Here is a 54,255-nt window from a genome sequence, read left to right on the forward strand (position 1 = left end):
ATTCCAACGCGGTCTATCGCGATCTGCACCTGCAACCCATCGCCGGACAGTGGCGCGCCGGCGCCTCCGGCAAGACCCTGGTGGTGAGCAATCCATTCGACGGTGCACAGCTGCTGGAACTGGCCCAGGCCAACCGCAGCGACCTGGACGCGGCCTACGCCAAGGCCGCCGAGGTGCAGCCGCAATGGGCGGCCCTGGGCCCGTCCCAGCGCGCGGCGGTGCTGCACCAGGCGGTGGCGATCTTCGACCGGCGCCAGGAGGAAATTGTCGACTGGATCATTCGCGAATCCGGCAGCACGCGGATCAAGGCCCTGGCCGAGTGGGGCGCGGCGCGGGCCATCACCCTGGAGGCGGCGTCCTTCCCGGCGCGGGTCCACGGGCGGATTGTCGAATCCGATGTGCCGGGCAAGGAAAGCCGGGTGTACCGCAGCGCCCTGGGGGTGGTCGGAGTGATCAGCCCGTGGAACTTCCCGCTGCACCTGACCCAGCGCTCCATCGCCCCGGCCCTGGCCCTGGGCAACGCGGTGGTGGTCAAGCCGGCCAGCGATACGCCGGTGTGCGGCGGCCTGCTGCTGGCCAGGATCTTCGAGGAAGCGGGCCTGCCCGCCGGTGTGTTCAGCGTGGTGGTGGGGGCCGGTAGCGAGATCGGCGATGCCTTTGTCGAGCACCCGGTGCCGGCGCTGATCACCTTCACCGGCTCGACCCCGGTGGGGCGCGGCATCGGTCGCATCGCCAGTGGCGGCGAGCACCTCAAGCACGTGGCGCTTGAATTGGGGGGCAACAGCCCGTTTGTGGTACTGGACGATGCCGACCTGGAACAGGCGGTGAACGCCGCGGTGTTCGGCAAGTTCCTGCACCAGGGGCAGATCTGCATGGCGATCAACCGCATCATCGTCGACGAGCGCCTCTATGACGCCTTCGCCCAGCGCTTCGTGGCCCGGGTCAAGCAGCTCAAGGTGGGTGATCCGCAATCGCTGGACACAGTGATCGGCCCGGTGATCAACGCCCGCCAGTTGCAGGGCCTGCAGGACAAGATCGCCCTGGCCCGCGAGCAGGGCGCCGAGCCACTGTACGAGGGCGGGCAGAACGGCAACCTGCTGGCGCCCCATGTGTACGGCGAAGTGCGTGCCGACATGGACCTGGCGCGCAATGAAATCTTCGGCCCGCTGGTGGGGCTGCTGCGCGCCCGGGACGAAGCCCATGCCCTGGAGCTGGCCAACGACAGCGAATTCGGCCTGGCCAGCGCGGTGTTCACCGGCAACCTGGAGCGCGGGGTGAACTTCGCCCGGCAGGTGCGCGCCGGCATGACCCACATCAACGATGTGCCGGTGAACGACGAGGCCAACGCGCCCTTCGGTGGCGAGAAGAACTCCGGCCTTGGGCGCTTCAACGGCGACTGGGCGATCGATGAATTCACCCGGGACCACTGGATCAGCCTGCAGCACCGGCCGCGTCAGTATCCCTTCTGACCCGGCACCTTTGAATAACGCCCGGCCCCCCTGGCCGGGCTTTTGAGCATCCGTGAGCGCGCGGGCCCTTGTCGGCCTGTCGGGCACGGCTGCGCCTATGAAAAGCGGAGAACAATAATAATGAACACCCGTCATCCGATGCAGTGCCGTTCCCTGGTGGGGGCTTGCTTGTCCGTGGGCCTGTGCGTGCCCGCCTGGGCCGCCGACGACAGCGGTTTTTTCGAGGGGAGCAAGACCGACCTGCTGCTGCGCAACTACTACTTCAACCGGGATTTTCGTGACCATGACGCGCCCAAGGGCCAGGTCGAGGAGTGGGCCCAGGGCTTTATCCTCAAGTTCAGCTCCGGCTACACCCCGGGCACCGTGGGCTTTGGCCTGGACGCCATCGGCCTGTTCGGCCTCAAGCTCGACAGCAGCCGCCAGGCCAGCGGTTCGGAGTTGCTGCCGGTGCACGACGACGGGCGCGCGGCGGACAATTTCGGTCGCGCCGGAGCGGCCCTCAAGGCGCGGATTTCCGCCACCGAGTTCAAGGTCGGCGAGCTGCTGCCGGACATTCCACTGCTGCGTTATGACGATGGCCGCCTGCTGCCGCAGACCTTCCGCGGGGCCATGCTGGTCTCCCGAGAGATCAGCGGCCTGGGGCTGCAGGCCGGGCAGTACCGTGCCGTCAGCCTGCGCAACTCCTCGGACATGCAGGATCTTTCGGCCTGGGCCGCGCCCGGGGTCAAGTCCGACGGCTTCAACTACGCCGGTGCCGAATACCGCTTCAACCAGCAGCGCACCTTGCTCGGGGTCTGGCATTCGCAGTTGGAAGACATCTACCGCCAGAGCTACTTCAACCTGCTGCACAAGCAACTGCTGGGGGACTGGACCCTGGGGGCGAACCTGGGCTACTTCATCGACCGCGACGATGGCAGCGCGCGTATCGGCCGGGTCGACAGCCACACCGCCTATGGCCTGTTCTCCGCCTCCCGGGCCGGGCACACGCTGTACCTGGGGTTGCAGAAAGTCAGCGGCGACAGCCCCTGGATGTCGGTCTACGGCAGCAGCGGCCGGACCCTGGGCAACGACATGTTCAACGGCAACTTCAGCAACGCCGGCGAGCGTTCGTGGCAGGTGCGTTATGACTATGACTTCGCCGCCTCGGGGGTTCCCGGGCTGCTGGCCATGGTGCGCTACGGTCGTGGCGACAGCGCCACCACCAAGGTGGGCAATGACGGCCATGAGTGGGAGCGCGATACCGAGATCGGCTACACCCTGCAGAGCGGCACCTTGAAGAACCTCAGCCTGCGGCTGAACAACGCCACCAACCGACGCAGCTTCAACAGCGACTTCGACCAGACCCGGCTGATTGTCAGCTACCCGCTGTCGCTCTGAAAACCCTGTAGCCGCTGCCGAAGGCTGCGAACGGCTTGGGCGGCATTCCGACGCAGCAGACGCAGCGATTCCACGAGCGCTGGAGGTCCGGTGGCAGATCGCCAGGCAAGGTCCTGCGGACCTTTGCGCAGCCTCGCCGAGGCTCGGCAGCGGCTACAAGGTAGCCGCCGCTTCGTGCTGCTTCGTATGGCTATGGCAATCTCGGGGTGCGTGTTGCGGGGGGGCTTGCGTTACTATGGCCGCCCACGTTTTCAGGAAGCTGCCCGGATGAGCAAACCCGGTCAAACGGTGCTGGTCGCGCTGCGCAAGATGATCGCCTCGGGCGAGTTGGCGGCAGGCGAGCGCTTGATGGAAGTGCCCACCGCCGAGCTGTTCGGGGTGTCACGCATGCCGGTGCGCATGGCCTTTCGCACCCTGGAGCAGGAAGGCCTGCTGGTGCGGTTCGGCGGTCGCGGGTTTCAGGTGCGTTCGGTAAGCGCCGAAGACATCGCCGGGGCGGTGGAGGTGCGCGGGGTGCTGGAAGGCCTGGCGGCGCGCCAGACCGCCGAGCGCGGGCTGTCGGCCGAGGGCCGGGCGATTCTCGAACGCTGCCTGGTCGAGGGCGATGCGCTGTTCGACAAGGGCTATGTCAACGAAGAGGATCTGGAGCTCTATCACGACCTCAACATGCGTTTTCACCAGGTGATCGTGGCGGGCAGCGGCAACCCGGCGATCGCCGATGCCCTGGCACGCAACGACCACCTGCCGTTCGCCTCGGTCACCGCCCTGGCAGTAGACCGCCAGGACATGGCCCGGGAATACCGGCGCTTCAACTATGCCCACATGCAGCATCACTCGATATTCGATGCCCTGGTCAATGGCCAGGGTGCGCGGGCCGAGGCCCTGATGCGCGAGCATGCCAACGCCACCTTGCGCTATGCCGAGATCTTCGGCTCGGCCGTGGCCGACGAGCGCATGAGGCTGATCCTGCGCCCGCAGTGAGGCTCTACAGATCCAGCACCAGCAGCGGGCTCCTGGCCCGGGAACAGCAGGGCGTGAACTGATCGTTGCGCGCCTGCTCGTCCTCGGTGAGGAACAGGTCGCGGTGCTCCGGCACCCCTTCCAGCACCCGGGTCAGGCAGGTGCCGCAGATCCCTTGCTCGCAGGAAATCGGCACTTCGATGCCCTGGTCCTGCAGCACCTGGACCACGCTGCGATCGGCCGGTACCTGGAACACCTGGCCGCTGCTGGCCAGCTTCACCGCAAAGCTGGCGTCGGCGCTGTGGTCGATGGGCGCAGCGCTGAAATATTCGCGGTGCAGGCATTGCTCCTTCCAGCCCTGGGCCCGGGCGTTGTCCAGCACGTGTTGCATGAAGCCACCGGGGCCGCAGACATACAAGTGCACGTCGTCCCGGGGCCCGGCCAGGGCCTGGGCGATATCCAGGGCGGTGTCCGGTTGTTCGTCGAAATGCAGGCTCACCCGCTCGGCAAAGGGCGAGGCCTGCAAGCGCTGGACGAAGGCCGCGCGCTGGGCCGAACGAGCGCAGTAGTGCAGCTGGAAATCCGCGCCGCTGTGGGCCAGCTGTTCGGCCATGCTGAGGAGCGGGGTAATGCCGATGCCGCCGGCGAACAGCAGGCTGCGCCGTGCTGCGTGCTCCAGGGCAAAGAGATTGCGTGGCTCGCTGATGCGCAGGCGCGTGCCCACCTCCAGTTGCTGGTGCAGGCTGCTGGAGCCGCCGCGGGAGGCAGGGTCCTTGAGCACGCCGATCAGGTAGCGGTGGCGCTCTGCGGGGTGGTTGCACAGGGAGTATTGGCGCACCAGGCCGTTGGCCAGATGCACGTCGATATGGGCGCCGGCGCTGAAGGCGGGTAGGGGGCTTGCGTCGGCCGCGGCCAGTTCGAAGCTGCAGATGTCCAGGGCTTCATCGTGGCGCGCGGCCACCAGTACGTCGATCATCATCGGTCCTCGCCAGTGGCCGCATCCGGGCCGCCAGCCTGTCGGGTTCGGGGGGTTAACGGCTTGTGGCGATCAAGGGTTCCCGGGGCTCGCGCTCCTGGGCGATCAGCCGCTCCAGGACCCGGCGCGACTGCACGCCGCCGGCGTCGATATTGAGCTTGAGCAGGTTGCGCTGGGGCTGGGCGAGAAGGTTCTGCTGCTGGCGCTCAAGCATCTCCAGGTCCTCGCTGAAGATCTTGCCCTGGCCTTCGCGGATGCTCTCGGTGAGCGCCTGGTCCTGGGGGTTGAAGTTGCGCGCCATGCCCCAGAAGTACCAGATCGAGGTGTCACTTTCTGGGGTGATGAAATCCACCACGATGCTCGACGCCTTGTACTGCGCAGGGGCGTCGTAGCCACCGTGGCCGGCATGGGCCACGCCGACTTCGATCAGCACATGGCTGGGCGGGCTGAAGCGGCAGATCTGCCAGCGGTCCACCGGCACGTCGTCGGCCAGCTGGTTGCCGCGCAGGGCCATGCGCCAGAAGGGCGGCGGCATGACGTTGTGCATGTGCCGGGCGGTGACCACCTGATCGCCGTCTACCTTGGTCTGCGGTGGCGCCTCGTCGATTTCCTTCTGGCCGATGCTTGAGGCATGCACGTAGGTTTCGTGGGTCAGGTCCATCAGGTTGTCGATCATCAGCCGGTAGTCGCACTGGATGTGGAACAACCCGCCGCCATAGGCCCATTGATCGTTGTCGGCCCATTCCAGGTGATGGATCAGCGCCGGGTCGGCCAGGGCCTGGTCGCCGGGCCAGACCCAGATGAAACCGTAGCGCTCCACCGCGGCGAAGGTCTTGTTGCAGGGGAAGCCGCGCACCCGCTGGCCGGGCATTTCCACGGTCTTGCCGTCGCAGCCCATCATCAGGCCGTGATAACCGCATACCAGGTTGCCGTTCTCGACATAGCCCAGGGACAGCGGCGCGCCGCGATGGGGGCAGAAATCCTCGACGGCGGCTACCCGACCTTCATGGGCGCGGTAGAACACCATGTGTTCGCCGCAGATCTGCCGGCCCAGGGGCTTGCCCTGCAATTCATCGGGGGTGCAGGCAACGTACCAGGCATTCTTGGGGTACATGACGTCTCTCCAGGCGTTTGTTGTTTTTATTTAATGGATCCATTAAATGGTTGGCGCTCTGGGGGTGTCAAACAAATATGCTGATTTAGTGTTCGATAATCGGCTGCTATAGGGGTTTTGGATCCAGTGAAGGGGGTTTATGGATCCATTGTTCGCGCGTCAAGGCGCAGCGCGCCGAAGGGCCGGTGGGCAGTTGCGGGGCGAGGCTGGGGGCGGGCCGCAGCGCCAGGGGGGATCTGGCGGCTGCGGTGTCGGGGACGAAGTGGGGTTGCAGAATCAGCGTCGTTGCAGGCTGTCCTGCAGGCGCTGGATGCCGTCTTCCAGCAAGGCCCGCGGGCAGCCGAAATTCAGGCGCACGAACTGCCCGCAGTCGTCTCCGAATTCCAGCCCGGCGCTGAGGCCGACCTTGGCTTGCTCGAGGAAGAAGGCGTGGGGGTCGTCGAGGCCCAGGGCGCTGCAGTCGAGCCAGGCCAGGTAGGTGCCCTGGGGCGCGTGCATGCGGATGCCGGGCAGGCGGGTCTGCACCGCGTGCAGCAGGTAGTCGCGGTTGGCCTGCAGGTAGCCCAGCAGGGCCTGGAGCCAGGGGCCGCCGTGGGTCAGGGCGGCCAGGGTGGCTTCCAGGCCCAGGGGGCTGACGCTGTCTACCATGCCGGCGCGGGCATTGTTGAAGGCCAGGCGGGTGGCAGGGTCCTGGATGATGGCGAAGCAGGTCTTCATCCCGGCGATGTTGTAGGCCTTGCTGGCCGACATCAGGGTGATGGTACGCCGGGCGATTTCCGGGCTCAGGGAGGCGGTGGGGATGTGCCGGCGGCCGTCGAAGCACAACTCGGCATGGATCTCGTCGGAAATGATCAACGCGCCCTGGTCCAGGCAGGCAGTGGCCACCGCCAGCAGTTCGTCCCGGGGGAAGACCTTGCCCAGGGGGTTGTGCGGGTTGCTCAGGAGCATCGCGCCGGCGCCTTGCAAGGCCTGGCGCAGGGCATCCATGGGGGTGTCGTAGGTGCCGTCGACGGTGAGCTGGAACGGCACTTCGACCTTGTCCAGGCCCCAGTTGCCCGGGGCCAGGCGCAGGGGGCGATAGTTGGGGGTTTGCAGCACCACCTTCTGCTGCGGCTGGACGAAGGCGTGCAGGGCCATGTTGAACCCGGGCTCGACCCCGGGGAGGAAAATCAGCTCGTCGGGCCTGACGCGCCAGGCGTATTTGTCCCACAGGTCGGCGACCACCGCCTCGCGCAATTCGTCCCGGGCCACGCTATAGCCCAGCAGCGGGTGCTCCAGGCGCTGGCGCAGGGCCTGAAGGATGCCATCGGCCACGGCGAAATCCATGTCCGCCACCCACATCGGCAGGACATCCTCGGGGTAGCGGCTCCATTTGGTGCTGCCGGTGCCATGACGGGGGTGCAGGGTATCGAAATCGAAGCTCATGAACGGATCTCGTCGGGTCGCGGGGGAGAAAGGAACTGATTCTAGCCTCACCTGGCGCTGAATCGGCCGGCCCGGTTGCGGCTTTTTTACCCCGGCTGTCCTCTAGGCAGCTTTTCCCTTGCCTGTGCCTCACAAAAACCTCGTTTCGCAACGCCCCGGGTTATGGAAACAATGAACCCCTGCATCCGCCTGCCCGACTGCCACGGGCGCTCCTGCGATGCACTGCCGATCGATTTGTTCTTCCTACAAAAACAACAGGGAGCAAGCGATGAACTGCCATTCGCGCATGACCACGGCCGGTTGCTCCGGACGGGTCGCCACTACACCAAACGATCAGGGCCGCAGAGCCCGCAACGGTGATGATCCGGCTACGCGGCCTGCGCCGCGCGAGCCCTTGCGCCGCTGACCAAGACTCGTAGTGCCTGGTGCTGTACCGCCCGTTGCATACGGTCGCTTCCAGGCTCTTGTTGTGCGGGTTCGTGCGGGCGAGCCGGCTTTCTTGAGGATGGGTTTCATGTCCAACACCTTGCGTTGCGGCGTTGCGTTGTCGTGGGTCTTGCTGTGCACCGGGGCTTACGCCCAGCCGCAGAACCTCACGGTCATTTCCTTTGGCGGAGCCACCAAACAGGCTCAGGAGCAGGCCTACTTCCAGCCCTTCAACCAGAGCGGGGCGGCCCGGGTAGTGGCCGGCGAATACAATGGCGAGCTGTCGAAGATCAAGGCCATGGTCGATGTCGGCAAGACCAGCTGGGATGTGGTCGAAGTGGAGAGCCCGGAGCTGCTGCGTGGCTGTGACGAGGGCCTGTTCGAACCCCTGGACCTGGCCCGTTTCGGGGACCCGGCGCAGTACGTGCCCGGCACGTTGACCGAATGCGGGGTCGCCACTTATGTGTGGTCGATGGTCATGGCCTTTGCCCCGCAGAAGCTGGCGAAGGCGCCGCAGTCCTGGGCGGATTTCTGGAACCTCAAGGACTTCCCCGGCAAGCGCGGCTTGCGCAAGAGCGCCAAGTACACCCTGGAAATTGCCTTGCTGGCCGACGGTGTGGCGCCTGCCCAGTTGTATCAGGTGCTCAACACCCCCGAGGGCGTGACCCGGGCCTTTGCCAAGCTCGACCAGATCAAGCCCTACATCCAGTGGTGGGAAGCCGGGGCTCAGCCGCCGCAGTGGCTGGTGGCCGGTGACGTGGTGATGAGCGCAGCCTACAACGGGCGCATTGCCATGGCCCAGAAGGAGGGCATGCAGCTGAGTATCCTCTGGCCCCAGAGCCTGTACGACCCGGAGTACTGGGCGGTGGTCAAGGGCTCGCCGAACAAGGCCCTGGCCGAAGCCTTCATTCTGTTCGCCAGCCAGCCCCAGGCGCAGAAAGTGTTCTCTGAAAACATCCCCTACGGGCCGGTGCATCGTCAGGCGCTGCCGTTGCTGCCTGAGGCGGTGCAGCGGCAACTGCCGACCTTCGAGGCCAATTTGAAGGGCGCCAGGGCGGTAGATGCGGGGTTCTGGGTCGATCATGGCGAGGAGTTGGAGCAGCGTTTCAACGCCTGGGCCGCTCGCTGATGGAAAGGCCGTAGGAGCGAGCTTGCTCGCGAAGATCGTCAACGAAAACGCCGCGTTCACTCAGTGACCGCGGCGTTTTTGAGTGCAGCGCGAGCACGCTCGCTCCTACAGGGGGCTTTGGCTGGTGGGTGGGGGCTGGGTCAGCCAGTCGATGAATAGCGCGAACAGCTCGGCCTGGGAGTTGATGGTTAGCTTGGTGTAGAGGTTCTTGCGGTGCATGCGCACGGTTTCCGGGGAAATCTCCAGCACCTTGGCCGTGGATTTTACCGAGTGCCCCCGCAGGATCAGGTGGGCAATTTCGCGCTCGCGAACCGTCAGCAGTGGCTGGCCAAAGCTCATGAACGCCGCTTCGATCTGCTGGTTGAAGTTGGCCGGTGCCGGGGCGGGCAGCGCGTCCTGACTGGCCTGGCGCAACAGCGGTTGCAGGCCGCTACCGCCGAAACGGCGGATCAGCTCGCGCACCAGCGGTTCCACCGCCCGCAGCAGCGCCAGGGGTTCGCTGGCGAAGCGCTCACCGCTCAGGCCCTGGAACATGCACAGGGAAATCTTGCTCTGGGGATCGAGGTCGACGATGTAGTAACTGTCTTCCGCGCCGCCGGTCTTGAGGTAGTAGGTCTTGTAGTACTCGCTGCTGAAGAAGTCGTCCGGGGCGATTTCCGACAGGTGATAGAAACCTTCGGCCAGGCCGTTTTCCACCGCCAGGCAGAACGGATCCAGCAGATAACCGCGGGAAAAGTAGCGGTTGATGATTTCGTCGCGGTAGGCGCCGACTATGCCCCGTTCATGCAGCAATTGCGGTGGCAGGCCCTTGCGTTCCAGGCTGATCATCATCGATTCGATGGGCGTCAGGGCGTTCAGCGCCGTCGCCAGGTGCTGCAGGAAAGTGCCATCGTCCACGCTGCCGAAGGCCTGGGCCAGGCAGGCGTGCCAGGCCTGCAGGGCAGGGAGGCTGAGGGGGGCGGTAGAAGTGTTTGCTGGTGCGCTCATGCCCGGCAGTCTAACGGTCGGAAGCAGGCCCGGTAAGACCCCGGGCCGATATTCGCGCTGCCAGCGGCTAGGGGTCATTGGCCCAGGTACTGGCCGTTCTGGCGCAGTTCGGCGGCAGCTTCGAGGATGCAGTCGCGCAAGGTGGCGACTATTTCGTCGATCTGCTGGCGAGTGATGATCAAGGGGGGCGACATCACATTGAGATGGCCGATGGGGCGCACCAACAAGCCTTTGGCCTGGGCCCGCAGATGGATGCGCTCGGCGATGTTCAGCCCGTCGGGCAGCAGCGCCTTGGTGCGCTTGTCGGCGACGAATTCGACGCAGGCCATCAGCCGCTTGCAGCGCACGCTGCCCACCAGGGGCAGTTCGGCCAGGGTCTGCAGGCGCTGCTCCATATAGACGCCGACCTCTTCGACGTGGGCCAGCAGGTTTTCCCGCTCGATGATCTCGATGTTCTTCAACGCCGCGACGCAACTCACCGGGTGCCCGCTGTAGGTGAAACCGTGGGTGAAGCAGCGACCCTTGCCCGGCTCGCCGATGACCTGCCAGATGCGCTCGGAGAAAATGCACGCGCCCAGGGGCAGGTAGCCCGAGGTCAGGCCCTTGGCAGTGGTGATGATGTCCGGCTGCATGCCGAACACTTCCTCGGAGGCGAAGAAAGCACCTAGGCGGCCGAAGGAGGTCACCACTTCGTCGGCGACATACAGCAGGTCGTAGCGCTGGCAGATTTCCCACATGCGCCGGTGATAACCCTCGGGCGGAATGATTACCCCACCGGAGCCCATGATGGGTTCGGCGAAGAACGCCGCCACCTTGTCCGGGCCCAGGGTGAGGATCTTGTCTTCGAATTCCGCTACCAGGAACTCGAGGAAGTCCGCTTCGCTCATGCCGGCCGGCGCCCGGTAGTAGTTGGGGCAGGAGATGTGGTGAAACAGGTCGCTCATGAAGTCGAATTCAGGCGCGCGGTCAGCGGCCTTGTTACCGATGGACATGGTCAGGAAGGTGGAGCCGTGGTACGCGTTGTGCCGCGAGATCACGTGCTTCTTCTCATGCTTGCCGCGACTGTTCTGATAGAACTGCACCAGGCGGTAGGCGGTGTCCACCGCGGTGGAGCCGCCGGTGGTCAGGAACACGTGGTTCAGGTCCCCTGGGGCCAGGCTTGCCAGCTTTTGGCAAAGCTCGATGGCGCTGACATTGGCCATGTCGCAGAACGGGTTGGAGTAGGCCAGTTGCCGCACCTGGTCGGCGATGGCCTCGGCCATTTCCTCGCGGCCCAGGCCGATGTTGGTGCACCACATGCCGCCTACGGCATCCAGGTAGCGGGTGCCGGCGGTGTCATAGATGTATGCGCCGTCGCCGGCAGCGATATTCAACGACCCCTGCTCGCGGTGTTCGTCGAACATATGGAAGCCGTGCATGTAGTGCGCCTTGTCGGCGGCCACCAGTTTCGAATCGTCGAACTGCTGGAAGAAGGCGTCGGGTTGGATAGCCATGGGCTTCACCTCGGGTAGCAATATGGGGTGGAAAGTCTGTGGGGGCGGGGGGCTCACTTGCCGATCTTCACCATGTTCCAGGTACGGGTGATCAGCCGGGTGCTGGCGGGCGTCTGGATCTTCTGGGTGAACAGCCGCTCGCGGGTCTGGGCATCGGGGTAGATCGCCGGGTTGTCCCGCACCTCGGCGCTCAACAGTGGCGTGGACTTGAGATTGGCGTTGGCGTAGCGGATGTAGTCGCTGACCTCGGCCATTACCTTAGGTTGCAGCAGGTACTGGATAAAGGCATGGGCGCTGGCCACGTTCGGCGCGTCGGCGGGGATATAGAAATCGTCGAACCAGATCAGCGAGCCTTCCCTGGGAATGAAATAGTCGAGCTTGACCGGTGCCCCGGCCTCGTTGGCCCTGGCCTGGGCCGTGGCGTAGTCGCCGGACCAGGTGGCGCTGACGCACAGGTCGCCATTGGCCAGGCCATTGAGGTAGCTGGTGGAGTCGAACTTGCGGATATAGGGGCGCACCGCCATCAAGGCATCCTGCGCCGCTTTCAAATCATCGGGGGCGGCGCTGTTGGGATTGCGCCCCAGGTAAGCCAGCACCAGCGGCAGAATGTCGGTGGGCGAATCCTGCAGTGTCACCCCGCAATCGGCGAAGCGCGACACCACCTTGGGGTCGAAGAGCATGGCCAGAGAACCGATGGGCGCGTCCGGCATGCGCTCGCGGACCTTGTCGACGTTATAGGTCACGCCATTGCTGCCCCAGGTGTAGGGCGCCGAGTACTGCACACCCGGGTCGTAGCTTTCCAGGCTCTTGAGCACCTGCGGGTCGAGATTCTGCCAACTGGGCAGCAAGGCCTTGTTCAGCGGCTGGAACACCCGCGCCTTGATCAAGGGCGGCACCAGGGCCGCGTTGAGCACCACCAGGTCGTAGCCGGAGCGCCCCGGCAGCAGCTTGCCCTGGACGGTTTCATAGGAATCGAAGGTGTCATAGATCACCTTGATCCCGGTGGCCTTCTCGAACCCGGCGAGGGTGTTCTCGCCGATATAGTCCGACCAGTTGTACAGGCGCAGGGTCTTGTCTCCGGGCTCCCCGGCCTGGGCCCAAGCCGTCGTCAGTGCCAGAACCACGCCAAACATCGCAGGGAAAGCTGTACGCATACTTCAATTCCGCCTTGAACGTGATGGAAGGAGCCCGGGTCGAGCCGTTGGCGTAACTGTCCGCGAGTGCCTCGGCCCACGCCATAACCCGATCGGGTAGGTGGGCAAACACAGAAGGGGGCAGCTATCTGGATGGGTTTGTGCAATCATCCCGCCTCGTTGGCGAACACTAGGCTGTTCGCCTGACGGATTGGTTCAGCCCGGAAACCTGTAGAAACAGCCCGGCAGAAAAAATCTCGAATAGGAGTTGCCAGGAATGGAAAACACGTCCATAATTGCGACCATTCCTCAGCGAGGAAACGGAAAAACTCTTTAGAAATCAAAGAGTTACGAGATGAAGTTGATCTCGTTAGCCGTTCCAGTTTATACGTGTCCAGTGTTGTGTTTCAGGCATTGGACACTTGGGGCCGAGTAGCAAAATGGTTATGCAGCGGATTGCAAATCCGCCTACGCCGGTTCGATTCCGACCTCGGCCTCCACCCTTGAAAACCCCGTAGATTAACGTCTACGGGGTTTTTTATTGCGTGTATGAAAGTGCTGGCGTACCAAAACTTTAAGGCTGGCGTACCAAAACTTTCCTATTTCGTCAGGTTTGCGATGGCGCCAACTCGAACGTAAATCTTCTTTGTGGTCTCCTGTTTTGAGTGTCCGAGAAGCCGGCTCGCGTCGTCCAGGTCGAGAATTTCAGATGCCGCCTTCGGTCGGATATCACGGAACTGAAACCCTGCGATTTTCTTAGCCAGGCCCTGGTCGCCTTGTTCGATAGCCTCAGCCACGGCTTTTGACCTGGGCGTCGTCCCATCTCTGGCATAGCATGCGCTCGGAGACCTTCTTCCCCGACTTGTTCACGATCAAATAGCCAGAGTTTATTTTTTTCGGTCTGGCAATAATTCTCTCGATGAGCAGGCCCAAGCTATTTTTCTGGCCATCGACCTCCATGAGGATTCGGATCTTCTTAGAAGTCTTGCCTTGGCCAACACGCAGATACACTCCCTCCACATCATCGATACGCATTAGTCAGACATCGGCTGGGCGCTGGCCGGTCAGGTAGGCCAGATCCATTGCCTCCTGCAGTTCAATTTCGCCTTTCTGGTAGACCGCCTTCCATACCGCGTCGTTTGCGTAATAGTCGCGCGGCGTTTCCTTGTTCTTACGAACGCCCTGGCCGGGGTTCTCTCTGTTGGTCAAACCCCATTCGCGCGCAATATTGAAGACGTGAGACAGTAAGGCGATTTCTCTGTTGGCTCTGGTTTTCGCGGATCGCTTATCGCGGTAGGCAGCAATCATCGATGGCGTAATCGCATCCACCGGTATCTCGTCAAAAACTGGCCTTAGCTGCCTCAATTCGGCCTTGTTGTCCTTCTGAGTGCGCTCCGACTTTTTCGGGATGATGTCGCGCATGTACCTACGGGTCTTCCTTGGGCGCATTTCATCTCACTCGCGACAAATCAAAGTTCCAGGTGGGGACTTCAGCGGGCGGGTTGCTTTGCCCGCCATCGCCGGCAGGCTTTCCGATTGTTGAGTGGGGTGTTTAGAGTTGTTGCAGGATTCGCTGGCCGATCCAGCGGACGACGGTGACTGCCTTGCTGTTACCGATCGCCTTGTAGCGTGGGCCGTCTGGGCATTCGCTGGCAGGCTTGCCGCGCCAGGGGATTAGGGTGTAGTCCTCGGGCATGCCTTGGAGGCGTTCGCACTCGCGTGGGGTGGAGCGCCGAATACTGGAATTCGCGAGGATATGTGGTGTGCCGCCTGGGTCTGGTGCGTGATCGCCTGCTTGTAGGGTATGAGTATTCGCACCGCCCAGGGCCTGGTATCGGAGAGGGCTCCAGTCATGTCTGTGAACGTCCTGATTCACGTATGCGACACTGTGCTATCTCACTAGGGAATGGAATGTTTACAAATGGTCCAATTGTTAGCGGTGTCCGGAAGCATTCGCGCAGCATCTTCTAACTCTGCACTGCTACGTGCGGCTGAGGTGTTGAGCCCTGAGGGGGTATCGATCAAGCACTATCTGGCGGTTGGTCAATTGCCGCACTTCGATCCGGACCTGGCTGATGATCCGCCGCAGAGCGTCAGAGAGTTACGGGCTTTGGTGGGTAAGGTAGATGGCATCCTTATTTCGTGCCCTGAGTATGCTCGTGGAATACCTGGTTCTTTCAAGAATGCCTTAGATTGGCTTGTGGCCAGCCATGAATTTCCTGGTAAGCCGGTTGCACTGTTTAACGCTTCACCTCGTGCGAGTCATGCCCAAGCGGCGCTTCGTTTGGTGCTGAACACCATGTCCGCAATAGTTGTCGAGCCTGCGTCGATAACTGTGAATCTGCTCGCAAAAGGAATGAATGAGGCGGACATCGCAGGGAGCCCAGAGATCAGTAAGCAGATCGTCTCGGCATTGCTTGCATTCAAGAGCCACATTGAGGTCATGTAGGAATCGCGAAGGTGAGCGAATGAACAGGCCTGTGCCTCCCCTCTCACTGCTTGAGCTAACCGATTTGTCCGACTTCGGTACCCTACGCATCAATCTGCCGGCAGCTACCAGCGGCTGGCTGCTCAGGGTGACCCGCATCACCCCGAACCAGAACAACAACAAAATTGCCGACATCATGCAGATCGCGGGTTTCACCGAGGTCATCGATGCAAAGCTGCGCTACCCGAACACCGCGCTGCTCTACATCGAGTTCTCGGCCGAGCAGTTCCGTAGCATCCCAGCCGTCACAGTGGAGACCAAGCTGAAGAGGGGCCTTGTGCCGGCCAACTATAACCCTGTGGCTAGGACCTACTCCGGTATCTGGGACGGTAGCTTCAAGTTGGCCTGGACTGACAACCCAACCTGGATCACCTACGACATCACTGTCAGTGACCGCTTCGGTCTAGGCCGCCGCATCAAGCCGTGGATGGTGGACAAGTGGGAGCTCTACCGGATCTCCCAGTATTGCGACCAACTGGTACCGGACGGAATCCGCCTACGCCGGTTCGATTCCGACCTCGGCCTCCACCCTTGAAAACCCCGTAGATTAACGTCTACGGGGTTTTTTATTGCCTGGGATTTGGGCGATCGCTTCCGCAATTCGTTTGTTTTTAGCATCGAACTGACAAAGTCCTTTCGCTCCATTGGGTACGAGTTGATGGTGGAGATTGGCTAATACACTTGCCGTTTTGCGATGAGCTGCTTTGAGCCCTAGTCAAAGCGGAATTCAAGCTAGGTTCTTAGGAACGACCGCTTTCGGTTAAAAGCAGCCGATCACAACGTACCGCTTTGCGTGGACTTATTACTGTTCTGCAGTCCTCCACTTAAGTGGAGGAAATAATCATGAGCGAATGAAGGGCGCTGTATGCGACAGCCATTTGCCGAGGCTATGGAAAAGTGCTTTCGACGGACGGGGTTGTTTGTCATTTTTCAAGCTCGCGTGCTCGACTTCAATGTCACCGAGTGCTTTGCGGCCTGCAACGCTTGCATCAGCTTGGCCAGTGACTCTGTCGGGACTTGCCCTTGTCGGGTGATGCTGTGAAATGCTGCGTTATACCTCAGCCGCTGCGGTGCAATTACACGCAACATGCCACGTGCTACCCAGATATCGGCGTAGTGGGTCGGTAGGTAGCCGATGCAGGTGCCGGAAGCGATCAGTGTGGCAATGGCTTCCATGGAGAAAGCGCTTACCGAGTTGCCGAAGCGCAATTTGTGCGGCCGGCGGCTTTCGAGCATGTAGCCACGGTCTACGTAATCTGCGGCACCGATCTCCTCGTCCGTAAAATGCTCGTCGGGACGTGCAAAGAAAGGATGACCCCGCCCGCAATACAGGTTTTGTTCTTCCTCGAATAGAGCTTGGTAATGCAGGCCTGAAAGCTGGTGGTTAAAACAACCGATGGCGAGGTGCAGACGCCCTTCGAGCACGGCTTGCTCAAGCTCGTCGGCACGCATTACCTGCAGGTCGATGCGGGTACTGGGCGAAACCAGGCGAAAGGAAGCGAGGGCCTGCGGCAGCGGTGCCTGGTCAAGCGAAAGCAGGTTATCGACGCTGCCAATCTGCAAGAACTCTGGATACTTTTCGTTAAGCATGACTACCCGCCGATGAAAGCGGTCGATATCAGCATACAGTTCCTGCGCCGCTGCATAAGTTTGGGCGCCTTGTTCGGAAAGTTGAAAGCCGCTCTTGCCACGACGGCAGAGGGAGTAGCCGAGGCGGATTTCCAGATCTCGCACCAATGTGCTCAAGCGAGGCAGGCTGGTATTTAAGCGTACCTGCGCGGCAGTGAAGCCTCCAGCCTCGACGATGGTGCAAAAGATGCGCAGTTTGCGCAGATCCACGTCTGAGAGATTAGTGAGCATCAAAACCTCCGATGTAGAGACACAAACGCTATAGGGACAGCCCTTATACCAGCAAATTTACCTTGCGAATCAATGCGACTGAACTGCACCGAAAGAGGCCGTTTTTTAGTTGCGATTTCGAGTAAGTCAGGTTCCGTACTGCAGGATTTACCAGCCATTTTTTTCTTCCGATACTCGCGGTGCTGCTGGTCGGCAGTGTTGCGGGGAGGGGAGCCACTGCCGCGGCCCACACAAGCAAAACTTCACCCAGAACAAAAATAACGATTACGGAGTGCGGTATGGCAACTCAACGAAGTAGCGGATCGAGCAGGCCCGCCATTGAAGCTCGCTCAATCGATTATGTGCCTCGTGCAGAGCGGCACGGTAAGGTCTGGCACCAAGGCCCGTTCTGGTTTACCGGCAACTTTGTGTTTCTCACCATGATGGTCGGCTTTGTTGGGCCAAGCATGGGGCTCAGCATAATGTGGAGCGTACTGGCGATTGCAATAGGTGCTGGCTTCGGCACGGTGTTCATGGCCTTGCACGCCAACCAGGGCCCCAAGATGGGCTTGCCGCAGATGATTCAGTCTCGTGCGCAATTCGGTAGCCGCGGTGCCATTGTGCCGTTTGCGGCGACCATCTTTGTTTACATCGGTTTTATAGTATTCGGCGTCATTTTGGTCACTCAGGCCATACAGCTGGTTCTGCCGGGCTCGACGTGGTTCTGGTACCCCATGTTGATTGCGATCAGCATCGTGATTGCACTGGTGGGATATGACCTGTTGCACTTTGTGCAACGTTGGCTCACGTATCTGCTAATTGCCGTGTTTGGCATCGTGACGTTGATGGCTGTTACTGCATTGCCCGCGGCAGCTCCAATACCGGTGAACTCGGGTTGGAACACCACTGCGTTTCTCGTGCAGTTGTCACTTGCTGCTGGGTACAACATCAGCTATTCGGTGTATGTCTCCGATTATTCGCGCTACCTGCCTCAAGACTCGTCCAGCCCCAGGCTGATCTTCTGGACGTATTTGGGCGCGACTGCGTCGGCGATATGGCTGATGTCGCTGGGAGCGGTGTTGTCCAGCTATATACCGGGCGCCGATGGCATCGTTTCGCTGGTGCAAACCGGTAATTATTTCTTCCCTGGCTTTGGCATATTCGTCGCGTTGGTGGGGGCCGTCGCGCAGTTGTCGGTCACCGGCATAAATAGCTATGGCGCCATGCTAACTGGAATCAGCGCGGTGGACGGCTTCCGTCCAGTACGCCCCGGTGTCCGCGTGAGAGTGATCGGCCTGAGCGTAGTGGGCCTGCTGTCACTGGTGATCGCTTTGGCGTTACCGGATGCCTATATGGCCAGCTTCAATGGCTTTGTACTGCTTATGCTGTACTTCCTCATCCCATGGACGGCGGTCAACCTCGTCGACTTTTATGCGATTCGCAAAGGCGAATACGCCATCGCCGAAATATTCAATCCGCACGGTGTATATGGCCGTTGGGCCTGGCGAGGTGTACTGGCCTATCTGGTTGGTTTTGTCGCAATGGTGCCGTTCTTCTCGCTTCCGTTTTTCGTTGGCCCAGTAGCTGCGGCACTGGGCGGTGCGGATATCGCATTCATCCCCGGCTTGTTGATTTCCGGCGGCCTGTATCTCGGGTTGGCGCGCAACCTCGAACGCTCATCGGAGATCGCAGCGCAACGCCAAAGTCAGCTCGTGCTTGAAGGTATTGCCGGCTGAACGCTCACCGATAAACGACCATCAGAAAAAGGTTTTTAGATGATCAGCAAATGCGAAAAAACAGTCGCTATTGTGCAAATGCCTGCGGCTCTTCTTGATCGAGCCGAATCGATGCGCCTGGCAGCCGAACATATCAAGAGTGCTGCGCTCAAGGAGGCGCAACTCGTGGTATTCCCGGAAACGTGGTTGAGCTGTTACCCCGCATGGATATTTGGAATGGCGGGCTGGGACGATGCGCAAGCCAAGTTCTGGTACGCCAAGCTACTGGCGGACAGCCCGGTTATTGGCCAGCCTGACGACATGGACGATGACCTTGCGGTGCTTCGCGAGGCTGCGCGTGTTAACTCAGTCACCGTGGTGATGGGTATGAACGAGCGCTCCCGGCGCCACGGCGGCTCGCTCTACAACTCTCTAGTCACTATTGGCCCGGAGGGGACCATTTTGAATGTGCACCGCAAACTGACGCCGACCCACACCGAACGCACGGTATGGGCCAACGGAGATGCCGCAGGTCTACGGGTGGTCGATACCGCGGTTGGTCGCGTGGGAGGGCTGGTGTGCTGGGAGCACTGGCACCCGCTGGCGCGCCAGGCCCTGCATGCACAAGACGAACAGATTCATGTGGCGGCATGGCCGGACATGACGGAAATGCACCATGTTGCTGCCCGTTCCTATGCCTTCGAAGGGCGCTGTTTTGTGCTTTGCGCTGGCCAGTACCTGAACGTTGCTGATGTGCCAGCCGAGTTACTGACGGCTTACCGCCTTGGGGTTGGCGGCAACGGACTGGAGGAGCGTTTACTGTTCAATGGTGGATCAGGTGTGGTCGCTCCAGATGGTTCCTGGGTGACGGCACCGCTCTTTGGGGAACCTGGAATTGTCCTGGCAACCATCGACCTTGCGCAGATCGATGCCCAGCACCATGACCTCGATGTGGCAGGTCATTACTTGCGCCCGGATGTCTTCGAGCTCTCGATTGATCGACGCGTACGTACCGGTTTAACGCTGCGCGACGACTGAATATCTCCTCAACCCTATATTCCGGGTGGCCGTGCATAGGCCGGCCCGGAATCATCAAGGCTAACTCATGGTTCATGTACTTTTGGCTACAGCGCTCTTATCCATCATGTTGGGTGCGCTCTCCGGCTTTGCCGTTCTGGCTTCCGTCGACTACCCAGCCAAGCTCCGTGCCCTAGGTGTGGTCAACCCGATGCGCGTGCGGCAGGCGCATCTGGACTGGATCATCATGGGGACGGTGATGGCGGTCACCGCGCTTGCCAATCCTCAGCTTCCCGACTGGGTCGTTGCGTTGGTGATGTTTGGTGGCGTGGTCAATCCGCTGACGTTTGTGCCCATGGCGTTCTCCACTACGGTGGAGACCACCAAGGCATTTCAATGGGTGTCTTTTGTGTCGTTTGTTTCGTTGAGTGTGGGACTGATCGCGGCGGCGGCTTATTTTATCTTTGGTTGAGTCATCAACACCGATAGCCGGCTAGACCTGTTCTACCGCCTCCTGCATTTGACCAAATCAGCGGGCCGCTCAAGCACGAAAAGCGCGGCACTCTCCTTTGGGGAATCCTCGCGCTTGATGGCCGAACACTAAGCAAAGGGCGCACTTACAGGTGGAAATCCCCCGCAGCCTCCGGCTGGTAAAGCACTTTCCTGATTTCAATCCGGCGGGTGCGATCAGAGATTCGCCAGTCGATGGTGTCCCCCTCCTGATAGCCAAGGATGGCGGCGCCTATATCGGAATACACCGAATGCTTCCCTGCGGTGCTGTCCGCGTCTTCAGGGTAGACCAAGGCCACTTCGATCTCTTCGTCGTCCAGTTGCAGCAAGGCCCTGGAGTTCATCGTGATGACGTTGCGCGCCACCTGCTGGGGCTTGACGACAATGGCTCGCTCAAGCTCATGTTCGAGTTCAACAATCGTCGGGCCTTGCTCGAACACGATCAGGCTCTCGAGCCTGGCCTTGTCGATTTCAGTGATGTAGATCTCAGTGGAGTCGACAACGGTACCTTTGCGCAAGAACTGGAGATAGCGCTCGGCCGTCATGGAAAAAGATTTCAATGTCGGCGTTTCGCTTTCAAGCACAAAGCCGCTGCGCTGAAAGGCTTTCAGCGAGCGCGTGTTGTCCGGGTGGATCTTGGCGATGAGCTTCTCGGCCCGCATGTCGAGGAAGGCCAGTTTCATGCCTTCGCGGATGGTGCGGGCGCCCAGGTTCCGGCCCCATTTGTCGCTGTCTCCGATGACCAGGACTATCTCGCAATTGGCGCCGGTCTTGACCAGACGGACAAAGCCCACCGGGGCGTCATGCCGGTCATAGGCCATGAAGAACCGGCCGTCCCGGTTGAATAGATGGGTCAGGATCGGCAATTGAGTCCGATCGATGACTTGTTCGATGGAGCGGGAGACGTGACGCGAATCGCTCAGAAAGCAGGTAACGCGCTCATCCTCCAACCAATCCATCAATGTCAGCGCGTGCGCCCGAGTAATTTCAGGGCACAGTGTAATGAAAGGCTTGTTCATCTTGACCACACTTATCTGTAAAGAATGGAAGCCTTTCATGGCTATGGTCATGACGGTTCTTCGGCAACCGCGCATTTTAAGATATACCGCGAGGAATGGCGAACATCCCGGCGGTTTCGAGAGTTTCGGCCCGCCAAGGCCCGTCTGGCGGCGTTTCAGCGCAGTGAATCTAAAGATGCCTGGCCGGGCCAATCTATTCGTGAAGCGTGTATTTCCCGTTGGCTGCAATAAAATCTTGAAAGCCTTTGATAAAGGCTTTTCTTGTGCCAGGTAGTATTTTTTTTAGAGCCAGAAAATAAAGATAGATAGGCGTCGCGTCCCCAGTGCCTTCCTCTATCCAGCACTCTTCTGTTGCAAAGCAAAAAAGTACACAGCGTATGAGGTTCGCAAAGTCTTCATCTGATTTACGGTGCTGTTGCTCTACCGTCCAGAGTTCTAGTACAAGCCTTCTCCGGAGATCCCCATCGCTTTCTATAGGTTCTCGCTGGATGCTTTTTTCGATATATGGAATCAGCACTTTCAACTTGGGGGTGGAAATGCTAGCAAGTACACCGCCGTCGATCAGACTGAGCAAATAGCGTGCGTACTGACGTGTTATTTCACTGAAAGGCACGCTCGCTTCAAGTAACGCCTGTTCAAGGTAATCGAACTCTTGAACCTCCAGGCTAGCAATCATCATACAGCTCCATCTTTTACTCTTATCGTGCAGCAGCAATCGGCCGAAAGCGGTCAGTGCAGATTCAGGTAGGGGTTCGAGGTCCTATTCTCCCTACCCTGGTTGCATTTGGCGAGCTGGGTGTTATGGGGGGGGCGAGGCCCTGGGCTGGTAAGCAGATAGCTAAGAACAACTACTCATCACAGATGGCAATGACCCGCAGATGGCCGCCCCTGCGCATCGTGCAGCTCGGGCGCCGTCGATGTTGGTTAGAATGGCGTGTTGAAGTCTACTGCTCGCAAGGAAACCCAATGAGCACTGAAAAGCCAGAGCCTTTGCTCATCCTTCAAAGGTTTCTAGATAATGTTTATGTGAAGGCTTCGAAAAGCCAGAATGTTTTACTCAAAAGAAATCATGGCCACTACACATACGCGAATGGAATACTCTTCGTCTACGTGACGATCTTCCCTAAAGAGGTTGAGCTTGTTTTTGAAAGCAAGCAGGTAGGTAACGGGGTTTTTAGTATTGTTTTGGATATGTGCATGTCCAGTGGAGAAGTACTGGCTGGCAACCTGCTGTCTCTGAATGGGAGATGCGAGGAGATCAGCACGGCATTGGCCTCGCAAGAAGATTGGGTGTTGGCCCTGTTGTTAAAGTGCTTGGGCACCTGAGTCTTTTTCCAGAGCGTGGACACCGCAGGCGTTCCGGTTTGCCGGTTCGCGTGCGCCGAGTTTATGCAGTGACCCCTTCTGGCTGTGGATTCAACCGGTCGATGCAATAGATTGGCTAAATCGTTCGGCGGGTGTTTCGTAGTCTAGTGTTTTCCGAGGGCGGCTATTTAGCTGCCTCGCAACTTCATTGAGCGTGGCTCGCGGGCGAGGGCGACGACTCGGTCTTTGCCCCAAGCTTTAAGCCAGCAAGGGCGGGTCTTTACCCGCCCCAGTGGTTTAGTTACGCACGAACGCCAGTAGATCAGCGTTAATCGTATCGGCGTTAGTTGTCGGCATTCCGTGGGGGAAGCCGGGGTAGATTTTCAGGGTGCTGTTTTGCAGAAGTCTGGCGGACAGAACTCCGGCATTTTCATAGGGCACGATCTGGTCATCGTCCCCGTGCATCACCAGTACGGGGATCTTGATACCCTTCAAATCCTCGGTGAAGTCGGTCTGAGAAAACGCCACGATCCCGTCATAGTGTGCCTTGGCACAGCCCATCATGCCTTGTCGCCACCAGTTCCACACGATGCCCTCGGACGGTTTCGCACCTGGGCGGTTGTAGCCGTAAAAAGGTCCTGCCGGAACGTCGTAATAGAACTGTGCGCGGTTGGCTTTCAGTTGGCTCTGCAGGTCGTCGAAAACCGATTTGGGCAAACCGCCAGGATTGTTCGCAGCCTGAACCATCAGCGGCGGCACGGCGCTGATGATGGCGGCCTTCGACACCCGGTCTTCACCGTGGCGCGCGATGTAATGGATGACCTCACCCCCGCCTGTGGAGTGTCCGACATGGACGGCGCCTTGTACGCCGAGGTGGTCGACCACGGCGGCAACGTCGTCGGCATAGTGATCCATGTCGTGGCCGTCCCAGACCTGGCTGGAGCGCCCATGCCCCCGTCGGTCGTGGGCAACGACCCGATAGCCGTGGTCCAGGAAAAAGAGCATCTGCGCGTCCCAATCGTCTGCGCTGAGCGGCCATCCATGATGGAAAAAGATGACCTGGGCATCACGTGGCCCCCAGTCCTTGTAAAAGATTTCAACACCGTCCCGCGTAGTGACGTATCCCATGTTCGTATCTCCTGAGTGAAGGTATGGCCTCGACCGACTCGAGATTCGGCCTTGGCCCTGATGAACGAAGTGCAGCCCATTCCATAGGTGTTGCAGAGGCTGTGTTTGTCGATTGATCTGCGGCTACCCATGGGCCCATGACGGTGGAGCAATGCATTGAACCTGGGCAGCTTGGCCGCTTTATGACTTTAGGTTTAAAGTCAACTTCAAGGTCAACGGTTTTTAGGGGTGAGGTATGAGAATTGGTGAATTGGCGAAAATCAGCGGGTTGGCGCCTTCTCGCATCCGCTTCTATGAGGCCAGTGGCCTGATCAAATCGGTCGAGCGCAAGGCAAATGGATATCGCGATTACGCACCGGATACCGAATGGGTTCTCGAGATCATTACCGGCGCCCAGGCAGCGGGCTTTTCGTTGGATGAAATCCGCCAGTTGATGCCGATGAATGCCAGTGGCTGGCAACACGATCAGTTGCTGGGTGGCCTCAAGCAAAAGGTCGAGGAAATTGAAGTCCTGCAGCAGCGGCTGGCCCAGAACAAGGAGCAACTGCTGCTGGTCATCAAGGGCATCGAGGGCAAACCCGAGGGCATGGCGTGTACGGACAATGCGCAAATGCTGATCAATCGTTTGCGCGAAGAGGGCGTGGCGCCTGCTTCGGGCAAACGTGCGGCAGGGGCCGCCAGGAAGAGAACCACCCGCCAGGCGTACGGGGCCTGACGGGCGTCCCAGCTCTCAGCGCTCGCCAACCAGCGTAGCGAGCGGTTTTGGCGCATAGAGTGCGCTCTGGAACTGCGGTACGTATTCGTACTTCAGCAGTTTCCCCAGCTTCAGGGAGCGGATGTAGTTCGACAGGCTGCCGTCGCCCAATGTGAGGATGGCCGCATCGGCGTCACGGCTGGAACCGTGGCTGAGCTGGCGGGAAACAGCATACCCGTAGGCCAGTTGGCCCTGGTGATCGAGGTTGGTGAAACTGTTGGTGATGATTTTGACATTGCGGGATAACTTCTCGAGCTTTTTCGCGGTGAAGGAGAGGTCCAGCTTGCCGGTCTGGCTGTCGGTGATGTCATAGACCACCGATTGCGCACTCTCTTTGCGGTCAATGCCGGTCAGCCACTTCGGCAGGTTGTAACCGACGACACCGCGCACCCGTGCCAACTCTGTATTGACCGGCAACTTGAGCACGTAACCCCAGAAGTCTCCCGAGATTGACTGGCCAATCAATGTGAGCGGACCCAGGTTGGCTTTGCCGGGTTTGTTGGTGATGATCGACACGGCCACCTCGTTGTAGGCGTCGTTATCGCAATGCTCGTAGGTATACGCGGTGAACGCGATCAGGCCACGCCCCGGCCAGATCTGCAGCGGTTGCACCGTTGCTGCCAGTTCGGGCGGCATCAGCGCCCGGAGCCGGTCGAGGTCGGCCGTGTAGACAGCCGTAACCTGGCTGTTCTGGTAGTAGAAGTTGGGCGAAAACGACTGGAAGCCTATCTCGACCTTGTTCTTTTCCAGGCTCTTGAACCAGCTCAGATCAACGCCTGGTATTTCGGCGGCGATTACCGACAGTGGCGGGTTGGACCGAAAGCGGTCGTAGAGACCGCCTTTGACGACGGGCACCTGATGGCCGGCGATATCGATGAGGGTGGTGTCGGTCGGACTGGGCATTTCAGGCGTCTCCGCCAACGCTGCGTTGGCAAATGGGTTGAACAGCAATGCAGTCGAAAGCTCGGTTGCGAGTTTCAGTCGCTCTTTTTCAAGGGGCCGGGATCGACCCTGGGGGGCAGCGAGTTACGTCGCTCGCGCAGAGCGCGGCGGTCACGGCTTCAGCTACGGCCCGAGGCGATTGCGGGTTCTGGCCGGTCACCAGCCTTCCATCAGTCAGGGCAAATGAAGTGAACGGCAGCCAGCCCTTGTGGTAACGCGCGCCCTGGCTTACGAGCCGGTCCTCAAGGAAGAAGGGCACCTGGCTTTTCATTCCCGATAGCCACTCTTCGCGATCAGAGAATCCGGTGATGTTTCTGCCTTTGATGATCAACCGGCCCTGGTCATCTTTCAGATCCAGGAGACCCGCTACGCCATGGCACACGGCTGAGACGATGCCACCCTGGTTGTAGATGGTTTCGGCCACGCGCCGCAGATCTGGGTTGTTGGGGAAGTCCCACATGACCCCGTGGCCCCCGGTGAAATAAATGGCGCTGAAGCGGGAAGGGTCCACGTCAGCGATCGGCAACGTGTTCTGCAGCCGAGCGCGAAAGGTTGCGGACTGCAAATGCCGCCGGGCGGCCTTGTCCATGTACAACCACCCCAGGCTCCGCTCGTCCAGAGGCACCGCGCCCCCTTTGGGGCTGGCAAATACTGTGGTGTAGCCGGCAGCTTCCACCACATCGGTGAAATGTGTCAGCTCCGTCAGCCACAACCCGGTGGTGTCGCTGCGTGAGGGATAGCTGGCGTGGTTGGTCATGATCACCAGTATCTGGTGCTCCCTGGAACCTGCCATCGAGGAGTTCGGCTGAGCATTTGCACTTGTCATGAAAGCACCACCTATCAATATCAATACACAGGAAACAAGGAGCTTGATCATCATTCCGGCTTCATCAGGCGAGCAGTTCGGCGCATGCTCACCTTAAACCTGGCTTTAAGGTCAACCCCGCGACGGCAAATAATTTCCGCGGATGCGCTCGTACTTCTGCTTGACCCTCAACCTGACTTTAACGCTAGCGTCTGATGCGCAAGGGGCAAGGCAATAACGCACGTTATCAATCCAGTCTGGAGCAACGCATGAGTCAGCAAGACAACCCGGATACGCAGATGAAATGGATGATCTATGGCGCCAATGGCTATACCGGCGAGTTGATCGCTCGCGACGCCGTCAAGCGCGGGCTCAGGCCGGTGCTGGCCGGGCGCAATCGCGACAAGGTCGAAGCCTTGGCCCGGGAGCTGGGCCTTGAGGCCCGGGTGTTCGGGCTGGATGACGATGCGCGCTTGCTTGCGCAGGTCAAGGGGCTTGGATTGGTGCTGCATTGCGCGGGGCCGTTTTCAGCCACCGCGGCACCGATGATCGAAGCCTGCCTGCGGGCCAGTGCGCACTACCTAGACATCACCGGCGAGATCGCCGTATTCGAACATGCCCAATCCCTGAATGAGCGGGCGCGAGCCGCGGGCGTGGTCATTTGCCCCGGCGTCGGCTTCGACGTAGTCCCGACCGATTGTGTCGCCGCCGCACTGAAAGACGCGTTGCCGGATGCCACGCATCTGGCATTGGGCTTCGATTCCCGCTCCAGCTTTTCGCCCGGTACTGCCAAGACCTCCATCGAGGGCATGGCGCAGGGCGGCAAGGTCCGTCGTGACGGTAGGATCGTCTCGGTGCCGCTGGCGTATCGGGTACGGCGTATCGACTTCGGCGCCGGTGAGAAACTTTCGATGACTATTCCCTGGGGCGATATCTCGACGGCCTATCACACCACCGGCATACCCAATATCGAAGTGTTCATACCGGGCTCTGCCGGCATGATCCGCGGTGCCAGATTCGCCAATCTCATCCGCCCGTTGCTGGGGTGGCCCTGGGTACAGAGGCTGCTCAAGGAGCGCATTGGCAAGCCAGTGGTAGGCCCGGACGAACAAAAGCGTGCCGACCAAGGCACCTATGTGTGGGGCGAGGCCCGTAACGCTCGGGGCGATCGCAAGGTCGCGCGGGTGCATACCACCAACGTCTACAGCCTGACGGTTTATGCCGCCTTGAGTGTGGTCGGTCATCTGTTGCAGGTGCGTCCGACGGGCGGTGCCTACACGCCTGCCAAGCTGCTGGGGGCTGATCTGGTGACCAAGCTGCCCGGCTCGGGCGCCTTGGACATCGAGTAAAGATTCTTGGGTGAAGTTGCAAAAAGGCTATTGACCTTCAAGTTCACTTCAATCTTAAGGTGACTCCATCTCCACTGAGGGCTACCCCCATGAATGTGTTCGATACCCTGATGCTTCCCAACGGTTCGACCATCAAGAACCGTATCGCCAAGGCCGCCATGGAAGAAAACATGGCCGATGCCGACCAGGCACCTTCCGAAGAACTGATGCGCCTGTATCAGGCCTGGGCCGAGGGTGGCGCGGGCCTGATCATCACCGGCAACGTGATGGTCGATGGCCGTGCCATGACCGGGCCCGGCGGTGTGGTGCTGGAAAATGAGCAGCAACTGGACAAGTTCAAGCGCTGGGCGCGGATTGGTCGTTCCGGCGGCGCGCAGTTCTGGTTGCAGATCAACCACCCTGGCCGCCAGATGCAGGCAAACCTCGGGCAGAAAACCTGGGCACCCTCGGCCATACCGCTGGACCTGGGCAAGATGTCCAAACGTTTCGCAACGCCTCACGCGATGACTGCGAGTGTGATCGATGATGTCATCCAGCGTTTCGCCCGTACCGCGCGTCTGGGTGAACAGGCCGGGTTCACTGGTGTGGAGATCCACGCCGCACACGGCTATCTGCTGAGTCAGTTCCTCTCGCCGCTGACCAATCAAAGAACCGATGAATGGGGCGGCTCCCTGGAAAACCGCGCGCGCCTGCTGCTGGAAATCGTCAAGGCGGTACGGTCCGTGGTGTCTGCCGATTTTGCGGTGGCGGTCAAACTCAACTCTGCCGATTTTCAACGGGGAGGCTTCACCGCCGACGATGCCCGGAAGGTGGTTGAACTGCTCAACGAGCTGGGGGTGGATCTGGTGGAGTTGTCAGGCGGCAGCTACGAGGCGCCGGCCATGCAGGGCGAAGCCCGTGACGGTCGTACCCTGGCGCGCGAGGCCTATTTCGTTGAGTTTGCACGTGACATCCGCACCGTCGCCAGGATGCCGGTCATGGTCACCGGGGGAGTGCGGCGACGTCCGATCGCTGAAATGGTCGTCCAGAGTGGCGTGGACATGGTGGGGATCGGCACGGCGCTGGCCATCGATCCGCACCTGCCCCGTGATTGGCTGCTGGGCAAAGACAGTACGCCGCAACTGCCGCCGATCACCTGGAAAAACGAGGCTATTGCGGCTTTGGCCAATATGGCGGTGGTCAAGTATCAATTACGCAAACTCAGCCGGGCCAAAAAAACCGATCCGAGCGTGTCGCCGTTGCGTGCGCTGGTGCTGCAACAACTCGCCATGGCCTTTCGCACCCGCCAATATCGACGTTGGGTAGAGAAGCGTTCGATGTAAGTCGATACCTGGCAAACCCACCGCTCATTATTTGGGCGAGAAAGTCACCTTGACCGGATTGTCGTGTTTGTAGGTTGCCGATGATGGCCCGTAGTCGAGGTTGAAGCCTGGCAGCCAGGCCCTGAGTTCAGTATCTGAAATCCATTCGAGCTGGAGCTGGCTTGCGGCCTCATTGGCGTCGAACTGAGCCAAGGCTTGTACCGCAGATTGGCAGGCTGCCGATACGCCGGATTCCAGTACCGAGACCTGGAGCTTCTCGCTCCAAGTGATGGATCCGCTTTGCGGGCACTGGCGTACTTGCACATGATATTTCCCGCTGGGTGAAGGCAGGTCGTAGACAATTTTGTTGGGGCCGCATGCGGCCAGCAAGGCGGATGAGAAAATCAGGGCGGGGACACGTTTATTCATAGCAGCGTTCCAATTGCCAGGAGGGGCAAGTGGGCAGTCGGCCGGCCTGCACTGGGGGCGTGCCGAATTCAGGCAAACAGGCCCCCGAGCGCATGCTCGACACGGTATTCGATGAGACGCCCATACCCCCGGACTTGTCTTACTTGGCCAGTGACAACGGCACGCCCCAGATGGGATCTTCCATGCCTTGCTTGCCCAGCGGCGTGATTTGCATGGGCTGGAGCCTGGACAGCAACTGCCGGTGCTTCTCGCTCAGGTTGCGCTGCTCGATGAGATTCTGCGTAAAGCTCATGGGCGCCGGCCAGGTATAGACGGTCAGGTTGTCGAGAGGGCACTCGATTTTCTTCGGGTCGATCGCCCGGCACTTCGACTGCTGGTACTTGTAGCCAGGGGTCTTCAGGTGCATGCGTGGGGCCAGCAGCAATTGGCCGCCCTGGATGGTGAAACTGGCAAGCGCCTTGTCGACCGGCAGGCGCGCCTGGACCTTGATCGCGGGAACGTCGCGAGAATCGGTCTGTTGGTAATAGCCGCCCGGGGAGAGCGCCGTCGTCTGGGTATATTGCTGTTCACCCCAGCTCACGCAGGCACCCGAAGCCCTGAGCACGGCGGTACAGACACCTTCGGTTTTGGTCTCGCTGCCATAGGTCGCGTCCTTCCAGACCTCTTCCCTGTAGTACTCGCGGTACAGCTCGGGGGACAGGTAGGCGGTCCCGTTGGCGCCATGGCCCGAACCGGGTGGGCCGCTGCGGGCGCCGACCTGGTCGAGCAAACCGTGGATCTGGTAGTCGTCGCCGCCGGTCAGCAAGTATTTGCCTGGTGGCAGGATGTGCACCTCGAAGGCCTTGAACAGATAGGTTTCACCAGGCGGCCTCTGCAGCGCGTTGGTCTGGAACTTGCGGCCGAAGGTCACCTTCGGATCCTTCTCGTATTCCCAGATCACCGTCGGCGTCCATTGAGTCATGGTCAGCGCATCGCTCAGCGACTTGTGCGGCATCACGTCCGCCACCAGCACCACCGCCATGTTCGCCTTGAGCGCTGCGTCCACCTGGTCCAACAGCTGTGCGTAGCGCGGATCGTCCATGCTGCCGTAGGCACCCGAATCGAGATCGGAGACGCAACCGGAGAGGGAAAGAGCGAGGAGCAACGCGGCGGGTAGGGCAGAGCGCTGCCGGAACAGTTTCATGTATCAATCCTTGATGGGCGTTGGCAGGAGGTGTTGAACAGCAATATTAATGGTTTGAGGGTAGAGCGCAATATTTAGGAAGGCCGGTCCGATGGCATGCGCAAAGAGCAAGAATACGCTGTGATTCACCTCACATATCGAACTCTGAACGCTGTGCGAATTCGACTTCGCAGGCCCATAACGACCTGCGCAGGTAGAGGCAGGGAGAGGGCGAATTGCTGTCCGTTTCTCTGGCAGAACCCGGATCCTCTGCTAGTTTTTTCAACGATCAATCTTGCCGCAAAAGATTCGCTCGCCAAAAAAACACTCAAGCAAGGAAGCAGCCGCATGAAGAAAGCCCCCGTATTCATCAGTGGCTTGATTGCTACGTCAGTGATGCTCGCCGCGATGCTTGTGCAGGCGCAAACCTCGCCGATGGCGCAGGTCTCCGGGCCTGAAGCCGATGTGAAGGTAACGCAAACCTACGTTCGGATGATGGCGCGGGAAGCGTATTTCTGGGGTTGGCCGATGGCCAATATCTTCAACCGCCGGCAGAAGTTCAAGGACCTGCCGGAGCCGGGACTGATGGGCGGTATCGTGCCCGTAGCACCGATCAACCATCTGTCGATGCTCACCGATTACATTTCCCCTGACGAGCGGCTGGTGGCCTGCCCGAACCAGGATGTGGTCTACGGTGCGGGTAGCATTGCCCTGGATATCGAGCCTGTGGTGATTCAGGTGCCGGACTTCGGCGACCGTTTCTGGGTGTATCAACTGGTGGACCTGCGCTCCGACAGCTTCGCCGAACTGGGCAAGATGTACGGTACCAAGCCGGGCTTCTATCTACTGGTTGGGCCGGACTGGAACGGCAAGGTACCGGAAGGCATTGCCCAGGTGTTTCGCGCAAAGACCAACACCGGTTTCGTGATCCCGCGGGTATTCCAGGACGATACCGCCGAAGATCGCAAGGCCATTCAGCCCTATCTGTCAGGCATCGATATGTACCCGCTGTCCAAGTACGACGGCAAACTCAAGCAGCGTGACTGGAGCAAGTCGCCGAAATTCCCTGCCGAGGCATCGGGAGACGAGGAGACCCGCTGGGTGCTCCCGGAAAAGTTCTTCGATGAACTGCCGGCGATTCTCAAGGATGCCAGGCCGCTACCGGGTGAAGAGGCGCGCTATGCGCAATTGGCGGTGCTGGCGCAAATCGCCCAGCGCGACCCCGAGCTGAAAAAAGCCATGATCGACGAAGCGCAAAAGGCTGACAGCGAGGTGGTCAAGCCGCTGTTGCAGTTTCGCAACTACGGCCAGCAATTGCCGCATCACTGGAGCACCATCAGCAACGGCGCGGCGTTTGGGACCGATTACTTCCTGCGCACGGCAGTCGCCCGGTCGAATATCTTCGTCAACAAGCAGATCGAGACCAAGTATTTCTACCAGGACCTGGACGAGGCCGGTACTCGGCTCAATGGCGCCCAGCGCTACAGCGTGACCTTCCCCAAAGGTGCGCTGCCGCCGGTCAAGGGCTTCTGGTCGTTGACGCTGTACAACCAACAGCATTTCTTTGCCGAAAACCCGTTGGGGCGCTATTCCCTCGGCACCAAGAACAAAGCGCTCAAGAGCAATGCCGATGGCTCGCTGACACTCTATGTGCAAAGCGACTCGCCGGGCGCGGACAAGGAAAGCAACTGGCTCCCCGCGCCCCAGGGCGCCGACTTCTCGCTATACGTACGCGCCTACTGGCCGGAAGCCGCTGCGATGAACGGCCAGTGGACACCACCGGCGGTGGTCAAGGTCGACTGAGCCGATTTTCCAACTGCGTTTCATAAGGACAGCCCATGAACCGTTTGCGCACTTCCCTGACGGCCCTGGCCGCAGCCATTACCCTGAGCGGCCTGGCCAATGCTGCGACGCGTTATGAGGAGCTGGCCAACCAGCCCTTTGAAAAGGGCTTCCCGACTGAGACAGCTGCACGCACCCTGATCGATGAGCTGGTGTTCCAGCGTGCCGTGCAGTCGTACCTGTGGGCCTTGCCGGCGATCAACATCTGGTCGATGAAGGAGGCTTCGGAGAAAGAGTTCGGCGCCGGCTACAACATCCTGCCCACCTGGAAAAAGCGCATCAATGCCAAGACGCTGGTGACCACGCCGAACTCCGACCTGGTCTACGCCATGAGTTATCTGGACCTGCAGAAGTACGGCCCACTGGTGGTCGAAGCACCGCCCGGTGTACAGGGCATGTTCGACGATTTTTTCCAGCGCCCGATCGTTGGCCCGACCATCGACGGCAAGACCTGGCGCGGTGACGTCGGCCTGGCCGGCCCTGACAAGGGCAAGGGCGGCACCTACGTGCTGTTGCCGCCGGACTACAAGGGGCCGGAGCCGACCGAGGGATACGTCTATCGTTCGCGCACCAACAACGTGTTCCTGTTCTGGCGCACCTTTTTCAAGGATCCGAAAGACCTCAGCGTGCCGGTGGCTGAAGTCGAGCGCACCAAGATCTATCCGCTGGGCAAAAAGGATGAGGCGCTGCCGATGCAATTCCCCGATGCCACCGGCGCACCGATCAACATGCTATTTCCCGAAGATGGTCGCTATTTCGACATGCTGTCGCGCTTCATTGACGCCGAAGCGGTGGACCCGGCAGACATGGACATGCGTGGCTTCCTGCACACCTTGGGCATCGAGAAGGGCAAGCCCTTCGCTCCGGATGCGCAACGGCGCAAATTGCTCGATGAAGCGGCGCGCACCGCGTTCAAGATGAGCAAGGTGGTGACCAGCCATTTGCTGCTCAAGGAACCGGGCGGCTTGTACTACAAAGATCGGCAATACGTGAATACCTTCGCCGGGGAGAACACCGAGTTTCAGTCCAGTGGCAGCTTCACCAATCTTGAGCAGCGGGTGGCGTTCTTCACTTCGGCCTACTCGGACAGCCCCGGCATGGTCATGAACATGGTCGGTGCCGGTGCCAAGTATCCCGCGACCACCCGTGATGCCGACGGCAAGTTCCTCGACGGTGCCCAGACCTACAAGCTCAACCTGCCGGCAAATGTACCTGCGGCGTTGTTCTGGTCGGTGACCGCCTACGACAACCTGACCGCCTCGGGCCTGGACAACGGCCAGCCGTTCCCGTCTCTCAATCAGATGGATAAGCCGGTGCAGAACAGCGACGGCTCCACCGATATCTACTTTGGCCCGAAATCTCCGGGCGAGGGCAAGAACTGGATCAAGACCGTACCGGACAAGGGCTTCCTGGTGATCGTGCGGCTTTACGGGCCCAAGCAGGCATTCTTTGACCAGAGCTGGAAACCGAGTGATTTGCTCAAGCAGTGATGAGTGTGCTCGTGTCGTGCCCCATAAGACGGCCAATGCGAACAACGCTTTTCGAAGGGTAGCCGGTGTGCGGTACGTTGAACCCTCTGCGCGATAGCGTTGAGCATTCCTTAATAGCCGTCAGGTATGTCTGAATCAGGCTAAATGGTGCCCACTTCAATAGGTGGACACCATTTCCCTGAACGTTGGGATCAGGCCGGACGATTACAGCCATAGTGACTGTCGACCCGTGGGTGAGATTTGCACAGAGCGGGGAGTTCGCTCACTGCCCCTTTATATTGATTGTCACCTGTAATCCCAGTGGGCCAGGCCTGTCGCAGATCAAAGTCATGCTGTCGATGGGATGACGCTCCAGCAATTGAAGCAGTTGCGTCGGGCGCAGACCTACTCGCACATGTGCCAGCAACTCGCGAGTGTGCTGAGACAGCGCTTGTAGCAGGGTGGCGGGATCATCAACCTGCAGATGCAGCCATTTGCGCGGCGCCGCGATATCCGGCAAATCGAAGCCGTCGACGCCTGTCTGGAACAGCTCCCCACCCTCGCTGTGAACGGAGGACGCAGCAGGTGAAATACCCAGGCCCTGCAGTAGCAATTTAAGCCTGGCAGCCTCGCCGGCAATGCCTGCGGCATTCATGGCAGAGAATGCGTAATTGACGCGCTTGCTCGGGGACTGCAATACGGCTTGCTCAAGAAAGGCCGTACGCTTGGGTGCTATCTCCCAAACCAGGGTGTTTTCAGTTTCGCAAGGCTGCATGGACTGCCTTTGAGCGGCAGCCTGATAAAACGGATGCTCACTCAGGGGCTGCATGACCTCGGACAGCCGAGTGGCCAACCCGGTATCAAGAAAGCTCAGATACGCCTCGAAGGTCTGGTTGGACTTCGCGTCAGGCCAGCACCCGCAAAAAGCCCTGAGTGCGTCACGGGCTGCCGAGTCGAATGCCTGCGGCAGGATCATCGTCCCCAGATCCCGGGATCGCCCGCCGTCGCTCAACAGCGCGGCGTAGTCCATCAGCAACTCGCCCTGGTCGACCCATTGAATACCGTGGTCACGGCCACGGCGTTGCCACAGACTGCGTTGCTGCTCATCGTGAGAAAACAGCAGGGCCGTCGTCTGTCCCGGAATGCATTGCGCCAGGAAGTCTTCAGTGGTCATCAGTTGAATGCCATCAACGGCATCAATCAGTACCTTGTCGTGCACCAACGCCACCGGTTCCCAAGGGAAGTCCAGATCCTGCAACGCGCGCTTGAAGGGCACTGATCGCGGCGTACTGTAATCCCAACCGATAAAGTAGAGTTTCTTGCGAACAGTCATGCCGGGCTCACTGTGGTTTCTGGAAGTAAAAAGTTTGCGTATCGCCGATACGGCCTGCGGTCAAAGCACCGCTATGGGGGCTGTAGTAATTGCCCGAGACCACCTTTCCGCTACTTGGATTGACCAACGTGCAGTCGGCCCCCAGCCAGGTCATCAGGGTCAAACCATGCCGTTCGCCCAAGCTCAGGAACTCTTCCACGGTGTAGTGCTTGTAGTGCCACGCGTAGGGGTTTTTGCTCAGGTCCACAACCTGTGAGTTGGGTGCGGAGATAATCAATCGGCCGCCGGGCTTCAATGCATGGACCATCAGCCCAAAGAACGCTTCGCCCTGCTCGACGTGCTCAATGGACTCGATCGACACAATGAAATCAAAGTGGTTGGCTGGCAGTGAAAACGGAAAAAATTTCTGGCTGAACAGTACGTTCAAATCGACATAATTGCGGTTAGCCAGGTCAATGGACTCGGCCGAGCCGTCGATGCCGTGCATGAAGCAGGGCAGGGATTGCGCCAGCAGATGAGTGCCATAGCCATTGCCGCAAAAGATATCGGCGCCCAGCAGCGGCCCCGGCAGGTCGGCGAGGACCTCGCGTGCGAATTCATAGCGAGCGATGGCATCGGGCGGGAGTGCATCCGGGTGCAATGCGGTGAGTCGTTCACCACTGTCCAACCTAAAATCTCTATCAAGCAATCCCATAAATACCTCGGCACTAAATGCCCGGACTCCAGGCACCGTAAATAAATGATTAGTACGTGAACACCCTGGGGCCTAGGGGGCTCAACTTGTCATAAAAACTGTTGCCAGGTAACTGTCGCCCACGTACAGCTCCCAACAATCATTTGCAGTGTTCGCCCGCTACCGTGCCGGGCAAGGCGACACTGGCCAAGCCAACCTTGGGTCTTGCGAGCCACCCCTGCGCTGTCCGGGGTGACTGCAGATTGATCAGCCGGTAGCCCGCTATTTGAACCTGCGGGAGTAGCTCGTGGCAGCGTAATTCGCCGCCCTGCCATCGAGCACGACCCCTACACGTTTTTCGGCAGGCGGATAGTGCTGTAGCAGTGGCGACAGGTCAAATTTGGAATGGTTGTTCGATGCCACGCGAGCTATACCGCCCAGTAGATCATCTGGTGCCGCCGCTATGGAGGTGGGTCATGGGCCAGGAGCAGACCCCTGGCCCGGCGTGGCTCTGGCCACCCGGGGCGGGTCAAGGAGGGTCAGGCTTCTGGCTTGAGCTTTATGCCGGCGCATCGGCCTCGAGTCAGCAGGTAGTCCACTTGCCTGGCGCGGTTGATGGCGACGCGGATTTCGCAGCTGGCTGAGTTGGTCACGTCGCCCCAGTATTCAGCGTGTACCAGTTGGCCGTTCTGTGGGCCGGTGTAGGTGCCGAGCGCTTCGCGTGAGGTGTACGAGGTGTCGCGTTTATAGATCAGTACCACCCAGTCCTTTTCGGGGGCGGTGGCGACTTGGTTGGGGACGCCAAAGTGCTCGATCGCCTCGCCAACCGGGCGGTTCTTCCAGTAGTTGCGGGCCTGGGCTTCGGGCAGGGTCGGAATGGCCGAGCATCCGCTGAGCAGGATGGCGGCTATTCCCAGTGCGAGCAGTCTTTTCATCGCACGTTCTCCATAAATAGTGCGTTCATTTGGCGGGCATCTGATCGAATGCCTGGTCGACGATCTTCAGGATGGCCGTCTTGGTGTGCTCGTGATTCATTAACTGGAACAGCCCCGGAGCGGCCGAAATCATCTGCGAGGTAGGCATCTTGCCGAGCGGATACATCTGCTTCGCCTGGCGCTGCTCCGGATGACAGAGGAAGTCCCGGGTCTGGGCTATCCAGGGCTCGGGCTGCTTTTGCCATTGAGTGGAAACCTTCTTCGGGCGCAAGTCGTTGAAGAACTTGCTGTAGTTCTGCGCGCCGTTCAGGCGCACCCGGTTCTTCGCGCAGTCGACTTCGACGTCATACGCGGTCATCGTTGGCTTGCCGCCTTCTTCGTAGAGCTGATAGACGCCCAGCGAACGGACACCGCCCTTGCGCAGGAAGATGTTGGAAGGTTCACCGTCGACGATGAAGGCTTCGTTCTTGTTGAGGCTGCCCTGGTGATGAATCATCCAGAAGTCGCCGGCCGGGGCACTTTCCGCTTGTGCAGCCAGCGGGCTGCACAGCAGCAAGGCGGGCAGCCAGGGTCTGAGGGAGGTGAGCATAGGGCAACAATCCTTTGCTGTGGTGGGCACCTGGAGGCGGTGCTTGCGGGTGAAGAAAAATCAACTCAGTCCGTTGGCAAGACAGTGAGTGGCCAAGCTCAGGGGCTGTATCGGGCGATGGGCAGGGCGAACTCTGGTGAGTGGCTGCCATGACCAGAGGGCGCTCCTCGAGTTTTTTGTTCGTGGCAGCAGGTGGGCCGCTCAAGGGTAGAAATATAGGTGCGCCGGGCGTCGTGGGTCGATTAGGGCAAATGTGCTAATGGCGTATTGCCGCTATCGAGCAGAGCCGCGGAAACTGCGGCGGGCAGCTTCCCAGGGCAGGCCGCAGGAGGTCGATGGAGCGCTCAGGCCCGAGGGGGCAGGGTGATTCAGGTAAAGGCCAGGGCCGCTCAGGGAGGGGGGCAGTGTGCTACGGCGGCCAAGGCTGTTGGGGGGGCTGGATCAGCTTTCGGGTGCGATGACCGGGTCTTGAACGGCTTCAGCCGCCAGCTTCAAGCGATCGGCCTTGCTGATGTAGGTGCACTTCTTCTTCGGTGCCAGTTTGGCGCTGGCCTTCTTGGCGTTGGCCTTCAGCAGTTGGTTGATTTTCTTGCGGCGATTCATGTGTGCGACTCGGCGGGTAAGTTGCCGAATGATATCAGCTAAGGGACGCGGGCCGGCCACCCGGGGTGAACCCTGGGTGCACAAGAGTGGGTGGCGGCCCTGTTTAGCTGGATCACCCGATCACTTCTTGCTGTTGCAGTCGATTACGCTGGCATCGGTGATGATGTTCTGGCTATCGGTGTACAGGGTGATGCTGCAGAAGTAATCGAGCACTGTCCGGTTTTCCTCATACCCGGTCTTGCGATAGACCGCTTCGCTCCCCACCGGCATCATGCCGCCGACTCCGCCACCGCCAATGCCTACCCAGGTCTCCTTCTGGCCGACGTACTCGACGCCGGTCTGCACGAAGACCTTCTCTGGCGTGGTATGGGTCTGCACTCGGTTCCACAGGTAGAAACCTCCACTGCCGTAGGAAGAAGGCCCCATGCCCTGGTCGGGCCTGCCGAACAGTTGAAACGCATTCTTGGCCGGCTGCCCCACCAGTTTCTGGGCGGCGATCTCGACGTCGTTGGGTTCGGTCTTGGCTGTTGGGATGGCACAGGCGCTGATGGTCAGAACCGTGAGGGCAAGGCATACGAGCTTGAGTGAAGGCATGACACAGATTCCTTGTGTTCCTGGATTTTCGGCAAAAGATAATCTGAAAAATATCGGCATGGCCAGTGCAAGATTGTGCTGAAGAGTCGTCGTGCGCTGATTTTCGCCGGCCATACAGGCGCGACAACACGCCACACTGGCGCAATCGCCGGCAGTGGTCTTTGCTGTCTCGGGCCCGGCGGCAGGGCGCGCGGACTGAGCCTGCGTCATGCCATACAGGGGGCCTGTGTCCGCCTCTGGTGACAGAGCAGGGCACAGAACACTATCGAGGTCTCGACCAAGGAGGTCAGGTTGAAAAGGAAAATGCTGGCGGCTTCGCTGCTGTTGTGGATGTTTTCGCTGACGGCGCAAGCCGACTGCGCGGTGCTGGGGCCGGGAGAGGATCCGTGCGCTGGCCCGGTGCTCGGGCCTACGGTCTGCGAATGCCCTTGATGAATGTCCGTGCCCTCGTCAGGGGGCATGGGTGACTGGATGACTGACCAGGAGGTCGCAAATGAAAAAAGTGATGTTGGCGGTATTGCTGCTGTGGGGCTTCACCCTGACGGCCCAGGCTTCTTGCCCGGTGTTCGGCCCGTCCGAAGATCCGTGCAGCGGCCCGGTATTCGGTCCGTCCACCTGCGAATGCCCTTGAGCTAGTTGCCAATGGCAGGCCCGGCCCAGGTCGGGCCTGCTTCTGCCTTGGGCTTGATCGGCAGGTGCCGAAGGGCCTGTGGCCGGTTCTTCAAAGATGGGCAATCAGCTGCTGCCGATAGCCGTTTTCATCGGCTGGGGCGGGGTATCGGGTTTCATCGATCAGCGCGCGCAACTGCTGTGAATGGCTGGACTGCCTGAAGGCGACCTGGCACTCGGCAGCATCAAAAAAACCTCGTAGATGAGGCAGGGCCAAGGGCAGCAGCAGAGGTTCTATCTTCAACGAAATACTGACGATATCCAGTTGGTCGGTGGGGTCTCGGTAGAGATCGATGACCAGTAGGCTTGCACTTTCGGTACCCGGATAAATGTGGACGTCGCCAGCGCCAACCGGGGTTTCGTCGAAGTAGCTGGTGTACAGCTTGCGAATGTCGAGAGCGATTCCCAGGGTGTTCAATGCCGCCGCCAGATCGGCGTTGGGAACAGGCTCGTCCTGCGCCCAGGTGACGAAGTCGGGCATGGAAACACAGATGTCGAACTCGTTGGCGCAGATGATGGGCGTCACTGGGAAGGCTTCCTGGTGGTGGAGGGCCGCTAGCCTACCACTGGGCGACGCTGTTTTTGCAGCGATGATCCATGAGCTACTCCAGGTTGCTCATCGGCTGGCCATAACTCTTGAATAGGTGGCGTATTCCCCGGTTTGTCCTGTAGCGTTCATCGCGGCTGGCGAAGCTGGCCAGGCACGGACGTTGGGAGTCCTGCACACATTCAGACCAAGGATATTGGCCCCAGATGACTCAGCTGATTGATTTCAAATCCATCGTTGCAGCAGCGCAGCGGATAGATGGATCGGTAGTTCGTACGCCGACGGTGGAAAGTTCAATGCTGGCAGGCATGGTTGAACGACCTGTCTTTCTCAAGCTTGAAAACCTGCAGGCCGGTGGTTCATTCAAGGCCCGCGGGGTACTCAACAAGTTCTCGGCGTTGCAGGAGGGCCTGAGCGATAGCCACTTCGTCGCCGTCAGTGGGGGTAACTTCGGCATTGCCATCGGCGAGGCGGCCAAGCGCTTCGGCGCCAGGGTGACGGTGATCATGCCCGAGAGCGCGCCGTCTTCGTCGGTCGAGCGCATTCGCGCCTCCGGCAGTACGGTCATTGTCGAAGCGGATGTGCATGCTGCCTTTGCTCGGGCCAAGACCCTGGAGGCAGAGGGCTATGTGGTGATCGACGATTGCGCCGACACGCTGATTGCCGAGGGGCATGGAACACTGGCCCTTGAGTTCATTGCCGACTGCCCATCCCTGACCGACGTGTTTGTCGCGGTCGGCGGCGGGGCGATGCTGGCGGGGGTGGCCACGGCCTTGAAGGCGATCAAGCCCGGGATCCGGGTCTGGGGCGTAGAGACCGCCGGCGCACACTCCATGAGCCAGGCCTTGCAGGCGGGCAGGCCGGTGGATATCGACGTCAGTTCGATCGTCTCCACCCTTGGCGTTCCGATCATCGACGAGCTGATGTTTGCCCACGCTCGCCACTATGTCGAAGACATGGTTGTGGTCCCTGACGAAGAGGCGATCAAGGGCATGCTGTCCTTTGCGCAAGGGGCAAGGCAATGGGTTGAGCTGGCTTCTGGCGCGCTTGTGCCCGCGGTCATTGCCACCGCGCCCAGGCTGCCTGCCGACGCGGTTATTGGCCTTGTCGTCTGTGGTGGGAACATATCCCTTCAAGACATGACGAAATGGGCTGCCTATGCGGGAATTTCCTGAACATTCCCAGGGTGATGTCTGTAACAGGTCGCTCGCTATCGAAAGCGAGTGCTGGCTGACGTACGCGCTCCGGCGCTGAGAGGGGGCGAGCAGCCCTCTCAGCGCACCAGGTTGGCCAGCCAGCCGTGCAGGTCCTACTTCACATCGCCATTGTAGAAAACGTGCTGTACGTCTTCTTTCTTGACGATCAGCTTGTTGCCATCGGCCAGGCTTTCGACCAGCTCCGAGCAGTTGTTGATTTCCATCTTGCCGGTCACCGATTCCGAGGCACTGTCAAAGGTGAAGGCGTAGGTGGTGGCGGGGCAGCTGGCGCCACCTTCTCCGGTGGAGACCACCAGCAGATACTTGCCACCGAAGGCATAGGCTTTCTCGACGGCGACGTATCCTGTGAGGTCCGGGTCTTCAACCACATAGTCCATCACGTTGACGACACCGGCGCGGGATACATAGTTGATGGCCGAACCGCCCATTTCGCGGGTGCTGGTGGTGAATACGCCACCGATGTCGTCGCCGCTGATGATCAGCGGTACGTAGCTGACCCGGGGCGCTTCTGGGGCCGGTTGGGTGGCGACTGTCGGGGCGGGGCGCTCGCCGAGGGCAGGAGCCGCCTGTGGCGATACACACTTGCCGGTCTCGCAGATCCGATCACCCTTGCAATCGGTGTCCTTGAAGCACTGGGCGGCAGCGCCTGCCTGGCCGGTTGCCACCGGCTCGGGTTTCTTGTCGCATCCAACCAGGGCCAGCGCTGCAAGTGAGAGGGCGTAAACAAGCTTCATGTTGATCTGTCCTTAATCAAGAGGGGGGGGGCAATGTAAAGGGTTTGCTCAGGCGTTGCCAGGAAACCTCAGCCCGGCCATCCCCTGTTGGCGGCTTGTCAGCAAAGGCTGTCGGCAGCACTGAGCATGGGGAGGGCCGGGAGGCTCATATCGCGGATGGCCGCTTCAAGCTTGTCCTGGTAGATGCTCAGGATGGAGTAATCCAGTTTCTGGGTGATGTTCGCGCCGCTTGCGCAATTTTGCAGCAGTTCTTCCAGTGCGCCGGCAACCAGGTCCGCGGTGACCTGCAAGACGTTCAAGCCGAAGCGGCTATCGACAATGACCAGATTCGTTAAGTCGTACATACAGCCCCTGCGGTCACTGTGATGAAGGGTAATGGCTATGAGCCACTAGCAGTTTAACTAAACCGTCGGTGGGCTGTCACGGGGAGAAAAGGGGGGATTTGCGCCGGTGAGCGGGTTTTTTGTACGGCGATTTTCCAGCGCTCAGGGGCCGCTCTGTGTACCATTCTGGTCCGCCTGGAAACCAGATTTGATCTGCATGCTGATTTTGAAAAAGGGTGATCACCAAGGCTTGAGGATAGGGCCACGCTGGCCGTCTTCAGAGGTCTCGATAGATGCCCGGGTCTTTGCCCAACTGCTTGAGGTCCAGTCGAGATTGCCTCGCTCCGTGCAACTGCTGGTAACCCGGGGTTACGAACCCAACAGCAGTTGCCTGGGGTTTTTCAGAATCCTGTCGCGCTGGCTGGGCATCCGGCTTTTCTGCCTGTGTTACCCGCGGCGAAAGCAGGAACTGGAGGATATTTTCGGCTCCAATGGCCATGACGTGGACGGCACTCATGTCGACGTGTCCATCGTCCTCGATGGCAAGCGCTTGCGCTTTCTGCCCTTGGGTGTGTTTACCTCGCCGGCCCGCCAGGAACAGCGCAAGGCGCGTTACTCGGCGGTAGTGGAGGAGGTCAAGGCCACCCTGGGGCAGTGCGGTTTTCAGATTCATCGCAACCCTACCGAAAGCCTGCAGATCCATTGCGACTACAAGGCTTGATCTCGATCTCTGAAGCGTTGGTCATGCAGCACCCATGGTGCTTGCCGATGCAAGTAATAAGGACGTTACGTGTTGCGAAGTCTGTTGTGGCTGGTGCTGACCCTGGGGCTGAGCGGCTGCACGGCATTGATGACCCGAACCACTCCCTACACCTGTCCCTATATCGGCGTGCGCATGGACTGGGCCCTGGCAAAGGAAAACAACGGCGTACTCTGGCCGTTTCTGGCGCTGGATGCGCCGTTTTCCGGGGTGGTGGATACGCTGATGTTTCCCTTTGAATACCAGCACAGTTGCAGCCTTTGATTCTCGAGGTTCAGCTGGGCTGAACGGTCAGGTGAGTGGGCGGGCCGATCCGTGCTCAGGGGCGGGGGCGACCCCAGGATAGAAAGGCCGTCTAGAGTTAATTCTGGCAATCGCTGCCTGAGGAGAACCACCATGCACACATCGCGTCCGCTTGTTACCGTTCTTGCCTGCCTGTTCCTGGCTGTGGCTTCCCCCCTGGTACTGGCCGATCCGGGCGGGGGCAAGGGGCAAGGCCATTCCAAGCAGGGCGCCCAGGATGATCGTGGCCAGGGCAACCGGGAGGGCCACGGCAAGGGCAAGAAACCTGCTGCTGACGATTGGAGCCATGGCCCGAGCATCGATCGTGGCAACGTGCTCGGCATCTTGGGTGGGCACCGTGATTACTGGAGCCCGGGACCGGCGTTGCCTCCCGGTATCCAGAAGAACCTGGCCCGTGGCAAGCCCCTTCCACCAGGCATCGCCAAGAAGCTGGACAGCCGGCTGCTCGGGCAACTGCCACGCTATGAGGGGTATGAGTGGCGGCAGGCCGGTACGGACCTGATCCTGGTGGCCATTGCCAGCGGGGTCATCTACGAAGTGCTGAATGACGTGTTGAACTGATGGGGCTGCCGGGGTTTCAGCCAATCGCAACTCAAACCCCGGCAGGGAGCCCTGGCCCGAAGGGCTATTCCCAGCGCTTGAACAGCACGCTGGCATTCACCCCGCCAAAGCCGAAGCCATTGGACAGTGCGTATTGCATGGCCAGTTGGCGAGCCTGCCCCCTGACCAGGTCCAGCCCTGCGGCGGCGCTGTCCGGGTTTTCCAGGTTGAGGGTGGCCGGGGCGATCTGATCGCGCAGGGCGAGGATGGTGAAGATCGCCTCGATTCCTCCGGCCGCACCCAGCAGGTGGCCAGTGGCGGATTTGGTGGCGCTGATGGCCAGTCCACTGTCGGTGCCGAACACCGTTCTGATAGCAGCCAGCTCGCCTTTGTCACCCACGGGGGTGGAGGTGGCGTGGGCATTGAGGTGCTGCACCTGGGCTGCCTGGATACCGGCCTGGCGCAGGGCCTGCTGCATGGCGCGACGGGCGCCGTCGCCGTCTTCCGGGCCGGCCGTCATGTGGTAGGCGTCGGCGCTGGTGCCGTAGCCCACCAGCTCGGCGATGGGCCGGGCGCCGCGGGCCAGGGCATGTTCCAGTTCCTCGATGACCAGCAGGCCGGCGCCTTCACCCATGACAAAACCATCCCGAGCCTGGTCGAACGGACGGGAAGCGCGTTCCGGGGTGTCGTTGAATTCGCTGGACAAGGCGCGGGCTGCGGCGAAGCCGCCCAGGCTGACCCGGTGGATGGCCGCCTCTGCACCGCCACACACAGCGATGTCGATTTCCCCGGCGCGGATCATCCGCGCGGCATCGCCAATCGCCTGGACCCCGGCGGCACAGGCGGTCACCGGTGCGCCCAGGGGGCCCTTGAGACCATGGCGGATCGACACGTGCCCGGCGGCCATGTTGCTCAGGAACGAGGGAATGGTGAACGGCGACAGGCGGCGCGGGCCCTTGCTGTCGGTGGTGCGTACCGCTTCGGCGATGGCCGGGAAGCCGCCCACCCCGGAGGCGATGATGGTGGCCGTGCGTTCCTGGGCTTCTGCGGTATCCGGCTTCCAGCCGGCCTGGGCCAGGGCCTCCTCGGCCGCGGCCAGGGCGAAGAGGATGAAGCGATCCATCTTGCGCTGTTCCTTGGGGGCCAGCAGTTGGTCCGGGTCGAAGCCGGCCTCCGGGTCCTGGAGCGAGTCGGGCACTTGGCCGCCGATGGTGGTCGACAGCTCGCCGATGAGTTCTTCCGGTAACGAGCGGATGCCGGACTGGCCTGCCAGCAGGCGCCGCCATACCTGTTCGACTCCACAACCCAGTGGCGTGATTGCGCCCATGCCGGTGACTACGATGCGTTTGCTCATGCGGATCCTGCTCCTTCAGCGTACGTGATTGGGGAACAACGAAACGTGGACGATACTATCATCATGAAAGTAACATCCGAATCCATAATTACCGAGGTGCAGTGCAGGAGCCAGCCATGCAACGAAAGAGTCTGATTGAAGCCGAGTGTCCGATCGCCCGAGGCCTGGAGCGGGTGGGGGAGTGGTGGAGCATCTTGATCATGCGCGATGCCTTGCATGGCTTGCGGCGCTTCGACGAGTTTGCCCGCAGCCTGGAGATCGCCCCGAACATGCTGACCCGGCGTCTCAATTCCCTGGTGGAGGATGGGTTGCTCGTGCGTGAGGCCTACAGCCAGCGCCCTCTGCGCTATCAATATGTGCCCACGGCCAAGGGCGAGGACTTTCGTGTGGTGCTCATGGCTTTCGTGGCCTGGGGCAATCGTCACTACGCTCCCGAAGGTGAGAGCGTGCAACTTGTCGAGCGGGAAACCGGGCTTGCGGTACAGCCTGTGATGGCGGAGGTCGCCAGCGGCCGGTTGGTGGCATTGCAGGCGTGCACGGTGCAAGCCGGGCCCGCGGCCAGTGCCAGCATGCGCCAGCGCCTGGGGGCTACGGCTGACTGAGCCCTGGCGCCTGGTTCGATGCTGCGGGTGCGGCGGGTTGCTGTGCGGCGGCCAGGTTCTGGGGTATCCAGCAGATTCTGGCTGGTGGCTGCCAGGGCGTTATCGTCCGCAGGCTGGCCGGCGTCTCAGCGTGCTCGCTGCCCGCGCCGCCAGGAAGGGTGAAAGTGCCGCCAGTGGGCGTCCTGGGCTGCAGCCAGCAGCTCACGGTCGCCGCGGGTATCGCCCCAGGCCCGGAGCCGATACTGGTTCAGCGGACCGTAGACGCTTTCCAGGCGCAGGACCTTGTTCTGGCAACGGCAATTGTTGCCGGTGATACGCCCGCTCAGTATGCCGTCGACCACCTCCAGTTCGGTGCCGATCAAGCTGATCCCCAGGCGTGTGGCGAAAGGTTGCAGGACCAGGGCCGGGGAGGCAGAGCACAGGGTTACCAGGGCGCCTGAGCGCAGCTCCTGGGCCACCGCCTGCAGGCCCGCCGGGCGCATCAGTCGGTTCCAGGCCTGCTGGCAGAAAGCTTCTGCCCGCTGCTGGAGCCAGGCGGCCTCGACGCCTGTGAGGAAGGTGCTGATCAGTTGCGCCTTGAGCTGGTCGCGATCGACCCGGCGTACCAGGAACCTCAGGCTGGGCAGGGCCAGGCCGAGTATCCGCCGGTTGAACTGGCGGTGGCCGAAGGCAAACCTGAGAAAGGGTACGAAGCTGTCATGGCAGGTCAGGGTGCCGTCGAAATCGAACACCGAGAGCACCTGGCTGGCATCGGGGTTGATCCCGATGGTGTCCGGGGCAAGCGCCTGGGCTACGGATTGTAGGGCCTGGGATGGCAAGCCCGTGGGGGCGAGGGGACCGGTTGGCGGGTGGGGCGGCATGGGTGTTCTCATTGATGGCGGCCGTGGATGCGCGGCCGGTTTTGCCTGGGATCGCTGCAGTCTACGCGTTCCGAGTGGATGCTTCTGCTACAGGTCTACAGACGCAGCATGGGAAGGGGGTTCCAGGGACGGGTCAACAGCCGTCTGGCGGACAATTGAACCAGGCGCAGATGAAAGCCGGCATCGGGAAATGCGGCAAACACTCGACGCCGATCCTGGCGCGATAGACCAAAGCTCAGCATGCCCAGGGAGACATCAATCCAGTCGGCGCGGCGAAAGCCTTCCACCAGGCTACCCGGCTGCGCGGCAGTAGGGGTGATCTTGTGGTGCAGTTCAATCATTGGCAGCACCTCGGCTGCCCATTCCGGCCTGCCGATTTCCTCCAGATAGGCTTCGGCCAAGTGTAACGAGGGTGGCAGGTAGTCGAAGGTCCCGGCGGTCCAGATCCCCAGATCATGAAAGGCTCCGGCAATGGAGAGTTTCTGCAACTGCAGGGCATCAGTGCCTGTAAGCAGGTGGCAGAAGTTGATGACCCGGTACACATGGTTGCGATAGCCGGTGAAATCCTTGCCCAGCTCGCCGCGATAGCGTTGCAGCAGTTCGTCCAGCAGTTCCAGTTGGGTCAATAGCATTGCAGCGTCCTTGCGGTACCCCTTCGGGTCGTGTTTTCAAGGGTCGGTTCACAATTAACGGGAAGCGCCGGATGCCGGCGTGCGTTGCCTGGCGCGGGCTCTTTCGACCATGGCCACGATGGTGTCGCAGAGCTCTTCCTGGGCTTGGCCGAAGCTGATCTCTCCCAATGTGGCGGCATGGGACAGCGCTTTAGCGGCGCCGAGCATGGCCCGCAGGCCCGCGGTGCCTATCACGGCGCCGTTCGCGAAGGGCTCAAGGGCACCTCGACAGGTTTCCAGGAAGGTGGCCTCGTATTCACGCTTGGTCTGTTCCAGCTCCGGCGAGCTGGCCAGGGCGGCGATCACCCCAGGGATTTCGCGGCCCTGGCGTTGCACACAATCCATATAGGACGCGGCAATCACATCGGCGCGAGCCGCCAGCGTGGGGCTGGCAGTCTCCAGCGCCTGCTCCATGAGTGCGGTCTGACGCTGATCGTAGTCCTGGTAGAGGGCCGCCAGGAGTACCGCCCGAGTGTCGAAATGATCGTAGACCACGGGTTTGGTGACACCGGCCTGTTCTGCCAGGTGCCCCAGTGTCAGGGCCTCGGTGCCTTGTTCGCGAACTATCTGCCAGGCCACGCCCATCAACTGCTGCAGGCGCTGTTCCCGTGTCAGGCGACGGCGCGGTGAGGTATCGGTGTTCTGGCGGCTTGACATGCTTATATACCAAAGGTAGGTTATTGGTCGTAACTTACTAAAAGTATATAAATCCTCTGCAATCAGCGCAATGCGCTTGTGGGAGTAGTCGCCATGCACGCACTTCTTGTCTTTGCCCATCACGACCCCAGGTCCCTGACCCACAGCCTTGCCCGGCAGATTGCCGAAGGCCTGGCCGAGTCTGCGGAGCACTCCTTCGAGCTTGCCGATCTCTGGAGCGAAGGCTTCGAGCCGCGTTTCGGCGCTGCAGATATTGCGGTACACAGAACCCAGGTCACCCCTCCTGTGGACGTTCTCGCCGAGCAGGCCCGGATCGATCGCGCTGATGCTCTGGTACTGGTCTATCCGGTCTACTGGTGGTCCATGCCAGCGCTGCTCAAGGGGTGGATCGACCGGGTGTTCAGCAATGGCTGGGCGTTTGATTTCCAGGCCGATGCCAGGTTGGTGAAAAAGCTGGGGCGCCTTCGGGTGCATCTGGTGGGGGTGGCTGGGGCTGATGCCGGTACCTATGAGCGTCACCGTTACCTCGAAGCGATGCAGGCTCAGATTGATCACGGGATCTTCGATTACTGCGGGGCCAGTGTGCTGACGTCGCAGTTGCTGTACGAATCGGAGTCCGGCGCCCAAGCCGCCAATCTGCAAAGGGCCCGGGCTATCGGGCAGGCCTTGTTCAGCGCCCACAGGCTCGCCGAGCCGGTGTAAGGCTTTGCCAGGCATATCCAGAGGGGCAGGGCGGGAAGGGGGGCGGGCGGTGGTCGCGGTCGAAGGTCGGGCTGGTTCTAGCCCCAGCAGCACCAGGCGAAGGTCGTCAGGCAGAGCAGCAAGGGCAGGGCATCAAGAAATTCATTCATACCGGCACATTCCATTCGGACGGGTGCCGGCAATTTAAGGTGGCTGCTGTTATCTGTCTGTTGCGATTCTGTGAATTTTCAACGCTATTTTGTTGAATGCTTCACGAAGCATTGCAGGTGCGTGGCTGGCACCTTTTTTTCGCGGCTCCGACACTGATAGAGGCCTTCCAGAAACCTGTCCTGAAATCCAAATACTCAAAAAAAGTGTGGATATTTAATGACTTAGGTGATTTTATTTGTGGTTTTTTTCTCAAAATATGTTGTTACAGAATGTACGATTCCGTTACTATAGCCCTGCGTTCACCTACCACGGTTTATGCATTTTTAGCCCCAAGTGTCCATCAGCTACTTGGGCTTTTTTTTGCCTGGAATTTGTCACGGGCCGCTTTTTCCCATGGGCTGGATGCACAGGATTCACGATCGGGCACCTGGCTCACCCGACCGTGACTGCCGATAGCCTAGTGCCGGACGATGTGCAGCCTTTCCTCCTCCTGAGGCGGCACGAAGTAGCGGCTAATCCGTTCGAACTGCTCGTCGCTGGCGGCAAACGGGTGATCGCCCAGACGATTGCGCTCGCGCAGCCTTGCCTTGCACTGGGCTTCATCCACATCCAGTACATGCAATTGATGAGGGGTGCCGGCCTGGTCCGCCAGCGCTCGCAGCCAGGTTCGCTGGGCGACGGTATTGGCGGGAAAGTCCAGGACGACACAGGTTCCAGCGCGCAACATGGCGATCACCAGCGGTTCCAGCACACTTGCCAGGCGCTGGGCGTGGAGCAGGTAGTCGGCGATCGAATGAATCTGCTCCGGATACAGGCCTGCCAGCCACTGGTCTTCAGAGATCAGGACGCTGCCATGCGCCTCTGCCAACTGCCTGGCCAGGGTGGACTTGCCCGAGGCGATCTTGCCGCACAGTAAATGCAGTACGGCGGGTGATGAGTGCTTCATGGTTTTCTCCTGGGGTAGTTGCCTCAGAAGAGTGGTGGTCAACCCCGCCTCCGAGGCGGGTTCTTGACAGCCTGGACGGCCGCTAGCCCACCTTGCTGATGAAGGGGGTAATAATCGCTGCGAGGCCAGGCCGGGGGATCGGGTTCATGTTGTGGAAACTACAGAGTCGCCACGAAAAAAAACAGCCCGGTCATGCACAAGCCTTCATCATTTCGAAGCGCTGAGGCACTGCGCAGGCATTCGATAACTGCGGGGTAGTTAACATTTCTCTGTGTTTTTTCTGATACACAAAAGCGCATACAGGCCTATCCTGAACGGGCGAACTTCACCTCCCCCATACAGGCGAGAAGCCATGCTCTCTACCAGCGAGCTTTGCCACATATTGGAGTCCGGCTTTCTCCCGCTGTCCTGCGCCTGCGCCCTGAACCCCAACGGCTCCCTGACCATCAAGATCTACGATGCAGAGTCGGGCCGGGTGGACTTGCTGCTCACCGGTGTCTCCACTGCCGAGCTCACCAGCGTGCGCGACATTTCCAATCTGATTGGCGAGCTGCGTACCGAATTGCGGGCAGGGCGCCGAGCCTTTGCCGGGGCCTTCACCCACTACGCCGGCTGAGGGGGCGGGGAGGCGCGTATTGCTGACAGTTGAACATGTCATTGCGAGGGCATAGCGTTACAGCGTTCGCCCAGTATCTATGACTCTTTACCGGTTCATGGATGGCGAGGTCATCTGTACTGGGCGAACTCCACAGGCGCTTGATGTACGTCTTTCTGGTTATAGCTGTTAACCTCCCTCGCCATTTTCACCCAAGGGTGCGCAACTCGGGCGGTGCTCGAGGCTTTCTGCACCTGGCTTGGTCTTTACCCATTCAAGGAAGGTCTTCATGAACATCGGCAATACGCCTCCCGCCAACTACAGCTACGCCCAACTCTCGAAAGTACTGGAACACAACCGCTCGGTTGCTCAAGTCAAAGGTCCCGAGGCGCCGGTGGAGCAGGAGTTCGCAGCGCATCTGGAGGCCGAGCAGGCGGTCGCCAAGGACGACGCGCTCAAGCTCTCCTTGAGTTTTTCCGCGCAAGCTTGAGGGCTGCCCGGGGAGGAAGCTCTTGCTGGACATTGCTGGCAGGAGCTTCGTCCGAGGCTGTCATTTCAGGATAAGTCTTTAAAAATCAGTTGGTTGGCTTATGGCGCCATGTTAGTCTTGCCGCCGCTGAGGGAATTGGCGAGAGGCCGTGCGGCCCCTGGTTGAACCTCGGGATGACGCTGTAGATCTCTGATTTACCGTGTTTTTTTACCCTCGACAGCGAGTCGGGAACCGGGCTTTTTTGCCGGCTTCGACCTTGCTTCACAAGGACTGGATGTATATATTCCACTCCCTGCTTCAAGCACTGGACGGCCTGATGCCGATTGAATGTTCCAGTGCCGCGTTATCGCGCTACCGCCCGAATGGCGAAACTGGTAGACGCATGGGACTTAAAATCCCCCGCTCGTAAGGGCGTGCCGGTTCGATTCCGGCTTCGGGCACCATCTATTTCAAGGGCTTGCACGGTTTTTTGAGTGAGCCTTACTCTGAATCAATTCGCAACTTCAAATACTGCTCCGCAATTCGCTTTGTGGGTGAGACCTTCTTGCCCTTGCGATTGCGCGTGCACTGTTCGGTCATCTCCAAAGCGGGAGGGCTAAATGAGCTGGAAGCGTTTTAAGGTGGCGATCCTGTATGTCGGTGCTGTCCTCATGCTCGTGCAGGCCGGGCGACATTTGGCCGATGGTCCTACAAAGCTCGATAACGTGGGGCCCGCAATCATTGCCTTGGGGATCGCCTACTACTTGATCAGGCGAGCAAGAGCGTGTGCCGGATAGCATGGCGGCAACTTGATCTTGAGTGATAGATCACACTGTCACTAGTTGTCGGGTAGGCGGGTAAATCAACTCAGCGCTCGGATACTTGGCATGCTCTTGCGGCAGAGAAGGGCTTGCGCCCCTTCAGCATCGATGAATCCGCTATGTGCGTCTATTTGTTGGCGCCCTGATCGCCAGGTATTTGCCGGTGGTTCTTTGGGGGAAGTTCGCAAGTAGAGGTGGTGAAAAAAGCCTGGTAACTCTAGGCCGAACTATCTGGCAGTAGTGGTACCGTCTACGCTACATCTCTGGAACCTGCTAGATGGATAGTCAAAGTCCACCTCACCGCATCGCAACGCCTCTAGTTGCGTCAAGCGCTGAAAGCCCTGCCGTTCACCCACCTGTTTGGCATCGCGGCCCGGACTTGCTGACCATTGGAAGCACGGGGGCGGCCATTTTGGGTTTCTGCTTTGTGGTGCTTGGGTTGTTGCCGGGCTTGGTGCTGACGCTACTGCTCCTACTCGGGTTCGAAGCGATGCCAGGTGAACCGAGCGGCGATGGGTCTAGCCTCACAACGTCGTCGTTCATCCAGCTCCTGTGTGGGTCTGTTGTGCTCATGGGGCTGGTCTTCGCGTGGATTTTTTCTGCATCTAGAGTGCTGGCCTTCACGTTCGACGAAAACCAGCAACTGCTTACTCTCACGGTCACCCGTCGCGCTCGCAAGCCCGCCGAAGTGCAAGTGCCATTTAGCGACATCATTTGTATCTGCCCTTACGTGCTCGCCAGTTATGACCGCGATGGCCATTTTAGTGTCGTGTGCCAGGGGCCGAGGGGCAAGGAGTTCGTATATCGATTGGCCGAGGGCACTTCTCTGGAGGAGATGGAGTTTCATGCTGCGTGGTTGCGGGGAATGATAGGGGACCGGATGCAGGAACCATTGAATCTGGATAAATGAACGAAGCACGTCTCTCCAGCCACTATCGAGGTGAGGCGGCTCTGCGCTCGACTGGCCGGGGTGTTTCAAACGGATTCTCGAACGGCCTGCACCGGCCGGGACGAGCGCCAATTGGCATGCTTCATAGGATGCTGATCGCATCCGGGGCTGGCCTGTTCAAACTGCTCCACAGGTCGCCAAATTCTGCAATTCGATCGGGCCGGGATCGTGACGGGGTTGCTGAATTTAGGTAACTTGGCATTTTCCATTCATGGACGACGGATTCATGCCAATCACCAAGCGTATTGCAAAAATCTCCCTGAGCATCTCCCTGCTGGGCCTCGTAGGCGCTAGCCCATTCTCCCTGGCGGGCGACACCACTCCGGTGAGCGAGTTGCTGCGTAGCGGCTATGAAGTCAAGGCGGCCTACCAGGCGCCAGCACGAGTCGGCCTGGTGCACTTTCTGATCTTGCAAAAAGGTTCGTCGGCGTTCCAGTGCGTGACCTATGGCGCCGAAATAAAGCCACGTTTCCATGACTACTCCAACACCTACTCTTGTGCTCAAATTCAGGACCTGATTCCCACCCAGCCTAACCTCCTGCAGTAATCCTACAGCGCATTTACGGTTCCATTACCCCTCCAGCCCTTATGGCCAGGGCTGGTGCGGTCTGCTGTTGGGGAGTGCCCGCTCGAAGGTGCCGAGATCAAGGTTGGCGGAGCGGTTTAAGCGTATGGAGGACTACCTCCGAGAAGCCCCCAGTAGTACTTAACGGATGTATTCGCCTGCGGGACGCTTCAACCCATGCATCGGCGTGTGCGATGGGGGAGGCTGTTCTTCCTGGCACGGATCTGGATCCTTCTGGACAGGAGAGATAGAGCACCGGACACATAACGCTGGTTGCATACACAGTTTTTTTGGGGTGTTTTCCGACCCCGCGGGTGCATAGGAAATGCGGAACTGCGTTTGAGCTGAAGTTCACCTCTGGCAAACACATGTTTATTGCTGACTAAGACTCTCGTTTCAGATGTGAGTCAGAGCGTTGCTGTGCTGCCTCCGGGATTTGATTTCTACAATAAGGCCAGATGCAAAAATGAAAATAAACGCATTGTTCATCGCTTTGCTGGGAGGGCTCATGCTGATTCAAGCAACGCTTTCCTTTGCGGACAATACCAATGGCAAGAGTCTCTATGTGCAACGATGTGCCATGTGTCACGGCGCCGATATCAAGGGAACTGGGCCGCTGGCCAATAAGAGCAATCCTCCTACACCCGATCTGACGACCCCTGCTTTCAAAAAGCGACTCAATGAGTATCCGGGTGTGATTGTGTCGTCGGTAATACTGCGCCCCAATGGAGACTTGATTCCCAGAACTTTGCGGGAGAACGGTGTGAAGGTGCCCCCGCATGCTTGGAGCGTTAAGGATTTTCGCGATTTGAATCAATACATGAGTGACGTGATTTCAAAGACTCGATGAGTTCTTCATATGCGCTGGCATAGCGTTCCAAGAGCCACTTGCTCCGAGACGGTGGCCAATCAATCTTGGCTTTAGCCTTGAGGCTCATCGCTGCCCGGGTCGGGCTGCACCAGGTGCTGCCAGGGAAATACCTGCCGGGCGAAATTCTTCACGTAACCGCTAGTGGTGGCCTGGATCACCATGATCGGCAGTTTGGGTCGCTGGCGCTGCAGGGCTTCGAGTTGTTCCAGGCTCAGGCAGGTATTGCGCAAGCGCAGCGCCCGCAATGGGTCGCACGCGTGGCTGGCAAACAATCTTTCATAGCTGGCAAAAGACGTGATGGCGTGCTCCTCGCGGTCTTTTGCCCAGCTTTGCTGAAGTGCGCTGGATTCGCTGAAATCCAGGCTGCTCAACCGCGGCAGGTTGCTGGAGCCTGCGAGGTTGTCGATAAAACCCTGGGTGTCGAAATGGGCGCCGATACGCAGTTGCGCAAGGTGTGGCAGGTCGACCTGGAAGAAGTCCGCGTTGGGGGCATTGGGCAGGGTCAGTTCGCTGAGGTACGGGGTCTTTGCTACCCAGCGGGCGATTTCACCGGCCTCTTCCATGATGGTGCCGGCCTTCTGGATCAACGAAACGTTATGGTCCTGAGGTTCGGTGGGGCGAATCGCCAATGACCTGAGGCGGGGAAATTGCACCGCACTG

Annotated in this window: 56 protein-coding genes, 2 tRNA genes and 3 pseudogenes (2 of these 61 cut by a window edge); 30 read left to right on the forward strand and 31 right to left on the reverse strand. The window is 60.0% G+C overall.

Annotated elements, in window-relative coordinates:
- The 3 genes from BM382_RS01115 to BM382_RS01125 all read left to right on the forward strand — a co-directional run.
- A protein-coding gene (locus BM382_RS01115) for an aldehyde dehydrogenase family protein (protein WP_072441497.1) crosses the window boundary here: on the forward strand, positions 1-1,469 show its 3' portion. It extends 7 nt beyond the left edge of the window; 1,469 of the gene's 1,476 nt are visible here — the last part of the coding sequence; the start codon falls outside the window, past its left edge; the stop codon is at positions 1,467-1,469.
- A gap of 120 nt (positions 1,470-1,589) precedes the next feature.
- On the forward strand, positions 1,590-2,846 hold the full coding sequence (locus BM382_RS01120; RefSeq protein WP_072441501.1) for an OprD family porin: 1,257 nt from the start codon (positions 1,590-1,592) through the stop codon (positions 2,844-2,846).
- Positions 2,847-3,113: 267 nt separating this feature from the next.
- On the forward strand, positions 3,114-3,827 hold the full coding sequence (locus BM382_RS01125; RefSeq protein WP_011061753.1) for a GntR family transcriptional regulator: 714 nt from the start codon (positions 3,114-3,116) through the stop codon (positions 3,825-3,827).
- 4 nt (positions 3,828-3,831) lie between these two features.
- Here the strand turns inward: BM382_RS01125 and BM382_RS01130 are convergent, their stop codons facing one another.
- The 3 genes from BM382_RS01130 to BM382_RS01140 form a co-directional block, all read right to left on the reverse strand.
- Complete coding sequence (locus BM382_RS01130; RefSeq protein ID WP_065364243.1) at positions 3,832-4,782, reverse strand: PDR/VanB family oxidoreductase; 951 nt, start codon at positions 4,780-4,782, stop codon at positions 3,832-3,834.
- A 55-nt stretch (positions 4,783-4,837) separates the two neighbouring features.
- Positions 4,838-5,896 carry an aromatic ring-hydroxylating oxygenase subunit alpha gene (locus BM382_RS01135; RefSeq protein ID WP_072441504.1) on the reverse strand — a complete coding sequence of 353 codons (1,059 nt, stop codon included), beginning with the start codon at positions 5,894-5,896 and terminating at the stop codon, positions 4,838-4,840.
- 276 nt (positions 5,897-6,172) lie between these two features.
- Positions 6,173-7,321, reverse strand: a complete 1,149-nt coding sequence (locus tag BM382_RS01140) for a MalY/PatB family protein (protein WP_011061750.1) — start codon at positions 7,319-7,321, stop codon at positions 6,173-6,175.
- Positions 7,322-7,835: 514 nt separating this feature from the next.
- Between BM382_RS01140 and BM382_RS01145 the strand changes: the two genes are divergently transcribed.
- Positions 7,836-8,876 (forward strand): ABC transporter substrate-binding protein, encoded by a 1,041-nt coding sequence (locus BM382_RS01145; protein WP_011061749.1) that lies wholly within the window; start codon positions 7,836-7,838, stop codon positions 8,874-8,876.
- 105 nt (positions 8,877-8,981) lie between these two features.
- On the opposite strand, the gene BM382_RS01150 is transcribed toward BM382_RS01145, so the two are convergent.
- The 3 genes from BM382_RS01150 to BM382_RS01160 all read right to left on the reverse strand — a co-directional run bounded on the left by BM382_RS01150 (position 8,982) and on the right by BM382_RS01160 (position 12,510).
- The gene (locus BM382_RS01150; protein ID WP_019094480.1) at positions 8,982-9,863 is read right to left on the reverse strand and encodes a helix-turn-helix transcriptional regulator; all 882 of its coding nucleotides are present in this window, start codon (positions 9,861-9,863) and stop codon (positions 8,982-8,984) included.
- Between the two features lie 74 nt (positions 9,864-9,937).
- A complete protein-coding gene (locus tag BM382_RS01155; protein ID WP_011061747.1) occupies positions 9,938-11,356 on the reverse strand; it encodes an aminotransferase in 1,419 nt (472 codons plus the stop codon).
- A 53-nt stretch (positions 11,357-11,409) separates the two neighbouring features.
- A complete protein-coding gene (locus tag BM382_RS01160; RefSeq protein ID WP_072441506.1) occupies positions 11,410-12,510 on the reverse strand; it encodes a polyamine ABC transporter substrate-binding protein in 1,101 nt (366 codons plus the stop codon).
- Positions 12,511-12,915: 405 nt separating this feature from the next.
- Here BM382_RS01160 and BM382_RS01165 point away from each other — a divergent pair.
- Positions 12,916-12,989: transfer RNA gene (locus BM382_RS01165), tRNA-Cys, on the forward strand.
- A 99-nt stretch (positions 12,990-13,088) separates the two neighbouring features.
- On the opposite strand, the pseudogene BM382_RS32030 reads toward BM382_RS01165, so the two are convergent.
- Both BM382_RS32030 and BM382_RS01185 read right to left on the reverse strand, forming a co-directional pair.
- A pseudogene (locus BM382_RS32030) lies at positions 13,089-13,917 on the reverse strand (tyrosine-type recombinase/integrase); the annotation flags it as partial.
- 124 nt (positions 13,918-14,041) lie between these two features.
- Positions 14,042-14,299 (reverse strand): annotated as a pseudogene (locus tag BM382_RS01185) (DNA cytosine methyltransferase); the annotation flags it as partial.
- Between the two features lie 111 nt (positions 14,300-14,410).
- Here BM382_RS01185 and BM382_RS01190 point away from each other — a divergent pair.
- Together BM382_RS01190 and BM382_RS01195 are read left to right on the forward strand one after the other, a co-directional pair.
- Positions 14,411-14,938, forward strand: coding sequence for an NADPH-dependent FMN reductase (locus BM382_RS01190; protein ID WP_072441512.1), 528 nt, complete (start codon positions 14,411-14,413; stop codon positions 14,936-14,938).
- 85 nt (positions 14,939-15,023) lie between these two features.
- Positions 15,024-15,467, forward strand: a pseudogene (locus tag BM382_RS01195) (host specificity protein); the annotation flags it as partial.
- A 440-nt stretch (positions 15,468-15,907) separates the two neighbouring features.
- Here the strand turns inward: BM382_RS01195 and BM382_RS01200 are convergent.
- Positions 15,908-16,837, reverse strand: a complete 930-nt coding sequence (locus tag BM382_RS01200; protein ID WP_072441518.1) for a LysR family transcriptional regulator — start codon at positions 16,835-16,837, stop codon at positions 15,908-15,910.
- Positions 16,838-17,115: 278 nt separating this feature from the next.
- Between BM382_RS01200 and BM382_RS01205 the strand changes: the two genes are divergently transcribed.
- From BM382_RS01205 to BM382_RS01215, 3 genes are all read left to right on the forward strand, one after another.
- Positions 17,116-18,552 carry a purine-cytosine permease family protein gene (locus BM382_RS01205; protein ID WP_072441521.1) on the forward strand — a complete coding sequence of 479 codons (1,437 nt, stop codon included), beginning with the start codon at positions 17,116-17,118 and terminating at the stop codon, positions 18,550-18,552.
- A gap of 39 nt (positions 18,553-18,591) precedes the next feature.
- Positions 18,592-19,569: a carbon-nitrogen hydrolase family protein gene (locus BM382_RS01210; protein ID WP_011061742.1), complete on the forward strand. Its 978-nt coding sequence runs from the start codon at positions 18,592-18,594 to the stop codon at positions 19,567-19,569.
- 67 nt (positions 19,570-19,636) lie between these two features.
- Positions 19,637-20,020, forward strand: coding sequence for a hypothetical protein (locus tag BM382_RS01215; RefSeq protein WP_011061741.1), 384 nt, complete (start codon positions 19,637-19,639; stop codon positions 20,018-20,020).
- Positions 20,021-20,165: 145 nt separating this feature from the next.
- Here BM382_RS01215 and BM382_RS01220 read toward each other — a convergent pair whose 3' ends face one another.
- A complete protein-coding gene (locus BM382_RS01220) occupies positions 20,166-21,128 on the reverse strand; it encodes a bifunctional GNAT family N-acetyltransferase/nucleoside diphosphate kinase regulator (protein WP_011061740.1) in 963 nt (320 codons plus the stop codon).
- A gap of 142 nt (positions 21,129-21,270) precedes the next feature.
- The gene (locus BM382_RS01225) at positions 21,271-21,753 is read right to left on the reverse strand and encodes a hypothetical protein (RefSeq protein WP_072441524.1); all 483 of its coding nucleotides are present in this window, start codon (positions 21,751-21,753) and stop codon (positions 21,271-21,273) included.
- Positions 21,754-22,043: 290 nt separating this feature from the next.
- On the opposite strand from BM382_RS01225, the gene BM382_RS01230 reads away from it, so the two are divergent.
- Positions 22,044-22,403, forward strand: coding sequence for a hypothetical protein (locus tag BM382_RS01230; RefSeq protein ID WP_041774288.1), 360 nt, complete (start codon positions 22,044-22,046; stop codon positions 22,401-22,403).
- 276 nt (positions 22,404-22,679) lie between these two features.
- Here the strand turns inward: BM382_RS01230 and BM382_RS01235 are convergent, their stop codons facing one another.
- The gene (locus BM382_RS01235; protein ID WP_011061739.1) at positions 22,680-23,510 is read right to left on the reverse strand and encodes an alpha/beta fold hydrolase; all 831 of its coding nucleotides are present in this window, start codon (positions 23,508-23,510) and stop codon (positions 22,680-22,682) included.
- Positions 23,511-23,745: 235 nt separating this feature from the next.
- Between BM382_RS01235 and BM382_RS01240 the strand changes: the two genes are divergently transcribed.
- Positions 23,746-24,225 carry a MerR family transcriptional regulator gene (locus BM382_RS01240; RefSeq protein WP_011061738.1) on the forward strand — a complete coding sequence of 160 codons (480 nt, stop codon included), beginning with the start codon at positions 23,746-23,748 and terminating at the stop codon, positions 24,223-24,225.
- 15 nt (positions 24,226-24,240) lie between these two features.
- Here BM382_RS01240 and BM382_RS01245 read toward each other — a convergent pair whose 3' ends face one another.
- Both BM382_RS01245 and BM382_RS01250 read right to left on the reverse strand, forming a co-directional pair.
- Positions 24,241-25,245, reverse strand: coding sequence for an acetoacetate decarboxylase (ADC) (locus tag BM382_RS01245; RefSeq protein WP_072441527.1), 1,005 nt, complete (start codon positions 25,243-25,245; stop codon positions 24,241-24,243).
- A 10-nt stretch (positions 25,246-25,255) separates the two neighbouring features.
- Complete coding sequence (locus BM382_RS01250; RefSeq protein WP_019095840.1) at positions 25,256-26,086, reverse strand: type 1 glutamine amidotransferase domain-containing protein; 831 nt, start codon at positions 26,084-26,086, stop codon at positions 25,256-25,258.
- 194 nt (positions 26,087-26,280) lie between these two features.
- On the opposite strand from BM382_RS01250, the gene BM382_RS01255 reads away from it, so the two are divergent.
- Both BM382_RS01255 and BM382_RS01260 read left to right on the forward strand, forming a co-directional pair.
- Positions 26,281-27,360, forward strand: coding sequence for a saccharopine dehydrogenase family protein (locus BM382_RS01255; RefSeq protein WP_072441529.1), 1,080 nt, complete (start codon positions 26,281-26,283; stop codon positions 27,358-27,360).
- Positions 27,361-27,449: 89 nt separating this feature from the next.
- The gene (locus BM382_RS01260) at positions 27,450-28,682 is read left to right on the forward strand and encodes an NADH:flavin oxidoreductase/NADH oxidase family protein (protein WP_072441533.1); all 1,233 of its coding nucleotides are present in this window, start codon (positions 27,450-27,452) and stop codon (positions 28,680-28,682) included.
- A 27-nt stretch (positions 28,683-28,709) separates the two neighbouring features.
- On the opposite strand, the gene BM382_RS01265 is transcribed toward BM382_RS01260, so the two are convergent.
- Complete coding sequence (locus BM382_RS01265) at positions 28,710-29,090, reverse strand: hypothetical protein (RefSeq protein ID WP_011061733.1); 381 nt, start codon at positions 29,088-29,090, stop codon at positions 28,710-28,712.
- A 139-nt stretch (positions 29,091-29,229) separates the two neighbouring features.
- Complete coding sequence (locus BM382_RS01270) at positions 29,230-30,273, reverse strand: hypothetical protein (protein ID WP_011061732.1); 1,044 nt, start codon at positions 30,271-30,273, stop codon at positions 29,230-29,232.
- A 327-nt stretch (positions 30,274-30,600) separates the two neighbouring features.
- Here BM382_RS01270 and BM382_RS01275 point away from each other — a divergent pair, with 327 nt between their 5' ends.
- Entirely contained in the window at positions 30,601-32,055 is a 1,455-nt protein-coding gene (locus BM382_RS01275) for a DUF1254 domain-containing protein (protein WP_072441536.1), read from the forward strand.
- Between the two features lie 35 nt (positions 32,056-32,090).
- Positions 32,091-33,584: a DUF1254 domain-containing protein gene (locus tag BM382_RS01280; RefSeq protein WP_072441539.1), complete on the forward strand. Its 1,494-nt coding sequence runs from the start codon at positions 32,091-32,093 to the stop codon at positions 33,582-33,584.
- Positions 33,585-33,846: 262 nt separating this feature from the next.
- On the opposite strand, the gene BM382_RS01285 is transcribed toward BM382_RS01280, so the two are convergent.
- The 6 genes from BM382_RS01285 to BM382_RS01310 all read right to left on the reverse strand — a co-directional run bounded on the left by BM382_RS01285 (position 33,847) and on the right by BM382_RS01310 (position 38,290).
- The gene (locus tag BM382_RS01285; protein ID WP_011061729.1) at positions 33,847-34,896 is read right to left on the reverse strand and encodes a hypothetical protein; all 1,050 of its coding nucleotides are present in this window, start codon (positions 34,894-34,896) and stop codon (positions 33,847-33,849) included.
- 7 nt (positions 34,897-34,903) lie between these two features.
- Positions 34,904-35,563 (reverse strand): class I SAM-dependent methyltransferase, encoded by a 660-nt coding sequence (locus BM382_RS01290; protein WP_019093065.1) that lies wholly within the window; start codon positions 35,561-35,563, stop codon positions 34,904-34,906.
- Positions 35,564-36,108: 545 nt separating this feature from the next.
- A complete protein-coding gene (locus BM382_RS01295) occupies positions 36,109-36,504 on the reverse strand; it encodes a hypothetical protein (RefSeq protein WP_011061727.1) in 396 nt (131 codons plus the stop codon).
- A 25-nt stretch (positions 36,505-36,529) separates the two neighbouring features.
- On the reverse strand, positions 36,530-37,093 hold the full coding sequence (locus BM382_RS01300; RefSeq protein WP_011061726.1) for a hypothetical protein: 564 nt from the start codon (positions 37,091-37,093) through the stop codon (positions 36,530-36,532).
- A gap of 441 nt (positions 37,094-37,534) precedes the next feature.
- Positions 37,535-37,696 (reverse strand): DUF2986 domain-containing protein, encoded by a 162-nt coding sequence (locus tag BM382_RS01305; protein ID WP_072441542.1) that lies wholly within the window; start codon positions 37,694-37,696, stop codon positions 37,535-37,537.
- 120 nt (positions 37,697-37,816) lie between these two features.
- Positions 37,817-38,290, reverse strand: a complete 474-nt coding sequence (locus BM382_RS01310; protein ID WP_015635918.1) for a hypothetical protein — start codon at positions 38,288-38,290, stop codon at positions 37,817-37,819.
- Between the two features lie 291 nt (positions 38,291-38,581).
- On the opposite strand from BM382_RS01310, the gene BM382_RS01315 reads away from it, so the two are divergent.
- Both BM382_RS01315 and BM382_RS31805 read left to right on the forward strand, forming a co-directional pair.
- Positions 38,582-38,722, forward strand: a complete 141-nt coding sequence (locus tag BM382_RS01315; protein WP_003083582.1) for a PA0050 family protein — start codon at positions 38,582-38,584, stop codon at positions 38,720-38,722.
- 61 nt (positions 38,723-38,783) lie between these two features.
- Positions 38,784-38,921 (forward strand): PA0050 family protein, encoded by a 138-nt coding sequence (locus BM382_RS31805; protein ID WP_011061723.1) that lies wholly within the window; start codon positions 38,784-38,786, stop codon positions 38,919-38,921.
- A 90-nt stretch (positions 38,922-39,011) separates the two neighbouring features.
- On the opposite strand, the gene BM382_RS01325 is transcribed toward BM382_RS31805, so the two are convergent.
- Positions 39,012-39,485, reverse strand: coding sequence for a hypothetical protein (locus tag BM382_RS01325; RefSeq protein ID WP_015635917.1), 474 nt, complete (start codon positions 39,483-39,485; stop codon positions 39,012-39,014).
- Between the two features lie 227 nt (positions 39,486-39,712).
- Here BM382_RS01325 and BM382_RS01330 point away from each other — a divergent pair, with 227 nt between their 5' ends.
- Positions 39,713-40,681: a threonine ammonia-lyase gene (locus BM382_RS01330; RefSeq protein ID WP_011061721.1), complete on the forward strand. Its 969-nt coding sequence runs from the start codon at positions 39,713-39,715 to the stop codon at positions 40,679-40,681.
- A gap of 134 nt (positions 40,682-40,815) precedes the next feature.
- Here the strand turns inward: BM382_RS01330 and BM382_RS01335 are convergent, their stop codons facing one another.
- Together BM382_RS01335 and BM382_RS01340 are read right to left on the reverse strand one after the other, a co-directional pair.
- Entirely contained in the window at positions 40,816-41,457 is a 642-nt protein-coding gene (locus BM382_RS01335; protein ID WP_015635915.1) for a hypothetical protein, read from the reverse strand.
- Between the two features lie 98 nt (positions 41,458-41,555).
- Positions 41,556-41,801, reverse strand: a complete 246-nt coding sequence (locus BM382_RS01340; protein WP_020424220.1) for a hypothetical protein — start codon at positions 41,799-41,801, stop codon at positions 41,556-41,558.
- 325 nt (positions 41,802-42,126) lie between these two features.
- Between BM382_RS01340 and BM382_RS32035 the strand changes: the two genes are divergently transcribed.
- The 3 genes from BM382_RS32035 to BM382_RS01355 all read left to right on the forward strand — a co-directional run bounded on the left by BM382_RS32035 (position 42,127) and on the right by BM382_RS01355 (position 43,404).
- The gene (locus BM382_RS32035) at positions 42,127-42,501 is read left to right on the forward strand and encodes a hypothetical protein (protein WP_019093059.1); all 375 of its coding nucleotides are present in this window, start codon (positions 42,127-42,129) and stop codon (positions 42,499-42,501) included.
- A gap of 69 nt (positions 42,502-42,570) precedes the next feature.
- On the forward strand, positions 42,571-42,804 hold the full coding sequence (locus BM382_RS01350) for a YceK/YidQ family lipoprotein (protein ID WP_011061717.1): 234 nt from the start codon (positions 42,571-42,573) through the stop codon (positions 42,802-42,804).
- 132 nt (positions 42,805-42,936) lie between these two features.
- Entirely contained in the window at positions 42,937-43,404 is a 468-nt protein-coding gene (locus BM382_RS01355; protein WP_011061716.1) for an anti-virulence regulator CigR family protein, read from the forward strand.
- Positions 43,405-43,468: 64 nt separating this feature from the next.
- On the opposite strand, the gene fabF is transcribed toward BM382_RS01355, so the two are convergent.
- On the reverse strand, positions 43,469-44,737 hold the full coding sequence (fabF, locus tag BM382_RS01360; RefSeq protein ID WP_072441545.1) for a beta-ketoacyl-ACP synthase II: 1,269 nt from the start codon (positions 44,735-44,737) through the stop codon (positions 43,469-43,471).
- Between the two features lie 116 nt (positions 44,738-44,853).
- Here fabF and BM382_RS01365 point away from each other — a divergent pair, with 116 nt between their 5' ends.
- Positions 44,854-45,339, forward strand: coding sequence for a winged helix-turn-helix transcriptional regulator (locus tag BM382_RS01365; protein WP_011061714.1), 486 nt, complete (start codon positions 44,854-44,856; stop codon positions 45,337-45,339).
- Positions 45,340-45,464: 125 nt separating this feature from the next.
- On the opposite strand, the gene BM382_RS01370 is transcribed toward BM382_RS01365, so the two are convergent.
- The 3 genes from BM382_RS01370 to BM382_RS01380 form a co-directional block, all read right to left on the reverse strand.
- Positions 45,465-46,199, reverse strand: a complete 735-nt coding sequence (locus tag BM382_RS01370; protein WP_072441547.1) for an HAD family hydrolase — start codon at positions 46,197-46,199, stop codon at positions 45,465-45,467.
- Positions 46,200-46,294: 95 nt separating this feature from the next.
- Complete coding sequence (locus BM382_RS01375) at positions 46,295-46,831, reverse strand: hypothetical protein (RefSeq protein WP_072441549.1); 537 nt, start codon at positions 46,829-46,831, stop codon at positions 46,295-46,297.
- 54 nt (positions 46,832-46,885) lie between these two features.
- Positions 46,886-47,527: a TetR/AcrR family transcriptional regulator gene (locus BM382_RS01380; RefSeq protein WP_011061711.1), complete on the reverse strand. Its 642-nt coding sequence runs from the start codon at positions 47,525-47,527 to the stop codon at positions 46,886-46,888.
- A gap of 93 nt (positions 47,528-47,620) precedes the next feature.
- Between BM382_RS01380 and BM382_RS01385 the strand changes: the two genes are divergently transcribed.
- Positions 47,621-48,229, forward strand: a complete 609-nt coding sequence (locus BM382_RS01385; RefSeq protein ID WP_011061710.1) for an NAD(P)H-dependent oxidoreductase — start codon at positions 47,621-47,623, stop codon at positions 48,227-48,229.
- Positions 48,230-48,836: 607 nt separating this feature from the next.
- Here the strand turns inward: BM382_RS01385 and BM382_RS01390 are convergent.
- Positions 48,837-49,325, reverse strand: coding sequence for a P-loop nucleotide/nucleoside kinase family protein (locus tag BM382_RS01390; RefSeq protein ID WP_011061709.1), 489 nt, complete (start codon positions 49,323-49,325; stop codon positions 48,837-48,839).
- Positions 49,326-49,677: 352 nt separating this feature from the next.
- Here BM382_RS01390 and BM382_RS01395 point away from each other — a divergent pair, with 352 nt between their 5' ends.
- The 6 genes from BM382_RS01395 (at position 49,678) to BM382_RS01420 (ending at position 53,574) form a co-directional block, all read left to right on the forward strand.
- Positions 49,678-49,941 carry a DUF1652 domain-containing protein gene (locus BM382_RS01395; protein ID WP_015635907.1) on the forward strand — a complete coding sequence of 88 codons (264 nt, stop codon included), beginning with the start codon at positions 49,678-49,680 and terminating at the stop codon, positions 49,939-49,941.
- Positions 49,942-50,209: 268 nt separating this feature from the next.
- A complete protein-coding gene (locus tag BM382_RS01400; protein WP_015635906.1) occupies positions 50,210-50,410 on the forward strand; it encodes a hypothetical protein in 201 nt (66 codons plus the stop codon).
- Positions 50,411-50,766: 356 nt separating this feature from the next.
- A tRNA-Leu gene (locus tag BM382_RS01405) sits at positions 50,767-50,853 on the forward strand.
- 634 nt (positions 50,854-51,487) lie between these two features.
- Entirely contained in the window at positions 51,488-52,120 is a 633-nt protein-coding gene (locus tag BM382_RS01410) for a hypothetical protein (RefSeq protein ID WP_072441552.1), read from the forward strand.
- 265 nt (positions 52,121-52,385) lie between these two features.
- A complete protein-coding gene (locus tag BM382_RS01415) occupies positions 52,386-52,706 on the forward strand; it encodes a hypothetical protein (RefSeq protein ID WP_072441556.1) in 321 nt (106 codons plus the stop codon).
- A 484-nt stretch (positions 52,707-53,190) separates the two neighbouring features.
- Entirely contained in the window at positions 53,191-53,574 is a 384-nt protein-coding gene (locus BM382_RS01420) for a c-type cytochrome (RefSeq protein WP_072441558.1), read from the forward strand.
- Between the two features lie 71 nt (positions 53,575-53,645).
- On the opposite strand, the gene BM382_RS01425 is transcribed toward BM382_RS01420, so the two are convergent.
- Positions 53,646-54,255: the 3' portion of a hypothetical protein gene (locus BM382_RS01425; RefSeq protein ID WP_072441561.1), read on the reverse strand. It continues 338 nt past the right edge of the window; only the last 610 of its 948 coding nucleotides appear in the window; its start codon lies off the right edge, out of view; it ends in the stop codon at positions 53,646-53,648.

This window comes from Pseudomonas sp. NFPP25 (assembly GCF_900116505.1).
Taxonomy (GTDB): Bacteria; Pseudomonadota; Gammaproteobacteria; order Pseudomonadales; family Pseudomonadaceae; genus Aquipseudomonas; species Aquipseudomonas protegens.

Coding starts and splice junctions, on each gene's coding strand:
- BM382_RS01200 (WP_072441518.1), bottom strand. CDS start 16,837: ATGCTCACTAATCTCTCAGACGTGGATCTGCGCAAACTGCGCATCTTT.
- BM382_RS01130 (WP_065364243.1), bottom strand. CDS start 4,782: ATGATCGACGTACTGGTGGCCGCGCGCCACGATGAAGCCCTGGACATC.
- BM382_RS01230 (WP_041774288.1), top strand. CDS start 22,044: ATGAGCACTGAAAAGCCAGAGCCTTTGCTCATCCTTCAAAGGTTTCTA.
- BM382_RS01235 (WP_011061739.1), bottom strand. CDS start 23,510: ATGGGATACGTCACTACGCGGGACGGTGTTGAAATCTTTTACAAGGAC.
- BM382_RS01150 (WP_019094480.1), bottom strand. CDS start 9,863: ATGAGCGCACCAGCAAACACTTCTACCGCCCCCCTCAGCCTCCCTGCC.
- fabF (WP_072441545.1), bottom strand. CDS start 44,737: ATGAGCAAACGCATCGTAGTCACCGGCATGGGCGCAATCACGCCACTG.
- BM382_RS01285 (WP_011061729.1), bottom strand. CDS start 34,896: ATGACTGTTCGCAAGAAACTCTACTTTATCGGTTGGGATTACAGTACG.
- BM382_RS01280 (WP_072441539.1), top strand. CDS start 32,091: ATGAACCGTTTGCGCACTTCCCTGACGGCCCTGGCCGCAGCCATTACC.
- BM382_RS01365 (WP_011061714.1), top strand. CDS start 44,854: ATGCAACGAAAGAGTCTGATTGAAGCCGAGTGTCCGATCGCCCGAGGC.
- BM382_RS01385 (WP_011061710.1), top strand. CDS start 47,621: ATGCACGCACTTCTTGTCTTTGCCCATCACGACCCCAGGTCCCTGACC.
- BM382_RS01310 (WP_015635918.1), bottom strand. CDS start 38,290: ATGCCTTCACTCAAGCTCGTATGCCTTGCCCTCACGGTTCTGACCATC.
- BM382_RS01415 (WP_072441556.1), top strand. CDS start 52,386: ATGCCAATCACCAAGCGTATTGCAAAAATCTCCCTGAGCATCTCCCTG.
- BM382_RS01125 (WP_011061753.1), top strand. CDS start 3,114: ATGAGCAAACCCGGTCAAACGGTGCTGGTCGCGCTGCGCAAGATGATC.
- BM382_RS01135 (WP_072441504.1), bottom strand. CDS start 5,896: ATGTACCCCAAGAATGCCTGGTACGTTGCCTGCACCCCCGATGAATTG.
- BM382_RS01380 (WP_011061711.1), bottom strand. CDS start 47,527: ATGTCAAGCCGCCAGAACACCGATACCTCACCGCGCCGTCGCCTGACA.
- BM382_RS01395 (WP_015635907.1), top strand. CDS start 49,678: ATGCTCTCTACCAGCGAGCTTTGCCACATATTGGAGTCCGGCTTTCTC.
- BM382_RS01375 (WP_072441549.1), bottom strand. CDS start 46,831: ATGCTATTGACCCAACTGGAACTGCTGGACGAACTGCTGCAACGCTAT.
- BM382_RS01420 (WP_072441558.1), top strand. CDS start 53,191: ATGAAAATAAACGCATTGTTCATCGCTTTGCTGGGAGGGCTCATGCTG.
- BM382_RS01330 (WP_011061721.1), top strand. CDS start 39,713: ATGACTCAGCTGATTGATTTCAAATCCATCGTTGCAGCAGCGCAGCGG.
- BM382_RS01270 (WP_011061732.1), bottom strand. CDS start 30,273: ATGAAACTGTTCCGGCAGCGCTCTGCCCTACCCGCCGCGTTGCTCCTC.
- BM382_RS01140 (WP_011061750.1), bottom strand. CDS start 7,321: ATGAGCTTCGATTTCGATACCCTGCACCCCCGTCATGGCACCGGCAGC.
- BM382_RS01255 (WP_072441529.1), top strand. CDS start 26,281: ATGAGTCAGCAAGACAACCCGGATACGCAGATGAAATGGATGATCTAT.
- BM382_RS01240 (WP_011061738.1), top strand. CDS start 23,746: ATGAGAATTGGTGAATTGGCGAAAATCAGCGGGTTGGCGCCTTCTCGC.
- BM382_RS01145 (WP_011061749.1), top strand. CDS start 7,836: ATGTCCAACACCTTGCGTTGCGGCGTTGCGTTGTCGTGGGTCTTGCTG.
- BM382_RS01390 (WP_011061709.1), bottom strand. CDS start 49,325: ATGAAGCACTCATCACCCGCCGTACTGCATTTACTGTGCGGCAAGATC.
- BM382_RS01275 (WP_072441536.1), top strand. CDS start 30,601: ATGAAGAAAGCCCCCGTATTCATCAGTGGCTTGATTGCTACGTCAGTG.
- BM382_RS01335 (WP_015635915.1), bottom strand. CDS start 41,457: ATGAAGCTTGTTTACGCCCTCTCACTTGCAGCGCTGGCCCTGGTTGGA.
- BM382_RS01155 (WP_011061747.1), bottom strand. CDS start 11,356: ATGGCTATCCAACCCGACGCCTTCTTCCAGCAGTTCGACGATTCGAAA.
- BM382_RS01340 (WP_020424220.1), bottom strand. CDS start 41,801: ATGTACGACTTAACGAATCTGGTCATTGTCGATAGCCGCTTCGGCTTG.
- BM382_RS31805 (WP_011061723.1), top strand. CDS start 38,784: ATGAAAAAAGTGATGTTGGCGGTATTGCTGCTGTGGGGCTTCACCCTG.
- BM382_RS01295 (WP_011061727.1), bottom strand. CDS start 36,504: ATGAAAAGACTGCTCGCACTGGGAATAGCCGCCATCCTGCTCAGCGGA.
- BM382_RS01205 (WP_072441521.1), top strand. CDS start 17,116: ATGGCAACTCAACGAAGTAGCGGATCGAGCAGGCCCGCCATTGAAGCT.
- BM382_RS01220 (WP_011061740.1), bottom strand. CDS start 21,128: ATGACCATAGCCATGAAAGGCTTCCATTCTTTACAGATAAGTGTGGTC.
- BM382_RS01120 (WP_072441501.1), top strand. CDS start 1,590: ATGAACACCCGTCATCCGATGCAGTGCCGTTCCCTGGTGGGGGCTTGC.
- BM382_RS01370 (WP_072441547.1), bottom strand. CDS start 46,199: ATGCCGCCCCACCCGCCAACCGGTCCCCTCGCCCCCACGGGCTTGCCA.
- BM382_RS01260 (WP_072441533.1), top strand. CDS start 27,450: ATGAATGTGTTCGATACCCTGATGCTTCCCAACGGTTCGACCATCAAG.
- BM382_RS01250 (WP_019095840.1), bottom strand. CDS start 26,086: ATGATGATCAAGCTCCTTGTTTCCTGTGTATTGATATTGATAGGTGGT.
- BM382_RS01265 (WP_011061733.1), bottom strand. CDS start 29,090: ATGAATAAACGTGTCCCCGCCCTGATTTTCTCATCCGCCTTGCTGGCC.
- BM382_RS01355 (WP_011061716.1), top strand. CDS start 42,937: ATGCACACATCGCGTCCGCTTGTTACCGTTCTTGCCTGCCTGTTCCTG.
- BM382_RS01410 (WP_072441552.1), top strand. CDS start 51,488: ATGGATAGTCAAAGTCCACCTCACCGCATCGCAACGCCTCTAGTTGCG.
- BM382_RS01215 (WP_011061741.1), top strand. CDS start 19,637: ATGGTTCATGTACTTTTGGCTACAGCGCTCTTATCCATCATGTTGGGT.
- BM382_RS01225 (WP_072441524.1), bottom strand. CDS start 21,753: ATGATTGCTAGCCTGGAGGTTCAAGAGTTCGATTACCTTGAACAGGCG.
- BM382_RS01300 (WP_011061726.1), bottom strand. CDS start 37,093: ATGCTCACCTCCCTCAGACCCTGGCTGCCCGCCTTGCTGCTGTGCAGC.
- BM382_RS01400 (WP_015635906.1), top strand. CDS start 50,210: ATGAACATCGGCAATACGCCTCCCGCCAACTACAGCTACGCCCAACTC.
- BM382_RS01190 (WP_072441512.1), top strand. CDS start 14,411: ATGGTCCAATTGTTAGCGGTGTCCGGAAGCATTCGCGCAGCATCTTCT.
- BM382_RS01210 (WP_011061742.1), top strand. CDS start 18,592: ATGATCAGCAAATGCGAAAAAACAGTCGCTATTGTGCAAATGCCTGCG.
- BM382_RS01160 (WP_072441506.1), bottom strand. CDS start 12,510: ATGCGTACAGCTTTCCCTGCGATGTTTGGCGTGGTTCTGGCACTGACG.
- BM382_RS01305 (WP_072441542.1), bottom strand. CDS start 37,696: ATGAATCGCCGCAAGAAAATCAACCAACTGCTGAAGGCCAACGCCAAG.